The following is a 57,671-nucleotide window of genomic DNA, read 5'->3' as shown; positions in this document are numbered from 1 at the left end:
GACGGCCTCGTCGATCGCGCGGAGGTCCGCGTCGGTCAGGGTGACCTCGGCCGCGGCCAGGGCCTCCTCGATGCGACGCGGACGGCGGGCACCCAGGACGGCCACGATGGTGCCGCGCTCGCGGTTCTGCGCGACGACCCAGGCGGTGGCGAGTTGCGCGACGCTGATGCCGTACGCGCCGGCGAGTGGCCGCAGCCGGTCGACGAGGGCGAGGTTCGCGGCGAGATTGCCGGGATGGAAGCGGGGCAGCCAGTGGGCGCGCGGGTCGCCTCCGGCGGGCTGCCGGTAGTCGCCGGTGAGCAGGCCGTGCGCGAGCACCCCGTAGGCGGTGACGCCGATCCCCAGCTCGCGGCAGGTGGCGAGGATGCCGTTGGTCTCGGGGTCCCGGCTGAACAGGGAGTATTCGATCTGCACATCGCAGATCGGGTGTACGGCGTGGGCACGGCGGATGGTCTCCGGCCCCACTTCGGAGAGCCCGATGTGGCGCACGTACCCGGCCTGGACCAGCTCGGAGATCGCGCCGATCGTGTCCTCGATCGGGGTGTCGGGGGCGAGGCGCGCGGGGCGGTAGACGTCGATGTGGTCGGTTCCGAGGCGGCGCAGCGAGTAGGCGAGCGCGTTCTTGACGTGGGCGGGCCGGCCCTCGATGCCGACGAAGGCTCCGTCAGGGCCCCACAGAGCGCCGAACTTCACGCTCAGGAGCGCCTTGTCGCGGTCACCGGGGCGCAGCGCGCGGCGGATGAGGTCCTCGTTGTGGCCCATGCCGTAGAAGTCGGCCGTGTCGATGAGGGTGACGCCGGCGTCGAGGGCCGCGTGGATCGTGGCGATGGCGTCGGCCTCGTCGGCGGGGGCGGTGTGGTCGGACATGCCTGCGCAGCCCAGGGCGATGGGGGCGACCCGAGGGCCGCCGGTTCCAAGAGGTCGGGTGTGCATGGACCCTCCTGCGGGCGGGAGATGTGGACGCGCCGACAGGGCCGCGATTACGGCCGTCTGTTAGCGTTGACATCTCAACATTAGGTCAGAGGTGTGTTGATATGTCAACGTCGGATAGACAGTCCGCCGACGGCGAGTCGGGGCCCGTCGACTTCTGGGTCGCCTTCAAGCGCGCCCATGAGGTCGTCCGGGCCCGGGTGATCGCGGACACCGCCGAGGCGGCAGGCCTGTCCGAGCCGGACCTGACGATCCTCGTCACCCTCGGCAAGGCGGGCGGCGCCCTGCGCCAGAGCGAGCTCGCCGCGTCGCTCGGCTGGGATCGCACCCGCGTCTCCCATCAGCTCACCCGCATGAGCGGCCGCGGACTCGTCACCCGCGAGCGCGCGGGCGGCGTCATGGTCGCCCTCACCGACGCCGGGCGCGCCGCCATCAATTCCGCACACCCCGGCCTGGACGCCGCCGTCCGGCGCCACTTCACCGACAAGCTCTCCCCACAGGAGATCGAGACGCTGGCCGCCGTGTTCGACCGGCTGTAGGCCCGGAACACCGGCACCCTGACACCGGCACCCTGACACCGGCACCCTGACACCGGCACCCTGACACCGACACCTACACCGGCGACCTCATGATCATTTCCTTGCATACTAAATTCAAGTATTGACCTAAGTGTCGAAGGCGATCATCCTCTGGGGCAGGGCTCGCTCCCTTCACCCCCCGAAGAGGAATCGCCATCATGAGCAAGCGTTCGACGATCCATCCCGCGCGACGCGCCCTGACGGCCGTGCTCAGCGCACTGGCCCTGGTCGTGGCCTGCGTCGTCGCGGCGGCGGCCGGATCAGCGCCGGCCACGGCCGCGCCCGCGCTGCTGTCGCAAGGAAAGACCGCGACGGCGTCGTCCACCGAGAACGCCGGCACTCCGGCGTCGGCCGCCGTCGACGGCGACACCGGCACCCGCTGGTCCAGCGCGTTCAGCGACCCGCAGTGGCTCCAGGTCGACCTCGGCGCCTCGGCGACGCTGAGCCAGGTCGTCCTCGCCTGGGAGGCCGCCTACGCCACGGCCTTCAGGATCCAGGTCTCCGACAACGCCACCACCTGGACCGACGTCTACTCCACCACCAGCGGCACCGGCGGCACACAGACCCTCAACGTGACCGGCTCGGGCCGCTACGTCCGGGTCTACGGCACCGCCCGCGCCACCCCCTACGGCTACTCGCTGTGGGAGTTCCAGGTGTACGGCACGACGTCCGGCACCGCGTGCGGCACGGCCGACGCCGCCCAGGGCAGGCCGGCGGCCGCCTCCTCCGCCGAGAACGCCGACACCCCGGCGTCGGCGGCCGTCGACGGCAACGGCGCGACCCGCTGGTCGAGCGCGTTCAGCGACCCGCAGTGGCTCCAGGTGGACCTCGGCTCGTCCAGGACGATCTGCAAGGTCGTCCTGACCTGGGAGACCGCGTACGCCACCGCCTTCAAGATCCAGGTGTCCGACAACGCCACCACCTGGACCGACATCTACAGCACCACCACCGGCACCGGCGGCACACAAACCCTCAACGTGACCGGCACCGGCCGCTACGTCCGCGTGTACGGCACCGCCCGCGCCACCGCCTGGGGCTACTCGCTGTGGAGCTTCACGGTGAACACCACGGGCGGCTCGACCGACCCGACGACCGACCCGACGACCGATCCGACGACCGATCCGACGACCGGCCCGACCACCCCGCCCGACGCCTTCTGGGGCGACACCTCGAACATCCCGGCCGCCCAGAACGTCGTCATGGTCAAGATCCTCAACCGGACCAACGGGCAGTATCCCGACTCGCAGGTCTACTGGAGCTACAACGGCCAGGTCCACTCGATCGCCGAGCAGCCCTACTTCGACATGCCGGCCAACACGGCGGGCCGCATGTACTTCTACCTCGGCTCCCCCAACAGCCCTTACTACGACTTCATCGAGTTCACGGTCGGGCCCTCGGTCTTCAACGGCAACACGACCCGGGTGGACGCGTTCGGCCTGAAGCTCGCGATGCGCCTGCACGCCCGCGACGGCTACGACGTGGCGGTCGGCGAGGACTACGCCACCTTCGCCGAGTCGCGCGCGGCGACGTTCCAGCGGTTCATCGACGAGGTGCCGGCCGAGTTCAAGCCGCTGGCCCAGGTGGAGGCGCCGTACCGCATCCCGGCTCCGGGCAGCGCGTCGATCTTCCAGCCGGGCGGGGCGTACGCGAACTACTTCACCGGCTACGCCGCCCAGCAGGGCGTGACGGCGACGACCTCGCAGGTCACCGGGTGCGCCGGGCCGCTCTCGGAGGCGCCGCAGATGTGCGCGGCGCTCAACCGGCACGTCGCCGGGCTGTCCGACGCCCAGCAGTCGGACCCGTCGAACTACTACAAGGCCGCGCCGGCGAACTACTACGCGAAGTTCTGGCACGACCACGCCATCGGCAAGCTCGCCTACGGCTTCCCGTACGACGACTACGCGGGCCAGTCCTCGTTCATCTCGCACGGCGACCCGCAGTGGCTGCTCGTCGCGGTCGGCTGGTAACGCAGGCAGGAGACGCCATGAGACATCCCCTCACGTTCCGGCGCGGGCTCTCCCTGATCCTGGCCGCGGCGCTCGCGCTGGTCGCGAGCGTCGTCGCCGGGCCCGCGTACGCCGCGCCCGTCCTGCTGTCGCAGGGCAAGACGGCGACGGCCTCGTCCGCCGAGAACGCCGGGACACCCGCCTCCGCGGCGGTGGACGGCGACACCGGCACCCGCTGGTCCAGCGAGTTCGCCGACCCGCAGTGGCTCCAGGTCGACCTGGGCACCTCGGCGACGCTGAGCCAGGTCGTCCTCAACTGGGAGGCCGCCTACGCCACGGCGTTCAAGATCCAGGTGTCCGACAACGCCATCACCTGGACCGACATCTACAGCACCACCACCGGCACCGGCGGCACACAGACCCTCAACGTGACCGGCTCGGGCCGGTACGTCCGGGTCTACGGCACCGCCCGCGCCACCGGCTGGGGCTACTCACTGTGGGAGTTCCAGGTCTACGGCACGACCGGCACGTCGTCGGGCTGCACCGCCCCCAACGCCGCGCTGAACCGGCCCGCGACCACCTCGTCCACCGAGAACGCCGGGACGCCCGCGTCGGCGGCTGTGGACGGCGACCCCGGCACCCGCTGGTCCAGTGAGGCGGCGGACCCGCAGTGGCTCCAGGTGGACCTCGGCTCGGCCAGGACGATCTGCAAGGTCGTCCTGACCTGGGAGACCGCGTACGCCACCGCCTTCAAGGTCCAGGTGTCCGACAACGCCACCACCTGGACCGACATCTACAGCACCACCACCGGCACCGGCGGCACACAAACCCTCGACGTCAACGGCACCGGCCGCTACGTCCGTATGTACGGCACCGCCCGCGCCACCGGCTGGGGCTACTCACTGTGGGAGTTCGCCGTCCACGCCGACGGCGGCGGCCCCACCGACCCCCCGCCGACCGACCCGCCGACCGACCCGCCGACGGGCACGCCGATCTCGGCGTACAAGCAGGTGACGGCGTCGTCGTGGGAGGGCGGCAACGCCCCGGCGGCGGCGCTCGACGGGCGGACGACGACCCGATGGTCGAGTGAATACTCCGACGACCAGTGGCTGCGGGTGGACCTCGGCGGCGCCGCCCACATCACCGGCGTCACGCTCAACTGGGAGTCCGCGTACGCCACCGGCTATCGGATCGAGGTGTCGGCCAACGGCACGTCATGGACGCCGATCTACACCACGACCAGCGGCAAGGGCGGCGTCGAGAACCTGAGCGTCACCGGCGACGGCCGCTACGTCCGCTTCGTCGGCACGGCGCGGGCGACGGGCTACGGCTACTCGCTGTGGGAGTTCCAGGTCTTCGGCACCGTGGACACGGCGGCCACGACCGCTCCCCTGCTGTCCCCGCCTGCCAAGGCCCCGGCTACCACCGGCCAGTTCGCGCTGTCGGCTCCCGCCGACAAGGCCATGATCACCGACACCCGGCGGCCGGCGTTCTCCTGGGCGGCCGTCTCCGGCGCGGTGCGCTACGAGGTCTGGCTGAACGTCAGCCGCACCGACTACGACTTCACCGCCTCGGGCAACCTCATCGACCTCTACACCAAGGTCGCCGAGCCGACCGGCACCACCTACACGCCCACCTGGGACATCCCCGACCGGTGGACGTACAAGTGGTACGTCGTCGCGGTGAGCGGCTCGGGCGCCAGGACGACCTCGAACATCCGCACCTTCAGCCTCTATCTGCCCGACATCGAGCAGGTCGCCGACGGCGTCCCGATCGTCCAGGGCGCCCGTGACCTCAACAAGAACGGCACGATCGAGCCGTACGAGAACTGGCGGCTGCCGATCGAGACCCGCGTCAACGACCTTCTCGGCAGGATGACCCCCGAGGAGAAGGCGTACCAGATGTTCTACAACGCCCAGACCTACCCGCTGTCGGGGTGGCACTTCGGCCCGGCGCTGCCGAACGACCTGCACGCCGTGCTGCTGGCCGCGTCGGGGACCCGGCTGGGCATCCCGCCCGTCTCGGCGGGCGACACCATCGCCGGATATCAGACCACCTATCCGCTGCAGAGCACGCTCGCGGCGGGCAAGGACTACGCGCTCGACTACAAGCTGGGCGACATGCAGCGCCGCGAGGAGCTGGAGGTCGGGGCGCGCGGCGTGCTCGGCCCGCTGGCCGAGGTCGGCACCAAGGTCCTCTACCCCCGCATCCAGGAGGGCAACGGCGAGAACGCCGACGTCGCGGCGGCGCAGGTCCGCGCGCTGGTGGCCGGGCTGCAGGGCGGCCCCGAGCTCAACCCCGGCTCGGTGCTGGCGACCGTCAAGCACTGGCCGGGTGAGGGCGCGGGCGGCGAGGCCGGCATCACCTACGACGCGGTGACGATCAAATATCACATGATCCCGTTCAGGGCCGCGATGGAGGCCGGTGCGGTCAACATCATGCCGGGCTACGCCGGGAGCTCCTACCTCGACCCGGGCGGGTCGGGCGCGGGCGACAGCAAGCCGATCCTCGACTACCTGCGTGACAACCTCGGCTACACCGGTCTCATCACGACCGACTGGCTGCCGTCCACGGTCTGGGTCAAGGCCGCGAACGCCGGCTCGGACGTGATGGGCGGGGCCGACCCCGGCGCGGAGGGGTTCACGATGGCGACCTTCCTCGCCAACGTGCCCATGGCGCGGATCAACGACGCGGTGACCCGGATCCTGCGCCTGAAGTTCACGCTCGGCGTGTTCGAGCGCCCGTACGGCGACCCGGTGAACGGGCCCTACCGGTTCCACCAGCCGTCGTACGTCGCGCTCGCCAACCAGGCCGCCCGGGAGTCCGACACGCTGCTCAAGAACAACGGCGTGCTGCCGCTGAAGCTCAAGGCGGGCGACAACATCGTGGTCGCCGGTCCGCGGGCCACCGACGGCACGGCCTGCTGCATCTGGACGAGCTACTTCCACGAGGAGTACGGCTCGAAGACCCTGCTGGACGCGGTCAGGGCGCGGGCGGCCACCGAGGGCGTCAACGTCTATCAGGACACCGGGCCCTCACCCAAGCTGGCGATCGTGGCCGTCGGCGAGCCGACCTACACGCACGCCACCGCCTGGGTGAAGGAGCGACCCCAGTTGCCCGCCGACCAGCTTGCCGTCATCCAGAACTTCAAGAACCAGGGCATTCCGGTCGTCGTTGTGCTGACCCTTCCCCGGCCCATCGTCATCAGCGAGTGGAACGGCCTGGCCGACGCCATCGTGGTGACGTACCGGGGTGGTGAGGAGGTCGGCCCGGCCACGGCGAGCCTCCTGTTCGGCGACTACACCCCGCGCGGGCGCCTGCCGTGGCAGCTCCCGCGCAGCCTCGACCAGATCCTCAAGCCGGGCGGCGGCGACGTGCTCGAAGACGCGGTCGAAGACTGGAACCTCCCCTACGACCTGGGCGCGACCGCCGCCCAGCGTGCGGAGATCCGGGCCCGCATCGACGCGGGCCAGACCGTCCCCACCACCTACGGCGACCCCCTCTATCCGTACGGAGCCGGCCTGCAGGGCTGGTCGTGACGCCGATCCCAGACTGATCTCGGACTGATCTCAGACCGAGGTCGGCAGCGGCCCGCCGTGCCAGGCCATCGCGTCACCGAAGGCGGCGAGGAGATCCACCTCGCCGCCTTCGGCATCGGCGTAGGCGCGGTGCAGGTTGAGCACCAGGCGCTCGGCGTCCGCCCATCCGGCGAACTCGCCCAGGTCGGCGGCCTGCGCGGCGGCGAGCGGGGTGAGCCCGCTTTCCCGTCCCGTCCGGGCGGTGTCGAGGACGAAGCGGTAGTAGCGCTCGTGCGCGGCCAGCACCTCGGGCAGCTCGGCGGCGGTGGCGAGCGGGCCGTGGCCCGGCACGATGTGCTCCGGCTCGAAGGCCGCCAGCCAGTCGAGCGACCGCAGCGCCCCCTCGACCGACCCCATCAGCACCATCGGGGTCAGCCCGTTGAACAGCAGGTCTCCCGCGAACAGCACGCGTTCGCCGGGAAGCCACGCCACCACGTCGCCGGGGGTGTGGGCGGCGTGGCCGGGGTGCCGCAGCTCGACGCGGTGCGTCCCCACATGCACGGTCAGCTCGGAGCCGAAGACCACCGTCGGCGGGCGGCGCGTCACCTGTCCCCAGTCGGGCACCGGCGCCCACACCGGCGGGCAGCCGTCGATGATCGGATCGACGAGCAACGCCTCTCTCATCGCCGCGTGCCCGAAGACGACCGTGTCGTCCGGGAGCAGGCTGTTTCCGTAGCAGTGGTCCCCGTGCTGGTGGGTGTTCACCGCCATCCTGACCGGGGCGCCGCCGGTCGCCTCGGCGACCGCGCCGAGGAACCGCCGGGTGCGCGCCTCGGTCGCGCAGGTGTCGACGATCAGGACGCCGTCGTCGCCCGCCACGGCCCCGGCGTTGTTCACCCACCACGTGCCGTCCGGCTGCACCCAGGCGAAGATCCCTGGTGCCATCTCATGCAGCCCAACCTCGTGCAGCCCCGCCCCGCCGGCCCGCTCCACCACGCTCACGATTCCTCTCGTCGACGTCCTGTCCAGGGGGGACCCTATCGACGGAGGCCCCCGTCACCGCTCGGGGGATGGCCGGTCAGCGAGGCGGCGATCAGCTCCGGCCGTACAGAGCCGGCAGTCGCACCACGCCACCAAGGCTCACTGACGCACGGTGAGCACGATCTTGCCGATCTGGGTGCCGGTCTCCATGTGCCGGTGTGCCTGCGCGACCTCCTCCAGCGGGAACAGGCGGTCCACCACCGGGCGGAAGGCGCCCGTGCGCAGGCCCGAGGCCACGAAGGCGACGGCGCGGCGCATCCGCTCGGGATCCTTGGTGATCTCCAGCACCGTGTACGTACGCATGTTCAGCGCGGGCATGCCCAGGTCGAAGCCCGGATAGGGCGTCGGCTGCCCGCTCTGCGCACCCCACAGCACCAACGTCCCGCCGGGGACGACGGCCCTCGCCAGTTCCGTCACGCCCGGTCCGGCGACGGCGTCGAAGACGTACGCGGCGCCCCTGCCGTCGGTCAGCTCAAGCACCCGCCCTGCGACGTCCTCCTCCTCGGAGATGACGACCTCGGCCGCGCCCTCCTCGATCAGCCGCCGGCTCTTGGCACGGGTGCGGGTGACGGCTATCGGCGTGGCCCCGACGCGGTTGGCCGTGTGGATCGCGGCCAGGCCGATGCTGCTGGACGCCGCGGTGATCACCGCCACGTCGCCCGCCCGCATCCCAGCCACCTCCGCCATGGCGCCGTAGGCCGTGAGGTAGGGCATCCACACGGCCGCACCGGTGACCGCGTCCACCCCGTCGGGACGGGACAGGAGCGCGGACGCCGGCACGATCGCCTGCTCGGCGTAGACGCCGTAGTCGTTCTGGGAGAAGAAGCCCGGCAGGACGCTGACCGCGTGGCCCTCCGCGAACCCGGCCACCTCCGGGCCGAGCGCCTCCACCACACCGGCCGCCTCGGTGCCGAGCGTGGCGGGCAGATGCTTCACCGGCTCGATGTACCGGTCGCGGCGGAACAGGATCTCGGCCCTGTTGACGCCGATCGCCTCCACCCGGATCCGCACCTCGCCCGGCCCCGGCTCCCCCGGCTCCAGGTCGTCCAGCCGCAGCACCTCGGGCCCGCCGATCTCGTGGAACCGCACCGTCTTCGACATGTCGTCGTCCTCCGCTCGTCGTGATCGCGGTCCGCTGTGTCGGTTCACTCTGCGGCGAAAGTACGATCGATGTCAAACTTTGATGGACGTCGTACTATGGCAGCCATGGGACGTACGCCACCGCATCCAGAGGTGTCACAGTTCGACTTCCAGCAGGTGCTGGAGGCCCTCGTTGATCCGGTGCGCCGGAGCATCGTCGCGCAGCTCGACGCCTCCGGCGTGGACATCCCGTGTGGGGGCTTCGACATCCCGGTCAGCAAGTCCACCGCCACCCACCACTTCAACGTGCTGCGCGAGGCGGGCCTGATCCGGCAGTACTACGTCGGGACGTCGCGGATGAACTCCCTGCGCCGCGCCGAGATGGACGAGGTGTTCCCCGGCCTGCTCGACGCCCTGACGCGTCAGCCGGTCAGGAAGACCTGACGCTCGGCGGCCCGGTCGTCGAACGCCTCCAGCCGGGCCTGCCCCTCGGCATCGAGGGTGTCCAGCATGGTGTGCAGCAGGGCGGTGCACAGGACCGTCGCGGCGGCGTGGGAGTCGAACGCGAAGCCCGAGCTCACCGGGGCGAGCAGGACCTCGTCCGCGAGGTCGGTGAGCCGGCCCACCGGCTGGTCGGTGACGAGGGCGATCTTCAGCCGCACCCGCCGCGCCCAGACGAGTCCCTGCTCCAGCTCACGCGGATAGCGGGGCAGGCCGATGGCGAGCACCCAGGCGGCGCCCGACTCCGCCGCCCTGCTCAGCCGGTCTTCCATGATCGAGCCCGGCACGTCCAGCACGCGTACGTCCGGGAGCACCTTCTCGGCGAGGTAGCCGAACAGGTGCGCCAGCGGCGCGGAGATCCGCAGGCCCATGACCAGAAGCGGGCTCGACCCGGCCAGTTGACCCGCCACCCGCCGGAGCTGCCCGGGGTCGGCCAGGCCGTCGCGCAGCCGTTCGAGGTCGCGGATCTCGGAGGTGACCAGCTCCTGGATCTCGTTGTGGCGGTCGTCCGTCGCGGCCGGCTGCCGGTCGCCGAACACGGACGTACGCAGCGCCTCCCGGAACTCCGGGAACCCGCGGAACCCGAGCGCGGCGGCGAAGCGGGTGACCGACGGCTGGCTGACGCCGGCGCGCTCGGCGAGGTCCGCGCTGGTGAAGAAGACGGCCTCCTGCGCGTTGTCCAGCAGATAGCGGGCGATCCGGCGTTGGGACGGCGAGAGGCGGTGGCCGTCGAAGAGCGCGCGCAGGTTCGCGACGATCCGGGCGGCGTCCAGCACGGCGAGCGACCGGCCGGGCTCCGGAGCGTGCCTCATCCTGGACCACTCCCCTTCTTCGTGAAGTGACGGACCCGGTGACGGACCCGGTGACGGACCCGGTGACGGACCCGGTGACGGACCCAGTGACGGACACAGCTCCCGCCGGCCGGTCGCCTCACTCGTGAATCGCGAAGCGCCCGCCGGACGCAACGCCGCCGGGCGGCCCCCGCTGGGGACCGCCCGGCTTAGGTCACGTCGTGCTGTCGGTCAGTTCTTCGGGCCGTTGCCGTTGAACCTCTTCTTGCACTCCTGCAGCCGTACGTCGGCCTGCTCGCCCCGGTCGACGGTCACGTGCACCGTCTCGAGGATCTCGCCCGACGGACGGGCGCAGGTGAGCGTCCAGCTCTCCTTGATGAACCTGCCCGGCCCGGTGGCGACGACGCCCGACTCGGTGTAGGCCGGAGCCGGCCGTACGGACGGGTTGACGTGCCAGGCGAACTTGCCGTTGGTGGGGGCGACCAGCGTCGACTCCAGGTGGGTGGGCACCCTCTGGGGCGCGTCGAGGACGTTGTTCGCCTGGACGATCGGGGCGGTCCACAGGTCGAAGTCCTTGGTGATCTTCAGGACCGCACCCTTCGGCGCCTTGCCGGTGATGACCGAGTGCCCGGCCGGGTCGGCCGCGTACTCCAGGGCCACCATGAACGCCTCGCGGTTCGACTTGCCCTCGTAGCGGCCGGTGCCCGTGTAGTCCTCGATCACCTCGGAGTAGGTGTTGTTGGTCGACTGGGTCTTCATGATCTCGAAGGTGAACCCGAGGCCGCGGGTCGCGTAGTAGGACCAGTCGGGGGTCTCACCGGTCGTCTCGTAGTCGAAGCCCGACTTCATGCCCGTGTAGCCGTTCTCGGCCGTGATCGCGTCGGTGAGCGCGGCGTAGACGGCCTCGTCCGGGGCGTCGCCCGCGCGCTTCTCCAGCGGCGGACGGAGGACGGTGTGACCGGAGGGGTGGTTCGTGATCAGGACCGTGACCTGGTTGCTCGTGGTCAGGTCCATGATGTTCTGCACTTCGGGCTCGGAGCCGGGCCCGGGGCCGCGGTTGGTGTTGTTGGACCCGGCGTTGCTGCCCCAGCCGAACGGGTAGTTGCGGTTGATGTCGACCCCGGCGTTGCTCGCGCACGTCGGGGACACCCCGCAGCTCGTACGCCGGTTGATGACGAACCCGTCGACGTTGACGACCGGGACGAAGATGACCCGCGCCGTGTCGAGCAGGCGGGTGATCCGGGGGTCCTTGCCGTCGTTGCCGATGAGGTCGTAGGCGAACTCCAGCGTGTGCTCGCCGGACGGCCATTCGTTGCCGTGGTGGACGCCCATCATCAGCAGGACCGGCTTGCCGTCGGCGGCCTCGACGTCGTGGGTGACCTCGATGCCGTACACCTCCCGGCCCTGGCGGGTCTTGTGCGGCAGCGTGATGTGCTTGACGAGGCCGGGGTGCCGGGCGCTCAGCGCCAGCATCTCGTTGTTGTAGTCGTCGATCGTCCGGTAGGTCGTCCGTCCGCTCGGCAGGCTCGGCGCCTGCTGCTGGACGACCGCCTGGGAATCCGCGGTGGCGGCGACATCGGCACCGGCGGCCGGAATTCCGAGACCGCCCAGAAAACCGACGCCAAGCGCCAGCGTGAGAACGCGTTTCCCGAGGGCGGAACGCTTTCCGGGGACAGAGGCAGTGGAGGGGGACGTGCCTCCTGAAGACATGCTGAACCTTTCTCGGCCGCGGACGAGCGGGAAACGAAAACGCGTCCTTTTCTCCGGGCCGTCTTTCGGCAGCTCGCGACGCCCCCCGAACCGTCGCCGGCTGCAAAGTTTCAGTAAGTCTGCGGGGTGAATGGGATCATGTCAACCACTGCTCGAAAGCCTTCTCCGCACACACCGAAAGGGCGCCGGTGATTTTCCGCACCGATATGTGACGCGCTGTGTGCGCGTTCCGCGCGCGGGCGGGGCCGCGGACACGGCGGCACAGACGGCCGGGCGGGGGCGATGATCGGTGCCGGCCGGTCTGAGGATCTCGATTTTCCGACCCGTCAGGGTGAAAGTTTCAGCGGCATACGTCCCGCTTCGAAGCGCCCTTCACTCGCGACAAACGACGGCGCACATGCCTTTGTCAAGGTCAACCCGGGAGCTTCCGGCGATTCTGACAAGATGGCGTATCAGATGTTCATTGACTGGTCACCCGGGATTCACCTATTGTTCCACTCGGGATCCCGAAACTTTCTCTCTTTGTCCGAAAGTTTCAGCCATGCCTGGAGGAACGAACATGGTGGCGCAGCTCGTCCTGTTCGCGATCGACATCTGCGCGGTGGTGTTGCTCGTCTTCGGGCTCTATTTCCCACGGCACCGCCGGCGGGATCTGGTCGTCTCCTACCTTGGGGTCAACATCGGTGTCCTCGCCGTCGCGAGCGCGCTCAGCTCCAGCGACGTCGGCGCCGGGCTCGGGCTGGGAATGGCGCTGTTCGGCGTGCTGTCCATCATCCGGCTGCGCTCGACCGAGCTCGACCAGCACGAGGTCGCCTACTATTTCTCGGCCCTCGCCCTGGGCATCCTCGGCGCGGTGAGCACCTCCTCGGTGTGGCTCGGCGGCGGCATGATGGCGCTCATCGTCGCGGTGATGTTCCTCGGCGACCATCGGCGGCTGTTCCGGAACTACCGGCATCAGATCCTGGTGCTCGAATCGGCCTTCACCGATCATGTCGCGCTCGTCGCGCACCTGGAGCGGCTCCTCAATGCCCGGGTGCACGCCGTCACCGTCCAGCGGCTCGACCTGGTCAACGAGACCACCGTGGTCGACGTCCGGTACGCGCTGGCCGACCGGGCGCCGGCCACAGAACCCGAGGCGCCCGCGCCCGCCGGAGCGCACCGATGACCACGACGTCCATCGGACCGTCCCTGGCACGACTGACGCCCGTCGGGCTCGACGAGCTGGTCGACCGGGCCGCGTTGCAGACCAGGGTGGACCGCAAATATCTGGTCCCGGCAGAGGCGCTGCCCCACCTGCTGGAACGGCTCGTGCCGTACGCCCGGGCGCTGGACATCGACGGCGAGCGCACCTTCCGCTATCAGTCGGTGTATTTCGACACCCCGCAGCTGACCAGCTACCACAGCACGGCCTATCGCAGGCGACGGCGTTTCAAGGTGCGCACCCGCACCTATCTCGACTCCGCCCAATGCTGGCTGGAAGTAAAGATCAACGGCGCGCGGGGCAGCGTCACCAAGCACCGGTTGCCCTACGACCCCCGGGACCGCGACACGGTGGACCCCGGACGCGACTTCGTGAACGAGGCGCTCGCCCGCGAGTCGATGAGCGCCGCCGCCCAGAGCTCCCTCGACCCGGTCCTGGTGACCGAATATCAGCGCGCCACCCTGTTGCTGCCGGACACGGCGAGCCGCGTCACCCTCGACACCCGGCTCGCCTGGCGGCACGACGGCCACGCGCTGCGACTGCCCGGCCTCACCGTGGTCGAGACCAAGAGCGCCTCGGCCGCCACGCCGGTCGACCGCCTGCTGTGGCGGGCCGGGTTGCGACCCGCCCGCATCTCCAAGTACGCCACCGGTCTGGCCGCGCTCCGCCCCGACCTGCCCGACGCCCCATGGCGGCGGACGCTGCGCCGCCACTTCCACGGCACCGTGTCGCCGACGGACCCGGCGCCGGACATCTCCCACCGCCCCGAACAGGAGGCATCGTGCGTCTGACGCTCCGCAATACCGGCGTCACGGCGGCTCGCCGCGTCACAAGGACCGCGGTCGCCGCCGTGCTCCTCACCGGGCTCCTCGCCGGCCCCCTCAACGCGTACCCGTCGTCGGCCGGATCGGCCACCAGCACGGCTGCGACCTCAGCCGCCGCGGCCGCAGCGGCCGCAGCGGCGGACGACCTGACCGGCGACATCGCATTCTCCGTGCCGAGCCGCACCTTCCAGGGACAGATCTCGGTGTCGCTGAGCACCGCGATCAGCGGCGCGCAGATCCGCTACACCACCGACGGAAAGCCGCCCACCGCGCAGTCGGCGCTCTACGGTGGCCAGCCGCTGCAGTTCACCCGCACCACCCAGCTGCGCGCACAGGCGTTCGTCGGCGGCACGGCGTCCGGGAAGCCCGGAACGGCCATGTACGTCGCCACCTCCGTCACCACGGCCCACGACCTGCCGCTGGTCCTGATCGACTCGTACGGCAAGGGCAAGCCCGGCCGGGACTACCTCGACGCCGCGACCATGATCTTCGCCCCGGGCAGCGGCGCGACGACGTCGCTGAACGCGGCTCCGGCGGTCGCCACCCGCGCCGGCTTCCACCTGCGAGGGCAGTCGTCGGCCTCGTTCGAGAAGGCGCCCTATCGCCTGGAGTTCTGGGACAACGACAACGACGACGCCGACTATCCGGTGCTGGGGATGCCCGCCGACTCCGACTGGGTGCTGCGCGGGCCGTTCCCCGACAAGTCGCTGATCCGCGAGGCCCTGGTCTACGACCTCGGCAAGGAGATGGGGCTGCAGGTCCCCCGGTATCGGTTCGTGGAGCTCTACCTCAACACCGACTCCAATCCGGTGGGCGCCGACGACTACATGGGCGTCTACATGCTCGAGGAGACGATCAAGGACTCGAAGAACCGCCTCGACCTCAAGCAGCTCGACGAGGACGACACGACCCTTCCCAAGATCACGGGCGGGTACATCTGGAAGTTCGAGTGGATGGCCGCGGAGGAGCCGACGCTGCCGTGCAGCGGGTCGTCGTCCACCTGCTGGAGCTACCTCGAAGTCGTCGACCCCTCGCCGCTGCAGCCGCAGCAGAAGGACTGGCTGCGGGGCTACATCCAGGAATTCCACAACGTGCTGCACTCGCAGAACTTCGCCGACCCGGACACCGGCTATCGGGCGTACATCGACGTGGGCTCCTTCATCGACCAGATGATCATCTATGAGCTGAGCCGGAACATGGACGCGTACTACCGCAGCGCCTACTTCTACAAGGACCGGAACACCAAGATCTTCGCCGGGCCGCTGTGGGACTACGACCTCACGTTCGGCGTGGGCGGGTTCTTCCAGAACGACCAGACCTCGGGCTGGCAGTATCAGCAGCCCCGGCAGCCGATCGCCTTCGACTGGTTCACCCAGCTCCTGCGGGATCCGGCCTTCGTCGACCAGGTCAAGGCGCGCTGGCAGGAGCTGCGCCGCGGCGTGCTGTCCGACGCCGCGCTGCAGAGCAGGATCGACGCTCTCGCCCAGCCGCTGACCAACGCCGCGCAGCGCAACTTCCAGCGCTGGCCGAACCTCACGACGCGCACGATCGGCTTCTTCATCACCCCGACCGCGTCCACCTGGCAGGGGCAGGTGCAGTACCTGCGCGACTGGACGCTGCGCCGCGCGGCCTGGCTGGACTCGACGGCGGCATGGGGCGGTCCGGTCGCCTCGCCGAGCCCGAGCCCCTCCCCCAGCGTCTCGCCGAGCGCCTCTCCCAGCCCGTCGCCCAGCGTCTCACCGAGCGCCTCTCCCAGCCCGTCGCCCAGCGTCTCGCCGAGCCCGTCGCCCAGCCCCTCGCCGTCCGGCGGGGCGTCCGGCGCCTGCTCGGCGACGGTCCGGGTGGTGAGCTCCTGGCCCGGCGGCTTCCAGGGTGAGGTCACGGTGAGCGCGGGCAACGCGGCGATCAACGGCTGGACCGTGAAGTGGACCTGGCCCGGCGGACAGACCATCACCCAGCTGTGGGGAGGCCTGAACTCCGGCTCCGGCTCGGCCGTGACGGTGCGCAACGAGTCGTGGAACGGCTCGCTCGCGGCCAACACGACCACGACCTTCGGTTTCCTCGGCAACGGTTCGGCCGTCGCACCGACGGCCACCTGCACCAGCCCATGACCTGATGGCATCCGGCGGGGTCCCGTCCACCGGACGGGACCCCGTCGCGCACCGGCAGCACCGCAGGCGACAGGGCCGGATTGCCGGCGAGACCGCACAGGACGGAGTTCACCCGGACATACCGCCCTGCCGCGCGATCACCCCGCTATGCGGGTTCCCGGCCGCAGCCATCCGGCACCGGCCCCGGTCAGCTCTCCTTGGTCTGGAGGTAGACGACCGCGTGCTTCACGGCGCCGACCGAAGTCCACGGCACGATGATGACGGCGCCGTCGCGCTCGAAGACCCGTGCGTCGTCTCCCTCGGTGCCGTACTTCTGCGGCAGCTCCGCCACCTGCGTCGCCTTGCCGGTCGCCGCGTCCAGGCGGACGAGCCGGGGAGGCAGGTCACGCCAGTCGCCGGCCTCCAGGGCGAGCAGGCCGTGGTCGTCGGCCCGGACGGGGTTCAGCATAGTGGGCTTGGTGCCGGACGACTCCCACACCTGCTTGCCGGTCTTGAGGTCGAAGGCGAGCGCCTTGTCACCCGATCGCGCCTTGTCCGGCACGTTCTCCGGGAAGGTCATGAGATAGAGGCGGTCGCCGTGCACGGCATAGCGGCGCTGCTCGAACAGCCCGTCCACGAACGCGACCGTGTTCATGGCGAGCATGTCCACCTTGCCGGTCGTGAACTCGCTGAGCTTGCCGCCTCGGTCGTCGAAGGCCGTGAAGGTGTTCTTGTCGCCCTCCTCCTGGCTGACGATCACCGGATCGGCCGACAGCACCCTGGCCATGAGCCTGAACTCGGCCGTCTTGTAGCGCCACAGGGGCGCGCCACTCTTCGGGTCGAGCGCCTGCACGAAGTTGCCCGACCCCTCGAAGGTGCAGTCGAGGAGCAGGGCCACCCTGGCCGCCGCCGCGTTCACGTCCTTGACGTGGCAGCCCTCGGGCAGCCGCGCCGTCCACTGCTTCGCGCCGTTCGACAGGTTGTAGCCGGACAGGACGTCGTTCGCGTACACCACGGCGACGTCGCCCGCGCTCATGATCCGGGGCACGATGAGCGAGTTGGCGATCCGGGACTTCTCGGCCGGGATCTTGGTCTTCCAGGTGATCTTTCCTGTCGCGGTGTCGACGCCGGCCAGGTGGTCGCACAACTGGTCGCTGCCGTACGCCACGGCGCCCTTGCCGTTCGCCAGGTCGGCGGTGGCACCGCAGAGCTGGTCACCGGGCGACGGGGCGCCCCAGGCGCGCTTGCCCGAGGCCAGGTCGTAGGCGAGCACCCCGTCTCGCTGCACCCGGATCACCGTCTTGTCGGTCAGCCAGCCCGCGAACGCGAGCCCCTGGGTGAAGTCCATGCTCTCGGCGCTCGCGAGCGGGACGGACCACTCCCCCACGCCCCCGCCGGAACCGCTGCCCGAGCCGCCGCGCGCGACGAACCAGGCGGTCCCCGCGCCCACCGCCAGCAGCACCACCAGCCCGAGCGTGACGAACAGCGTCGTCTTGCCCTTGCCGCCGGGTGCCTGCGGCTGTGCTTGTGGCTGCGACGGGAGCTGGGGCGCAAACCCCTGGGCCGGCTGTCCCGGAGCGCCATAGCCCTGGCCGGGATAGCCCCCCTGCTGACCTGTGTAACCCTGCTGACCCGTGTAACCCTGCTGACCGGGGTAGCCCTGCCCGCCCGGATACGCCTGCTGACCGGGGTAGCCCTGCTGCTGCGGCCAGGATTGCTGCGGGTACGGCGCGCCCGGGTAGCCCGGACCCCAGGACGTGCTCTGGCCGGGCGGTCCGTACGCCGGAGGGGCCGGGGCCTGCGGGCCGGGCCCGGTCTGCCCCGACGGCGCGGGCTGACCCCATTGCCCCTGGCCACCCTGTTGCCCATGAGCCGGTTGCCCGTATGCCGGCTGCCCGTATGCCGGCTGCCCGTATGCCGGCTGGCCGTACGCCGGCTGGCCGGGACCGTGGGGATACTGCGGCGGAGTGGGCGGCGGAGTGGGGAGCGGAGGCGGAGTGGGCCCGCCGTACGGGTTCTCGTCGTGCTGGTCCGTCATGCCTGTCCCCCGATCACGCGAGCTGGGCGCGGACGTAGCCCGCCCACTGCCGCTCGAAATCCGCCTTCGAGACGCCGAGCACCTGGAAGAGTGCGGCTTCGCTGTCGTCGCCCGGTGCCCGGTAAGCCGCGACCACGCCCTCGACCAGCTTCCGCTCGCCGTACTTCTGGGCGATGAACCGCATGGCCAGATGCCCCATGAGGTAGTTGACGCTGGTCATCTGCTTGAAGTCCCAGAGGGGATTGGTCGGCAGCTTCCCGTCGAACGGCATGGCGAGCCGTCCTGCCAGGTAGGCACGGCCCTCCGCGTACCGCCGGTTCTGCGTGATCGGCTGGTCGCGGCCTGCCACATACTCGGCGAAGCCCTCGGTGATCCAGTTCGCCCGGCCGAACAGGGCGAACTGCGCGCTGTCGAGCCCGGCGACGAGCGAGTGCGCGAGCTCGTGCTCGGAGATCTCCGTGATCCCCTGCTCGTCCTCGAAGAACGCGGACGTCGTGTCCATGACGACGCGGGTGCCGCCGATCTTCACGGTGTCGTTCGCGAGCCCCCAGCGCGGCATCGGGATCGAGACGCCGTCCTCGTTCGCCTTGGCCGTACGGAACAGCTTGCCGAGCTGGATCTTCCCCTTGACCAGCGCCACCACGAAGCCGCTCGGCACGGCCGCGTTCGGATCGCCGTTCTTCTGCCAGAAGGCGAGGTCGCTCGTGGTGGCGGCGGAGACGGTCGGCGCGACGCGCCGGGCCATGGCGGCGTCCTCCGGCCTGGCGAGGACGAGGCTTGAGCCCGCCTTCTCCACCACGATGTCGGGCCAGATGTCCCATGGCCCGGGGAAGTACATGGTCTTCGACGCCTCGCCGCTGATCGTCGGCGGTGCGCCCTCCACCTTCGTCACGACCAGGGGCGCCTTCGGCGACGCCTTCTCGATGGTCCAGCGATACCACTCGGACACCGGACGCAGATCGATCCCGGCGAACCGGTGGACGAACGCGACGTCCTGCGTGAACTTCACGCCCCGCCCGAAACTGTCCTGAGCCCGGCCCTGGCGGCGCAGCACCTCGTAGGACTTCTCTGCCAGCGGCATCTTGCTCAGGTTGGCGAAGACTCTCGTCTGGTCGCGGATGAGCGCGGCGTTCTTCTGGTCGAAGATCGAGGTGAACGCCTTGGCATCGCCCGAGGCCAGCGCCTTGGTGTGCGCCTGGACCAGGTCGCGGATCTCGTCGTCCTTCACCACGACCGTGTTCGGGTCGGCGGCGGGATCACCGGTGGCATCGCCCGTGGCGTCGCCGCCGGAGCCGCCTCGCAGGACGAAGCCCACCCCCGCGCCCACCGCGACGACGAGGACGAGGGCCAGGATGCCGAGCGTCACCCACAGCCCGGTCTTGCTCCGGGGTCCGGGAGGCGGCGGAGGCGGAGGCCTCCACTGCTGTGGCGGAGCCTGCCACTGCGGCGGCGCGGATGGTGGAGGTGGTGGAGGTGGTGGTGGAGATTGCGACTGCCACTGCGGCGGCGGCTGAGGCGGATACTGCTGATAACCAGGCCCCGTCGTCACTCTTGCCCCGTAAATGCTCAGAGTTATCGAAAGGCATAAAGCGTATCAGTGGCCAAGAAGCGGGCATCGGCGCTTCCCTCAACGCGCCACACCCCCGCCGAGATACTCTCTGACCAGGCGATTCGCATCTCTCGAACGAATGCTCCGAGCTCTCGCCGCCAATCCACGGCGACTGGAACGATCCATTACCGGTCACTTCGCAGTTCACTCCCTCTATCAGGCCTCGGGAATGCCGGAATAACGCCGATCCCTCCGATCGAAATCGTTGAAGATCAAACTTCCGGTCTTGATCGTTTTAAGATCAGGCGAGCGCTTCGACCATGGTCTTGAGCGCGTTCAGGAAGAGGGCGGCGTCCCTGCCGTTGATCAGGCGGTGATCGTAGGCCAGGCCGACGTCGGCGAGGGTTCCGTCGCGCGGCCCGGGGACGGCGAGCGCGCAGACGGTGCCGGGATAGACGAACGGGATCGCCAGCACCACCCCGTGCTCGGTGTGCAGGGTGACGACGAAGTTGGCGCCGGACAGGTCGCCTTCCGTGAACTCGCCGGTGGTGGCGGCCAGCCGGTGCTTCATGAGGATGGTCGCGATGTCCTTCGTCGTACGGCTCGCCGCGTCGTGGACGACGGGGACGTACAGCCCCTCGCCGACGTCGACGGTGACGCCGATGTTGGGGACCTCGGACAGCAGCGCCCGGTCGGCGCCGTTCCCAGTGGCCTCGTCCACAGTGGCGAAGAACAACGGGAACCGCTCGTGCAGGCCCGCGACGGCCTGCACGAACACCTCCGCGAGCCCCACCGGGCGGCGGATCTCCCTCGTCGTGGCCCGCGCGTACTCCAGCGCCGGACCGAGATCCATGCGCACCACGGCGTACGCGGCGGGGATGGTCCGGCGGGACAGCTCGACGGACCTGGCCACGGCCCGCTGCACCCGCGAAAGCCGGTGCTCGCCACGGGTCTCGCCGCCGGAGGGGGCGGCGGCCAGGCGTTCGACGTCGGCCCGCCGCACGACGGCGACGCCGAGCGCCCTGACCCGGTCGAGGCCGATGCCGAGCTCGTCGATGAGCGCCTGCGCGGGAGCCGTGATGAGCGGCGCCGGCTCGTCGGCCGCGGCCTGCTGTTCCGCGGCCTGCGCGGCCGGGGCCGGAGCGTCGCGCTCGGGCGGGCCCGGAGCGTCGCCGATCGCGGCGATCACGTCGTCCGGGCGGCACCAGACTCCCGGCCGCAGCCGATGCCGCAACACCCCGGCGGCGCCCGCGGTGAGCTCCTCGGCGGCCTTGGACGTCTCCACCAGCGCGACCGCGTCGTCCTCCGCGACCTGCGCGCCGTCGGGGGCGAGCCACTCGACCAGGAGATATTCGGTGTCGTTGTTGTTCAGCTTCGGCACGCGGAGCTCAGCCACGCAGGGCCTCCCTGATCGCGCTGTGGATCGTGGACCCGTTCACGAGGGCCGCCCGTTCGAGGTGCGCGGCCGTGGGGATGACCCCGCCGGCGGAGTGAATCAGCGTGACCGGCTGGGCCAGCCGCCCCCAGTGCCTCCGGTGGACGACGTGGGCCACCTCGGCGCCCCATGTCCCCCCTGCGGTGCTCTCCTCGACGACGAACACCCGGCGCGCCGCCCGGATGTCCGCGTCGGCGTCATCCGGCAGGTCGAACGGATAGAGCCTGGACGGCACCAGCAGCGTGCAGGCGATCTCGTCCCCGACCAGCAGCGAGCGCATCGCGGCCAGCGTCCGGTGCGCCACCCCGCCGGGGGCGATGACCACGCAGTCGGGCGGGCCGTCGATGGACACCCTGGCCACGCCGCCGGAGACCGCCACCGAGAACGGCGGCTCCACGACACCCATCGGGCGCGTGTAGAGCACCTTGTCCTCGAAGAACACGCACGGCTCCGCCCGGGCGAACATCTCCTCGAACACGGCCAGGTTGTCGTGGAACGGCGACAGCTCATAGACGGCCAGGTTGGGGATGCCCACGAAGTGTTTCTGCAGGCTCTGGCTGTGGGTGGGCCCATAACCACGCCCGCCGCCGACCGGGCAGCGCACGACCATGCGCATCGGCAGGCGCGAGCCGTACATGGAGACCGATTTCGACGCGAAGTTGAGCAACTGGTCGAAGGCGAGCGCGGCGAAGTCGCCGAACATGATCTCCACGATCGCCAGGTCTCCCGACAGCGCGAGCCCGGCGGCGATGCCGGTGACGGCGTTCTCACTGATCGGGGTCGACAGGACGCGGTCGGGGAAGCCGGTGGACAGCCCTCGGGTGATCTTGAAGGCGCCGCCGTACGGATCGGCGACGTCCTCTCCCAGCACGTAGAGGTCCGGCTCCCGGGCGAGCAGGGCGGCCAGCGCCGCGTTCAGGTTCTCCGCGACCCTCACGACCGCTCCCATCGCGCCGCCTCCCACTGGGACTGCCCCCGCGCCGTGACCTCGGCGGCGACCGCGTCGATGTGCGCGCGGGCCTCCGCGTCGAGCCTCCGGAAGCGGCCGGGGCAGGCCGCCGCGCACCGCGCGTACCAGTCCTGCTCGCGCAATGCCTGTACGGCCTGGGCGGGCCGGGTGTCGTCGCCCTTGCTGTGCGGCCCGAGGCGCCGGGTGACGAACTCGACCACGAGCGGTGTCGAGCGGGAGCGGACCCGCGCAACGAGAGGTTCGAGCGTGCGGCGGATCTCGGCGACGTCTGAGGTGCCGACCAGGTGGTGGTCGATGCCGAACGCCGCCGCCCGGCCCGCGATGCTCCCCGCCAGGTGCCGCGACGTGGGCGTCGACTGGGCGATGCCGTTGTTCTCGACCACGACGAGCAGCGGCAGCGCCCACAGGGACGCGATGTTCAGCGCCTCGTAGACCGCGCCCTCGCCGAACGTGCCGTCGCCGACGTACACGCAGGCGAGACGGCCGGGCTCGGCCCGCTTGAGGTGCAGCGCGACGCCCGTGGCGACGGGCAGGCTCTCGCCCTGCACACCTGTGGACAGGAACCGGTCTCTGCGGATGTGCTGGCTGCCGCCGACCCCGGCGCAGACGGCCCCCTCCCTGCCCATGATCTCCGCGAGCAGCCCGGCGGGGTCGCGGAAGCGTGTCAGGTAGTGTCCGTGCCCGCGGTGGTTGCTGAACACGTGGTCACGCGGGTCGAGCAGCGCCTCGATGGCGACCGGGATGTACTCCTGCCCGAGGCAGGTGTGGGTCGTGCCGTTGAGCAGGCCCCTGCCGTAGAGGTCGAGCAGCTTCAGCTCGAACGCCCGGATCATCAGCATGAGCGAGAGATCGGCGTCGTCCGGCGCTCGCGCGGGCGAGGCGTCCGGATCGGCCGTGGCGGGCCGCGTCATCCGCGGATCACCTGGAGCACACCGGCGATCGTCGGGTTGTCGAAGAAGTCGTCCAGGTCGACCTCCACACCCAGCCGCTTGCGCATGCGGGCGATGATCTGCGTGATGGTCAGCGAGTGGCCGCCGAGCTCGAAGATGTCGTCGTGCGGCTCGATCGGAGCGAGCTTGAGCACCTCCTCCCAGATGGCGCGGATCTCGGCCGCCAGCGGGTCGTCGAGATCCACGTCGGCGCCGCCGTCCTCCGGCGCCGCCTCCGCTGTCGAGGAGCCGGGGACGGGCCAGGCGACCACGGGCCCCCGGGTCGGCAGCATCTCCAGGGGCCGGGCGGGGTCCTGGGCGATCGCCGCCAGCACCGCCCGCAGGTCGTCGGCGAATCCGGCCGGGTCGGTCAGCTCGCCGAGGTCGTAACGCAGACTCGCGCTCATTCCCGTCGCCGGGTCGTCGCCCGTACGGACTGCGGGGTCGAGGACCTGGAGTTGCAGGGCCCCGCGCACCGCGTGGTTGAACGCCAGCCAGTCGACCTCGCCGAACCCTGCGGTCGCACCTGTGGTCAACGGGCCTCGGCGGTAGCTGACCGACACGGGAGCCAGCGCCGCGTGCGGCTTGAGCCCGGCGACCACCCTGGCCAGCGGGACCTCGCGATAGGCGTACAGGCTCCTGAGCTCGGCGCGCAGCGCGGCGGCGAACGTCACGAACGGCGCGTCGGCCGGCGGGCTGGAGAAGACCGGCAGCTCGTTGACGAAGGGGCCGATGTGTCCCTCCGCCTCGGCGGTGCGGGTCGACAGGTCGACCGCGGTGACGACGTCGGCGTTGCCGTACGACATGAGGAGCGCGTGCAGCGCCGCGAGCAGCACCTCGAACCTGGTCAGACCGGGCAGGGCGGGAACGTCGAGCGGGAACTCCAGCAGGCGTCCCGGACCGCCCCGGCGGGAGCGCAGCGCCCCTCCCGGCACGACCACCTCGCCCGGGTCGCGCCATCTGTCCGCCCAGAACGCGCGTGCCTCGCCGAGCAGGGCCGCCACCCGCTCCCGCTGCCCCTCCGCATAATCCAAGGGAGCGAGCGGCGGCGGCACGGCGCCGGTCGCGAAGGCGGCGAGATCGGCCACCAGGACGTCCTTGGACCCGCCGTCGAAGACCAGGTGGTGGGCGACGACCACGAGGGTGTCGCCGACGAGCGTGAAGCGGACGAGCGGGCCGTTCTCCAGGTCGAAGGGCCGCACGACGGCCTCCTCCACCGACTCGCCCGTCTCCAGCGACGGAAGCCGGGCGGCGGGCACCAGGTGGGGCACGCCGTCGTGCTCGCGCACGGCCCGGCCCAGCAGCGGATGCCGCTCGACCACCCGCGCGCACGCCGCGGCCAGCACGGCGGGATCGGGAGCCGACGAGCCGTCGAAGCGGATCACGATCGGCATGTGGTAGGCCGACCCCGCCCCCATCCGCTCGGTGACCCACATCCCATGCTGGGCGAACGAGACCTGCGTCATGGTGCGACCTCTCGGAGTGAGCGCTTGTCGACCTTGCCGCCGTTGTTGCGGGGCAGGGCGTCGAGGGTGATGAGCCGTACGGGAAGCTCGTGCGGGGCCAGCAGGTCCTTCAGGAAGATCCGCAGCTCCTCGTGAGCTACGGTCCCGACGACGGCGACCGCGACGGCCTTGCCGAGGGTGGGGTGCGGCACCCCGAAGGCGGCCGCCTCGACCACGCCGGGATGGCGGTGCACGGCCTCCTCTACGTGGATGGTGGACACCTTGTAGGCCCCCGACTTGATCACGTCGCTCTCGCGGTCGACCAGGTAGAGGTAGCCGTCGTCGTCGAGGTAGCCGAGGTCTCCCATGCGCACCCAGCCGCCGCGGAAGACCTCGCCGGTGGCGGCCTCGTCGCCGTAGTAGGCGCGGGTGGCGGCCGGCGACCGCATCCAGACCTCGCCGGTGGCGGCCTCGTCGCCGTAGTAGGCGCGGGTGGCGGCCGGCGACCGCATCCAGACCTCGCCGGTCGTGCCGGGCGGCAGCGCCCCGCCGTCCGCCGCGGCGATCCGCACGGCCCCGCCGGAGACCGGGCGGCCCACGCTCGACGGCCGCTCGGGATCGTAGATCATCACGGTCTGCGCGGGCGCGGCCTCGGTCGAGGTGTAGTAGTTCGTGATCGTCGCGTTGGGGAAGGCGGCGCAGAGATCGCCCGCGACCCGCGCGGGCAGCGGCGCCGCCGCCGAGCCGAGCAGCAGCACGCTCGACAGGTCGTGCCTGGCCTGCACCCCGGCGGCGAGCATCTCGATCGCCATGGCGGGCACCACGAAGACCGTGCCCGCCCGGTAGTGCTCGATCAGCGCGGCGAACCTGCCGGGCGTGAACCGCGGCAGCGTCACCACCTCGGGATGCGCGTCCACGGCGTTGACCAGCATCCACTGGCCGGCGTTGGTGCCGATGGGGAACGCGTGCGCGAGATGCCGTGAGTGGGTGAACGGCCTGCGGCGGCCCCCGCAACCGTGGGCCAGGTTCGCGTGGGTGGCGGCGACCCCCTTGGGCCGTCCCGTGGTGCCGGATGTGTAGAGGATCTGCGCCGGGTCGCCGGGCCCCACCGGTTCGAGGTCCCCGCATCCGCCGTCTCCGCCGCTCTCGGCTCCTTCGGCGTACGGCACCTCGCCCGGCCGCAGCACCGCCGTCGCGCCGCAGTGCGCGAGCATCGCGTCGACGTCGGCGGCGGCCAGGCGGTCCGAGAGCGGCACGGCGACCGCCCCCGCGTCGAGGACGCCGAAGAAGGCGACCGCGTAGTCCAGCCAGTCGCCGTTGCCGAACACGAGGCCGACCCGGTCGCCGCGCCCGATCCCCCGGCCGCGCAGCGCCCGGGCCACGCCGCGGGCCCGGTGCTCCCATTCGCCGAAGGTCAGCGAGCCCGCGCCGTGCACGGTCATCGCCACCCGGCCGGGATCGGCGGCGGCCCGCTCCCGGAGCAGGCCGGGAAGAGTCTTGCTCACGATCGGCTCCCGGAGTCGCCAGGTCGAGAATCGCCGGATCAGAGGCCGTGATCTATCCGACTTCTAATAAGAAAGTTTACTAATTAAAACTCTTGCGCCAGTCTGACATGAGCCCGCCGAAAGGGGCAACCCCCCGAGTTCGCGCCGCCGGAGAAGCCTTGCGGGTGGCCGAAGACTCGTGGAACACTGCGGCCAACCCGCAAACTGTTAAGAAGCTTTCCAGAAGGCCACCTGCCCGGGGGTAGGCACGTGAAGACAGGTCCGCTGTCCCGTGGTCAGGAACGACTCTGGTTTCTGAACCAGCTCGATCCCGACGATCCCTCGTACAACACCGCCTACGCCTACCGGCTGCGCGGGGAGCTCGACATCCCGGCACTCGAAGCCGCCTTCACCGCGGTCGCCGCCAGGCACGACGCGCTGCGCACGCGCTTCGTGCAGGCCGGCGGGCGGCCGACGGCCGTCGTGGAGCCGCCCGGCCCGGTGACGATCGAGCAGGTCGCGGCGGGATCGGAGGACGAGGCCGCGCGGATCGTCCGCGCCCGCACCAACGCCGCGTTCGACCTCGCCGCGCGGCCGCCGTTCCGGGTCACGCTGGTGCGCCTCGGCCCGGCCGACCACGTGCTCTGCGTCGTGTTGCACCACATCAACGGCGACGGCTGGTCGCTCAACGTGCTGCGGAACGAGGTGGCCGACCACTACGCGGGACGGCCGCTTCCCGAGGCCCTCCCGCCCCAGTACGGCGACCACGTGCCGGGCCTCGACGACTCTGCCGATCTGGACTGGTGGGTGTCGCGGCTGGCCGGGGCGCCCGTCCTGGAGCTGCCCGCCGACCGGCCGCGCCCGGCGACGCGGAGCACGGCGGGGGGGGGGGGCCGTTTCCGCATCCCGCCCGAGCTGGCGGCACGAGTGGCGGAGGCGGCCAGGCAGGCGCGCTGCACGCCCTACATGCTGCTGCTCGCGGCCTACCAGGTGCTGCTCTCCCGGCACAGCGGCCAGACGGACTTCTGTGTGGGCACCCCCTCGGCAGGCCGCGACAGCACCGAGCTGGAGCAGATGATCGGCTATCTGTCGACCACCATGGTGCTCCGCTGCGACCTGTCCGGGGCGCCGAGCTTCGGCGACCTGCTCCGCCGCACCCGCCGGGCCGTCCTCGACGGGCTCGCCCATCGGGACGTGTCGTTCGAGCGGCTGATCGGCGTGCTCGGCGTGGAGCGCGACCCGAGCAGGACACCGCTGTTCCAGACCATGTTCGCGCTGCACACCCACGGCGACGTGGCCGATCCGGTGCCGGGCGTGGCCGCCGAGCCGTTCCCGCTCGGCTGGCACCCCGCGAGGGTCGACCTGTCGCTCGACCTGTTCGCGGAGGACGACGGCGGCGTGCTCGGCGTCGCCATCTACAGCGAGGAGCTCTTCGACCACGAGACGGTCGAGCTGATGACCGAGCGCTATCTCGTGCTGCTCGCCGCCGCGGTCGCGGACCCCACACTGCCCGTGGGACGGCTCGGCCTGCTCACCGGACGGGAGCGGGCCAGGCTCGCCGCGTGGAACGACACCACCGCCGAGCTGCCCGCGCTCACGCTGGTCGACCTGGTGCTCGACCGGGTGGCCGCCGCACCCGACGCGGTCGCGGTGGTCGCCGAAGACCGGGAGCTCACCTATCGCGAGCTGGCCGTACGGGCGGCGGGGCTGGCGGCGCGACTGCGCGGCCGGGGCGTCGGGCGCGGCAGCGTGGTCGCGGTGCGCATGTCGCGCGGCCCGGACATGATCGTGGCGCTGCTCGGCGTCGCCATGTCGGGTGCGGCCTACCTGCCGGTCGATCCCGACTATCCGGCGTCCCGCGTGGCGTACATGATCGAGGACTCGGGCGCGGCTCTCGTCCTCACCGACGCCGACCTCTTCTCAGACGAAGCGCCTGCCGACGTTCCCGGCAGACCCTCGCCGGACGACACCGCCTACGTGCTCTACACCTCCGGCTCGACGGGACGGCCGAAGGGCGTGGTGGTGCCCCACCGCGCGCTCACCAACTTCCTGCTCGCCATGCGCGACCTGGTCGGATCGACGCCCTCGGACGTCTGGCTCGCGCTCACCTCGCTGTCGTTCGACATCTCCGCGCTGGAGCTCTACCTGCCGCTGGTCACCGGCGGCCGGGTGGTCGTCGCCGGTGCGGAGACCGCACGCGACGGCGCGGCGCTCGCCCGGCTGATCGCGGACGCGGGCGTGACCCACGTGCAGGCCACGCCATCGGGCTGGCGGGTGCTGCTCGCGGGCGGCCTCCCGCCGGTGGTCGCCCTCGCCGGGGGCGAGCCGCTCCCGCTCGCGCTCGCCGCCGAGCTGCGGGCACGCGTGAGCAGGCTCGTCAACATGTACGGCCCGACCGAGACCACCATCTGGTCGACCGCCTGGGAGGTGCCCGAGCGGCCCGGACGGGTGACCATCGGCCGGCCGATCGCGAACACCACCGTCCATGTGGTCGACGCCGAAGGTGCTCAGGTGCCCATCGGCGTGCCCGGTGAGCTGCTGATCGGCGGCGCAGGCGTCGCGACCGGCTATCTCGGCCGTCCGGAGCTCACGGCGGAGCGGTTCGTACGGCACGGCTCGGAGCGCGTCTACCGCACCGGCGATGTCGTCAAGTGGCTGGCGGACGGCACGCTGGAGTTCCTCGGCCGCACGGACAACCAGGTCAAGCTGCGCGGGCACCGCGTCGAGCTGGGCGAGATCGAGGCCGTGCTCGAAGCGCATCCGGCCGTCCGCCAGGCGGTGGCCGCCGTACGCGACGACCTGCTCGTGGCCTTCATCGTCCCCGGCGGTGCTGGGCCACTTGATGACCTTCGGCGGCACGTCGCGGGGCAGCTCCCCGGCTACATGGTCCCAGCGACATTCGTGACGCTCGACGCGCTGCCGCTCACCCCGAACGGCAAGGTCGACAGGAAGGCCCTGCCACACCCACAGGCCGCCAAGCCGGCCGGGATGCCGCCGCGCACGGACGCCGAGCGGCTCGTGGCCGGGGTCTTCGCCGAGGTGCTCGGCGTCGAGAACGTCGGCGCGGACGACGACTTCTTCGCGCTCGGCGGTCACTCGCTGCTGGCCACCATGGTCACCGCCAGGCTGCCGGTGCGCATCCCGGTGCGCGAGCTGTTCACCCGCCCGACCGTCGCGGCGCTGGCCGAGCTGCTCGACGAGGCCCTCTCACGCGACCAGGATTGCGGCGACGGCCCGCGCCCCCGCCCGGCCGGAGAGCCCGCGCCGCTCTCCCCCGGCCAGGAACGGCTCTGGTTCCTGCACCGGCTCGACCCGGACGACGCGTCGTACGCCATGTGGATCGTGCGGCGGCTGCGCGGCCCGCTCGACGTGGCGGCACTCGAACGGGCCCTGGCCGCGCTGGTCGCCAGGCACGAGAGCCTGCGTACGCGGTTTCCCGAGGTCGACGGCGCCCCGGTCGCGGTGGTCGAGCCGCCGGGGCCGGTGCCCGTCGAGGCGATCTCGGCCACCGACGTCGCGCACGCGGAGGCGCTGGTCGCCGAGCGCACGAACGCGCCGTTCGACCTCGCCTCCCGGCCGCCGCTGCGCGCGACGCTGATCCGCCTCTCGCCCGACGACCACGTCTTGTGCGTGGTGCTCCACCACATGCTGGGCGACGGCTGGTCGCTGAACGTCATGCTGGACGAACTGGCCCGGCTCTACTCGGGCGAACGGCTCGATCCGCTGCCCCTTCAGTTCGGCGACGTCGCCCGATGGCAGCGCGAGCGCGACCAGGAGGAACTCGCCGCCTACTGGGGCGAGCGGCTGGCCGGCGCGGCCCCGCTCGACCTGCCGGCCGACCGGCCGCGCAGCTCACCGCCGATGAGGAAGGGCGGCTTCCACACGTTCCGGCTGCCGGCCGAGGACGTGGCGCGGCTGGCCGAGCAGGGCAGGGAACACGGCGCGACGCTGTTCATGACCCTGCTGACCGCCTACCGGGCGGTGCTCGCCGCGCAGAGCGGGCAGCGCGACGTCACGATCGCCACCGTCGCCTCCGGCAGAGACCGGGTCGAGTTCGAGCGCGTGGTCGGCTACTTCGCCGACGTCCTGCTGATCCGCACCTCGCCAGATCACACGGACCGGCCTTCGAGTTTCGGGGAGTCGCTGGAGCGCACCCGCGACGCGGCCCTGTCGGCGTTCGAGCATCAGGGCGTCCCGTTCGAACGGCTGCGCGTGCCCGCCTTCCAGACGATGGCGATCCTGCACAACCAGGACACCGGCGCCGCACCGGCCGCCTTCTCCGGGCTGGTGACCGAGCCGTTCGCGCACGGCTTCGAACAGGTCAAGTTCGACCTGATGCTGGAGGCGTGGCAGGACGAGCGCGAGCTGCTCGTCGTGCTCTCCTACGACGCCGCGCTGTTCGACCCCGGCACCATCGAGACGATGGCGGCCCGGCTTGAGCGGGTGCTGCGGCAGGACTTCGCCGCGCCCCCGGAGCTGGTCACCCCGGCCGAGGAGTCCCGCCTGCTGGAGATCGGCCGCGGGCCCGAGGTCATCCCTGAGCCGTACGTCCCCGAGCTGGTGGCCGCGGCCGTACGCGCCCACCGGGACTCGTGCGCGGTGGGCGACCTGACCTATGGCGAGCTGGACGCGCGCGCCGCAGAGCTGGCCGCGCTGCTGCAGGCGCGCGGCGTCGGCCCGGGTGACGTCGTGGGCGTCCTCCTCGGCCGTACGCCCGACTCCGTCGCCGCGCTGCTCGCGGTCTGGCGGGCCGGGGCGGCCTACCTTCCGCTCGACCCCGCCCTTCCGGGCGAGCGGCTGGCGTTCATGCTCGGCGACAGCGCCGCCGCACTCGTCCTGACCTCCGCCGACCTGGCCGCCGACGTGGCTGGGGGGCTGCCGCCGGGCGTCCCGGTGGCGTACGCGTCGGACGCGGTCGCCGGGAGCACGCCGCTGCCCGTGCCGGTCACGGGCGACGCCGCGGCGTACGTGATCTACACGTCCGGATCGACCGGGACGCCGAAGGGCGTGGTCGTGGAGCACCGCAACCTCGCGGCCAGGGTCGCCTGGATGGCCGGGGAGTATGGCCTGGGGCCGGATGACACGGTCGTGCAGTTCGCCTCGCTCGCCTTCGACACGCACGCCGAGGAGATCTATCCGGCGCTGGCCTCGGGCGCCCGCCTGGCGCTCCTGCCGGACGGCGCGGTGACGCTCCCCGACCATCTCGACGGCGTCACCGTGCTGGACCTGCCGACCGCCTACTGGCACCACCTGGTCGACCAGATCGAGTCGATCGCCTGGCCGCCGGGGCTGCGGCTGGTCATCCTGGGCGGGGAGCAGGTGCACGAGGCCGCGGTGACCCGCTGGCGTGAGCGGTTCGGCGACCGGGTGCGGCTGGTCAACACCTACGGCCCGACAGAGGCGACGATCATCGCCACGCTCGCCGAGCTGGACGGCTCCCCCGGGCGTCCGCCGATCGGCAGGCCCATCGGGGACACTCATGTGTACGTGATCGACCCCGACGGGCGGCTCGCTCCCCCCGGCGCCGCCGGTGAGCTGTGCATCGGCGGGGCGGGCGTGGCCCGGGGCTACCTGGGCCGTCCCGAGCCGACCACCGAGCGGTTCACCGACCTGCACGGCGAGCGCGTCTACCGCACCGGAGATCGGGTGCGGTGGCGGCCCGACGGGCAGCTCGAGTTCCTGGGCCGGTTGGACGACCAGGTGAAGGTGCGCGGGTTCCGCATCGAGCCGGCCGAGATCGAGGCGCGCCTGCTGGCCCATCCCGAGGTGGGCGAGGCCGCGGTCGTCGCGATCGGCGACACGCTGGTCGGCTACGTCACCGGATCCGCCGGCTTCACCGAGCTGGCGGAGTTCACCGGCGCGGCGCTGCCGCCGCACATGGTGCCGACCTCCTGGGTGCGGCTCGACCGGCTGCCGCTGACGCCGGGCGGCAAGGTGGACCGGGCCGCGCTGCCCGCCCCGCAGGCCCACCGGGAGGCGTACGTCGCGCCCTGCACCGACGCCGAGGAACTGGTGGCCGAGGTCTTCGGCGACGTGCTCGGGGTCGAGAAGGCCGGGGTGCACGACGACTTCTTCGCGCTCGGCGGCCACTCGCTGCTCGCCGTACGGATCGTCTCGCGGCTGCGCGGCACGACCGGCCTTGAGCTGCCGATCCGCACGCTGTTCACCCATCCCACGGTCGGTGGGCTGGCCCGGGCGGTCGAGGACCTCCTGATCGCCGAGCTCGACGAGATGTCGGACGAGGAGGCGGAACGCCTCACCAAGGAGCTGGAATGATCAAGGAAAGGCTCGCGGAACTCGTCGCGGAGTCGTCCGACGGCGCCGTCACCGCCGATGAGGTGCTGGCCGCGACCGTGCCGCTGTCGGCCCTGGGCGTCACGTCGATCTCGATGCTGCGGCTGATCGACGCGATCGAGTCGGAGTTCGGCGTGGAGTTCGACCTGAGCGACGACGGCATGGGCCTGCTGGACGATTTCGACCGGCTGTCCGCGCACCTGGCGTCCACGGCATCCCGATGAACGTCACCGGCCCGACGCCGTACGTCGAGTTCGCCGGACCGGGACCTTTGACCGGACCGCCGACGGCGCCGTTGACCTGGGGCCAGCGGGCCATCTGGGAGGCGATCGTGCGGACGGCCCCCGACGACCGCTACTTCAACTTCGGCCGCGTGCTGAAGGTGCCGGGCTCCCGCACCGTGGCCGAGGTGTGCGCGGCGCTGGCCGCCCTGATGGCGCGGCACGGTGCTCTGCGTACCCGGATGAGCGGCGCACTTCGCACGACGATGAGCGACGCGTTCCGGGCAACACCCGCGGAGCCCTACCAGCGGCTGGCGGAGAAGGGCCGGCTGCCGGTCGTGGTCACCACCGAAGATCCCGACCGGGTGCTGGACGAGCTGGCGGCGCGGCCGTTCGACTATTTCGGCGAATGGCCGGTGCGGGTGGCGCTGGTGCTCGACGGCGATCGGGTCGCCCACGTGGTGCTGGTCTTCTGCCATCTGGCCGCCGACGGGCTCGGCGCGGAGGTCGCACTGCGCGACCTGCGCATGTTCCTGCTCCGAGGCCCCGGCGTACGACGGCCCGCGGCTTCGCAGCCGCTCGACCTCGCGCACTGGCAGGCCGGTCCCGAGGGACGGCGGGCGGCGGAGACGGCGGCGGCGCACTGGGAGCGCGAATATCGGCGTATTCCACCGACGATGTTTTCCTCCCCGAGCGGATCTCCGGCCGAGCCGCCCATCTGGCGTGCGCTGCTGCGCTCCCCCGCCCTTGAGCTCGCCGTCCGCTCGGTCGCCGCCGAGCACGCCGCCTCGACCTCGACCGTGCTGCTGACGGCCGTGACCGAGCTGGTCGGCAGGTTCACCGGCCACGAGACGTGCGCGGTGCTGCCGATCTCGGCCAACCGGTTCCGCCGCGACACCACGGACATCGTCGCCACGATGTCGCAGGAGGGGCTGTTCACGCTCGACCGCCGGGAGGCGTCCTTCACCGGCCTGCTGCGGGCCGCCGGGCCGGCCGCGCTGCGCGCCTACCGCAGCGCCTACCACGACCCGGCCGACCGCAACCGGATCACCGCCTCCGTGAGCGCCGAGCGTGGTGAGCCGATCCACCCCTACTGCTGCTTCAACGACATGCGCTTCGCCGACCCGGGACCCGCCCGGTGCGACCCGGCCGAGATCACGGCCGCGCTGGCCCGGACGTCGGTGACCTGGCCGATGAGCCAGGACAAGCTCAACTGCCGGTTCTGCGTCCACCTCACGACCGAGGGCGTCTCGCTCACCGCCGACACCCGCTATCTGTCCCGGCCCGATATGGAGCGTTGTCTCCTGGAACTCGAAGCCCTCGTCGTCGAAGCGGCCCTGCGATGACCAGTCCGATGACCGTACGCGCCTATGCCATGTCGACGTCCTGCGTGCAGGGGACATCGCTCGGCTTCGTCCTCGACCACCCGGCGCCCGTGGTGGTGACCGACGCCACCGACGACCGGGTGGTCTTCGAGGGAACCGCCTCCGCGCCCCACTGGGAGCTCGACATCCCCTCCGGCTGGCGCAGCTCGCTCTATCGGGCCCGCTTCGGCCCCGAGCAGCCGTGGCCGTTCGGGCTGCCGGGGACCACGCCGTGCCCGGACAACGAGGTCTACTTCGTGGTGCGGCAGGCCGTGCCCGGCTCGCCGGTGCTGCTGAGCGTCCCCTTCACCACCTGGCAGGCGTACAACAGGGCGGGGGAACCGGGGCAGAGCATCTACTGGACCGAGTCGCCCACGCGGGCCGCGCGGGTGACCTTCGACCGGCCCGGCGGCGGGCCTCCTCCCGAACGCTGGGAGGAGGGGCTGATGCGGTGGCTGCGCCGCGGCGGCTACGACGTCGCCTACTGCTCCAACCTGGACCTCCATGACGGCCTCGATCTTCTGTCCCGCCATCGGCTGCTGATCGTCAACGGGCACGACGAGTATTGGTCGCTCGGGATGCGCGACGCCGTCGAGGAGTTCGTGAGGCGCGGCGGCAACGTTGCCTTCTTTTCCGGCAACACGTGCTGGTGGCAGATCAGGCTCGAAGACGGCGGCCGCACCATGGTGTGCCACCGCGACCCGGTGACCGACCCCATCGCCGCCACCGATCCCCGGCAGACGACCGTCGAGTGGTCGGCCGCGCCGGTGAACCGGCCGGAGAACACGCTGACCGGGGTGAGCTTCCGCGCGGGCGCCGGAGCCTGGGGGCCGCACATGCCGCGCATGCTGGAAGAGTCGTACACCACGCGTTTCGCGGCGCACTGGGTGTTCGAGGGGACGGGGCTGACCGACGGCGACAAGTTCGGCGAGGGCTGCCTGGGCTACGAGACCGACGCCGCGGAGTTCGAGGAGGTCAGCGGGGTGCCCCGGGCGACCGGCAGGGACGGCACGCCCTCGTCGTTCGTCGTCCTCGCCACCGCCGACCTGCGGCACTGGAGCGCGTACGGCCAGGGCGGCATGGCGACCATGGGCGTGTTCACCAGCGGTCTCGGCACGGTCTTCACCGCGGCCACGGTGAACTGGGGCAACGGCCTGCACGATCCCGTCGTCGACCGGATCACCCGCAACGTGGTCGACCGGCTGTCGGCCGCTCCCGGCGAGGAGCGCTGGGACGTCATCGGCCCGCCGGCCGACCTGCGGGCGCTCGCGGTGCTCGGCCGCACGCTGCACGCGGTGAGCGCGGACGGCACGCTGCTGGCCCGGGAGTTGTGCGGCCAGAACCTGCCCTGGCGGCCCGTCGGCCCCGCCGACGACGTACGCGCCCTCGCCGTCCCGCGCGAGGCCGCGGGCGGCGTCGCCGTCGGCCTGTACGGCGTCACGCACGACGGGCGGCTGCTGCGCCACGACGAGCCGGGATGGCAGGAGGCCGGCCCCGCGCCCGGGTCCGCCGTGGGCCTGGCCGTGGCCGACTGCACCTTCTGGGTCGCCACGTCCTGCGGCGGGTTGTGGCGGCGGCCGTTCGGCGGCGACGGCTGGGAGCACGTGGGCTCGTCGGGAGGCGCCGTCGCCCTCGGCGGGATGAACGGCAGGCTCTTCGCCCTCGACTCCGAGGGCCGTCTGCTGACCCGGCTTCCCCCGCCTTCCGCGAGCGACTGGGAGTGCCACGCGGAGGCGGTGCCGGGCACCATGTTCACCACCCACGCCGGGCTCGTCGTCGCCGCCGGACCCGGCACTCCCCTGCGCTGGCGACACGTCTGATCGGAAGATTGCGCCCCCAACGGTCCGCTGAGCGGACCGGGACGTCGCTTCGCCGGCCGCCCCGGATCAGGATGTGACGGCGGTTACTGGCCGGGGTGACATGGGCCGGGGCGAGATGGGCCGGGGCGAGATGGGCCGGGGCGAGATGGGCCGGGGCGAGATGGGGGGACAAGCCGGATGCGCCGATCTCTTGCTTCAGCGTTCGCCGCCCGTCGTTCGATGGCGTACAGGTTGCTCGCCGTCCTCCTGTCGGTCTCCCTTTCCACCACGTCGTGTCTGGACGTGGAGTCCGGGGGCGGCTCGAGTGCCTCGGAGACCGAGAAGGGGCAGGTGCAGGAGCCGAAGAAGGCGAAGCAGCCGAAGGAGCCGGAGAAACCCAAGGGCCCGGTCTGCCCTGCCCCGGGACCCATCACGAGGTCCCAGCTCCCGAGCTTTTCACCGGCGGAGGGGGTCAGTGTGGTCATGCAGAACCCCTGCATCAGCATCGCGGGCCTGGCCGAGGACGTCCTCGGTTTCATCCCCGAAGGGCGCTCCGAGGAGTTCAGGGAGTTCCGCGGCGGGCTCGAGCGCTTCGTCGGCAGGGTGAACGCCGTCAACGACGCGGCGGAGTGCGCCTATGAGACCGACCACCTGGCGCTCGGGGTGTATCACCACGACAGGGCCGCGTGGTCGATCGGCATGGTCGCGGTCGTCCGCGGAGACCTGGACGCGCTGGTCGACACCGGGGTCTGCTGGCTGCTGAGAAGGCTGCCGTTCGACGTCCCCAGGGGAGACGTCCTCAGAGATGACGGTTTCCGTCCCGGCTTCTGTGCCGACGCCGTCACCAGGACGAGCCAGGGCTATCGCTTCACGATCCTGTGGATCGGCTCATCGAACGTCATGTGCAGGAACCTCGCCAACCGCTACACCGCCACCGGGTAAGGCCGCGGACCCGCAACGAACACCCCAGGTTGAGTTCGAGGTTCCACCGGGCCCGGGTAGAGCCCGACCAGGACGCCGCTGCTCGGCCACCACGTGCGTCTAGTGGTTGGGCCGCACGACTCCGATCCATGCCCTCGATGCTCGACGTGAGGCGGGGGAACGCCGCTGGCGACCCCGTCCGACAGATTTCCCGATAAAGCAAGTAGGAAATGTTGACTTCTAGGGCTCGTAGATCTACATTGAGTGTTATGAGCCAGGATTTACCTTTGATCCGGCGCCCTCACGTTGACTTCGGGCACGTCGCCAGCGCGCAGTGTCGCTGATCCCGCCCGTCCGACTCGGCGAGATCGCTGCTGGTACCCGAGTCCTTCCACCTCTCCCGTAGCGACAGATCCAAGGCCGTGGTCGCCTTCACGACCACCAATGTGAACACCCGTGTGCCGCCTACCGCCACGCGGTTCCCCCAGGGGCCCGCGCGACGTGACATGGCGGCGTCCGCGGCATGGCCGCGAGAGGGGAAATCCGATGTGCATCGTGACATCAGAGGGCAGACAACGCACGGCTCCCCGCAGGGAAGGAGCGGGAAGGTGACCGAGACCCTGTCAGGGCGGGCCGTGGACGGCGAGCGGTTCCGCAGAGCGCTGGCGGCGCACGCCGCCGGTGTCGTAGTGATCACCGCTCAGGACGACGAAACCCCCATCGGCCTGACCGCGACGTCGTTCTCCTCGGTGAGCCTGGAGCCGCCGCTGGTCTCCTTCTATGTGAACCAATCCTCGAGCACCTGGCCCCGGTTGCGCTCAGCCGGCCACTTCGCCGTCAACATGCTCACCAGCGACCAGGATGAGCTCGCGGTCAGATTCGCACGCAAGGGCATCGACCGTTTCGCCGAGCCGACTCGCTGGCATCGCGGTCCCTTCGGGGCTCCGCTGCTGAGCGACGCGTCGGTGCACCTGGTCTGCCTGCCGCACACGACGGGCGAAGTGGGCGACCACGTGCTCGTCGTGGGCCTGGTCTGCGAGGCCTCGGTGCACGGCACCAGCCGCCCGCTGCTATACCATCAGGGCCGTTTCGGCCGATTCATCCCCCACCCCTGACTAGCCTGTCTACCCCCTTCCACCCGATCTCCGCCCTGTCGAAGGCATGACCGGCGCCGGCTTCCTCGTCCCTCCCCAGAACCATCCGGCGTCCGGTGTCCGCGCCGCCCCCTGTCGCCGCTCACCCCACCGGCGACGACCCCGGCCTGCCCTTCACACGGCGGCCCCATCACATGGCGGCCCCGTCACACGGCGGCGTCGTGAACATGGCGACGTCGTGAACATGGCGACGCCGACCGATCCTGTGCGCCCGGATCCGTACGCGATCTCCTCGGACTCTGAACGAAACCTCGGGCGCATCCCCACGGGCGGCCTGGTCCGCCCGGACGTCCTGATCCCCGGTTGACGCGCGTCGGCGGCCTTCGCCTCCGGCCTGCCACTTCCCTCGTCGGCGTGCCCCCGCCGCCGCACTGCCGTGCGTGCGGGGGTCCCCGCGCATGCCCGAAGGCCATCCCGCCGGCTCTCGAGAACCGACGTCCTCCGCCCCACCACATCTCTCCCCGCAACCACCCCCCTGAAAGGAAATCCCGTGTCGACGAATCGCCGGCGCCACAGATGGCTCGCCTCCGGCATCGCCGCGCTCGCCGCCTCCACCGTGCTCTCCAGCTGCGGCGGCAGCGGCTCCTCCGCACCGGCCGCCGCCGGCAACGCCTCCGCCGTGCACGCGCTGGACCCCGCGCATCCGGTCGAACTCAAAGTGATCAACACATCGGGTGCCTTCAACATCGCACTCGCCAGGGACTACGGCTTCTTCGCCAAGTACGGCCTGTCCGTCGAGGAGAGCCAGCTCGCCAACGGCACCCAGGTGCTCGCGGCGCTGCAGGGGGGCAGCGGCGAGATCGGCTACGCGGATCTCTACGCCGGCATAAACGCCAAGGCGCAGGGCTTCAACCTCAAGCTGGTCGCCAACAACAACACCAACGCCAAGCAGTTCCCGATCCTCGTCCAGGCGGACGGGCCCATCAAGACGCCCGCCGACCTCGCCGGGAAGACCATCGCCCTGCCGCCGGTTCCGCAGCACACGGTCAACCTGCGGGGTTTCCTCAAGGCCAACGGGGTCGACCCGAACCAGGTCAAGTATTCGATCGTCCAGGCTCAGGCGGCCGCGCCGCAGGCGCTGGCGAGCAACTCCGTCGACGCCTTCTTCGGCCAGTGGAACCAGGCCTACACCAACGAGGGGCAGCCGGGCGCGTACAACTTCCGGGTCCTGGGCAACCCCGACTCGTCGCAGTGGTCGAACCTGAAGGCGACAACGGCCGCGTTCTGGGCCACAGGCGAGTGGCTGGAAAACCCCGAGCACCAGGCTGTGGCCCACGCCTTCGACAAAGCACTGCACGCGTCCTATGTCTGGTTCAAGACGCTGACGCCGGAGAAACTGCAGCCGATCCTGCTCAAGTACCAGCAGATCGACCTGTCGAAGCTCACCGGCGGCGACCCGCAGAAGGTCGACAACCTGCTGACGAACACGCAGCCTGGGCCGTTCGACTTCGACGCCACGCAGTCCTGGTATGAGCTCGGCCTGCAGTACGCGCCGGACAAGATCCAGAAGGGCGTCGACCTGCACGACCTGGTCTTCCCTTCGGCGCTGCAACCGGAACCGGAGCTGATCCAGCCGCCCGTGAACGCGGGATGACCGCGGTGGTGGCGGGCCCGGAAACGCACCCGCCGCCACCGGACACCACAAGCGATGCCCAGCGGCAACCCATTCTCGTGAGGCCTTCACATGACACACGCACTCGAGGCCGAAACCGCCCTGACCGATGGCGTCCGTCATGGCGTCATCACCATCGACGGCGCCGGCAAGGACTACCTCGCGCTCGACGGGAACGTCGTACGCGGGCTCTCTCCGGTGAGCCTGACGATCGAGCGGGGCGCCTTCGTCTCCGTCGTCGGGCGTTCCGGCTGCGGCAAGTCCACCCTCCTCCGCCTCGTCGCGGGGCTGGAGAAGCCGACCTCCGGCACCATCCGCGTCGGCGCCGAACGGGTGGACGGGCCGCCCGACAGCGCCCGCTACGTCTTCCAGAACTACAACGAGTCGCTGCTGCCGTGGCGCACGGTCGGCGACAACGTCCGCTTCGGGCTGCGGCACGGGCACGGCGCCTCCCGTGTGTCCAAGGCACAGGAGGACGAGCTGATCCGGGAGCACCTCGAAGAGGTGGGGCTCGGGGGGACCTTCAACCGCTACCCCAGTGAACTGTCCGGCGGCATGCAGCAGCGGGTCGCGATCGCGCGGGCCCTCGCCGCGCGTCCCGAACTGCTGCTGCTCGACGAGCCGTTCAGCGCGGTCGACGCGCTCAGCCGCGGCACACTTCAGGACCTCGTGCTCCGGATCTGGAAGGAGCACGGCCTCACCGTCCTGTTCGTCACGCATGACATCGAAGAGGCCCTCTACCTGTCGCAGCGGGTGATCGTGCTTCGCGAGAAGGGCGGTGGGATCGAACGCGACGTCACCGTCGACATCCCGTACCCGCGCACGCAGGTCGACTTCCGCGAGGACCCCCGCTATCTCCGCCTCCGTCGCGAGGTGCTCAGCCTCGTCGTCGGTGCCGAGTGAAGGACCAGCCATGACCGACATCGCCGGAACACCACTCAAGCCCAGCCCGCGGGCCGACGCCATGGCCGTCACCGAGACCACTCCGGGGGCCACCCCCGCGACCGTCACCGGGCCGGACGGCGCGGCCCCCGTGGAGAACGGGCTCAGGCCCGTCGGCCCCGTACGCCGGACGGTGCGCCGCTACCTCCGCAGCCGAGCGTCCGGCTGGACGCTCGTCGCCTTGATCGTCGTTTTCTGGCAGGCCTACTCGGGCGTCCACTACGACCCGACCATCTCCTCGCCGGACCGCATCGTCGAGACGTGGTGGCGAGAGGCGACCGAGGGCGATCTGCTGCGGCAACTGTCGATCACCCTGCGCACGATGGCCGAGGCGCTGGCGCTCGCGGTGCCGCTCGGCGTCGGAATCGGTTTCCTGATGGGCCGATCACGGGTGATCTGGGGGCTGTCCGAGCCGCTCGTCGAGATCCTGCGGCTCACTCCGGCCACCGCGATCCTGCCGATCTACATCCTGTTCCTCGGGCTCGGCGACCAGATGAAGATCGCCGTGTTCCTCACCGGAGGCATCTTCCCGATGATCATCAACTCTTACGCCGGCGCCCGCGGCGTGTCGAAGATCCTCGCCGAGACCGCGCAGACGTACCGCTTGTCGTGGCTGCAGACCCAGAAAGAGATCGCCCTGCCGTTCGCGACGCCGTACATCCTCGTCGGCATGCGGCAGTCGCTGGGCATGTCGCTGGTGCTCGCGGTCGTCATCGGCATGCTCTCTGGAAACGACGGCATCGGCTACTACCTGATGTTCGCCCAGCAGAACTTCAACCTGCGGCAACTGCTGGCCGGCGTGCTCACGGTCGCCGTCATCGGCTACCTGTTCAACGCGATCTTCCTGCTGCTCGAGAAGCGCGTCACCCGGTGGCGGCGCGGCACCCAGGCGGGTGAGGCGTGAGTCCGCCCGCGCGCAAGCCATTCAAGCTGGGCTTCTTCACCCACGTGCGCTCCGCCTCCGGACGAGGGGAGGCGCATGAGGAGCTCGTCCGCCTGTTCGTGGGAGCCGAGGCACTCGGGTACGACGTCGGATTCGTGGCGCAGCACCTGCTGGCCGGCGGAGAGGAGGGATCGGCTCCGTCACCGCTGATCTCTCTTGCGCCGGTCGCCGTGGCGACCGGGCGCATCGGGCTCGGCGTCGCGGTGGTGACGTTGCCGATCACCGACCCCGTCCAGCTCGCCGAAGACGCGCTCACGCTGGACGGGATCTCCCGGGGGCGTCTGCAGCTCGGCCTCGGGACCGGCAACGCCAACATCGACAAGTACGCCGCCTTCGGCCGTGACAAGGCACGGGCGACGGCGCTGTTCGACGAGAACCTCGCCGTGTTGCAGGGCGCCCTCGCGGGCCACCCACTGCGGGGCACCGACCTGACCCTGCCGGTGGACGGCACGCCGTTGTCGCGCCGGCTCTGGCGCACCGCGGGCAGTGCCGCGTCGGCCCGCCGTGCCGCGCTCACCGGCCTCGGCCTGCTGTTCGGCACCGCGACCCTGGACGCCCGGACCCAGCAGCGGCCGATCATCGACGCGTACCTGGCCCAGTGGGCGGAGACGGGTCCCGTCGAGGCCCCGGCCGAGGTGGCGGGCAGCCTGCGGCCGCGGCTCGGCGGCATCCGGATGATCTACCCCGCCGACTCACGTGAGTCGGCGCTGGCGGCGCTGGGCCCGTTCCTGAAGGCCGGCCGGGCCCGTCTCGCGAAGGTCAACGGGATCGACTCCCGTGACCTGACCGACGACCAGGTGCTCGCGTCGATGAACGTCGCGACCGGCTCGCCGTCCCAGACGGCGCAGGCCCTCCGGGACGACGCCGCGCTGCTGCCCGAGGTGGACCATCTCATCGCCGTCACCAACATCATCGAGGACGCGGCTGCCGGGCTCGGCCGCAAACGCACGGTGGACGTCGCGCTGGAGGGCCTGGAGCGGATCGCGGCCGAGGTGGCACCGAGGCTCGGATGGACGCCGGAGCGATGAGTCCGGGGACAGTGCCGGCCGGCACCACGCACATGGACGACAGATCGCGGTGGCGCGCCCTGTACGTCGCGTCGATCCTGTCGGGGGTCCTGCTGGTCGGCATCAGCGACGCGAACGTGGCGCTACCCGCGATCGCCCGCTCGCTGCACGTCGGCCCGACGAGCCTGCAGCTCATTTCCGCGGGATACGTCGTGGCGTTCGGCCTCACGCTCGTGCCCTTCGGACGCCTCGGCGACCAGGGCCGCAGACACCAGCTGATCCGCGTCGGGCTGCTGCTGTACATCGCCTCCAGCCTCGCCTGCGGCCTCGCGGCGGACCTGCGGACGCTGATCGCGGGACGCGTCCTGCTCGGTGTCGCGGCCGGGATCCTGATGCCGCAGACGATCGGGGTGATCCAGCAGCTGTTCGGCGGGGCCGACCGGGGCCGGGCGTTCGGCGCCTACGGCGTGATGACCGCCGTCGCGACCGCGTCCGGGCCCGGCATCGGTGGCCTGCTCATGACCGTGGGCGGTGCGGACCAGGGCTGGCGGTGGATCTTCCTGATGAACGTCCCCGTCGGGGTCGCACTGTTCGCCGCCGGTGCTCGCCACCTGCCCCGGACGCAGCCGGTCATGACGACGATCACCCGCAGCTTCGACCCCATCGGCGCCGTGCTTCTCGGTGTCACCGTGCTGCTGGTGCTGTTCCCGCTCGTGCTGACCACCGGCCTGCCGGGCGACAGCGCGGCCCGGTGGTCGGCGCTCGTCCCCGCCGCCGTCTTCGCCGTGCTGTTCCTGCGATGGGAACGCCGCTACCTCGGACGTGGCCTGCTCCCGCTGCTGGACGGGGAGCTGCTGCGCACCCGCTCGTACCGGAACGCGCTGCTCGTCGCCGCGTCGTGGCTGGCCGCCGGACCCGGCGTGGGGCTCGTGATGATGCTGTACCTGCAGCTCGCGCTCGGGCTCTCGCCGTTCCTCGCCGCTCTCGTGCTGCTGCCGTCTTCGGCGGCCTCCGCCTTCGGAGCGCGCTGGGCGGCGCGGCGGGTGCTGCGATGGGGCCGCGTCATCACTCTGACCGGCCTGTTCACGTCGGCCGCGGGGATCCTCGTCTCCGTCCTGGCCGTGAACCTCCTCGCGCAACGCCCCGCGATCGCGGTGGTCACCGTGGCGCAGATCCTCAACGGGCTCGGCAGCGGCATGGTGATCTCCCCCAACCATGTGCTGCTGCTGAGCGACGTACCGGCCGAGAAGGGCAGCCTCGCCGCCTCGATCGGCCACCTTACTCAGCGCATCGGCAACTCGCTCGGCATCGCGGCCACCTCGGCGGCTTTCTATGCCGTGGTCTACGGGCACGCGGGGGAGCTGACGAACGCCGGGCGGTCCACCTACGACAGCGCGCTCGTCGCCGGCGTGGTCGCGGCCGGGCTCTTCTTCGCGCTCGCCGTGTGGGCGACGGTGACAGACCTCGTCCGGACGCGGCTCTACCGGACACCAAGTGAACCGATCGACAGGACTACGAAAGCAGGAGCACGGACATGAGTGAGAGACGGCATGTGAAGCTGGGGCACTCCATCTGGCCCGAGGGGCGCCACGGCACGGGCTGGCGGCGCCGGCGCCACTACAAGGTCCTTGAGGGCGACCCGGACTTCTACCGGGCGACCGCGCAGACCGCCGAACGAGGGCTGTTCGACTACTTGTTCCTCGGCAACGGCGAGTCCTCCCGGCTTCCCGGCAAGCCGGGGGGCCGCAAGCAGAACTGGTCGGCCGACACCGCCGCCAACGGCGTCGTGAACCTGGTCGACGGCGAGCACTACTGGACTCCCAACGGGCTGTTCAAGCTCGACAGCTTCACCGCGAACGCCTACGTCGCCGCGCTGACCACGCGCATCGGGCTCGTATCGACGTTCAACACGACCTACCAGCACCCGTTCAACGTCGCCCGCCAGACCGCGACCCTCGACCACCTCAGCCGGGGCCGCGCCGCGATCAACATCGTCACCGGGCGCAGCGACGACGCGGCGCGCAACTACGGATTCGACGAGCAGCCCGACGGCGACGCCCGATGGGATCGCGCGGAGGAGTTCATCCAGATCCTCTGGTCGCTGTGGGACGGCTGGCAGGACGGCTGGTACGTCGGCGACCGGGAGGGCGGACGGTTCCTCGATCTCAGCAAGATCCAGCCGACTTCCTTCCGCGGCAGGCATTTCAGTGTCGAGGGGCCGCTGAACATCCCGCCGTCCCCGCAGCGCCGCCCGCCGCTGATCGTGGCGGGCACTTCCCAGCGGTCGTTCGAGTTCGGCGCCAAGTACGCGGACGTCCGCTTCATCCCCTTCGCCGACAAGCAGGCCGAGTATTACCAGACGCAGAAGGCGCTGGCCGCGAGCTACGGACGCGACCCGGACGCCTACTATCTGCTGCCCGGCATCACGTTCTACGTCGACGAGACCTCGTCGGCCGCTCACGCCAGGTTCCGCGAGATCCAGGACCTCTCGGTCGTGCCGTTCGACGCGCGCGAACTCGGGCGCGTACTTGGCGTGGACCTCGGCAACGCCGGGCCGAAGGACAAGGTCAAGGACGTCGTGGACGTCACCGCGAACCCCGCTTCGGCATGGATCGTGAAGGACGCCTTCCTCGGCTTCGGCGACGAGGACATCACTCTCGCCGACCTCGACCACTTCATCGCCAACGGCCCCGCCAACCAGGTGCCGGTCGTCGGTTCCGGGCAGGAGGTGGCCGACTGGATCGAGGAGAACTTCGAGGACCGCAAGCTCGACGGCGTCGTCGTCTTCCCGCCATACCAGCCGGGCTCGCTGGACGCGTTCGTCGACCTGGTGGTGCCGGAGCTCCAGCGTCGCGGCCTGTTCCGCAAGGCCTACACCAGCACGACGTTCCGGGAGCACTTCGACCGGCCGGCCATCGCGAGGACCGCCTGACGGCCATGGAAATCGGGATCTTCAGCACCGGCAACCTCGCCGGCGACCCGTCCGTGGGCGCGACCGCCACCGAGCGTCTGCGGGGTCTGGTGAAGCTCGCGCAGCGCGCGGAGCAGGCGGCGCCGCACGTCCGGTACTTCCGCGAGCGCTACGCCGCCCACGGACACGGCACCGCGGAGTCCGCGCCGGTCGGATCGGGCGCGAAGGTGCACGTCGGTCTCCGCTCCCAGGACGCGCTGCGCGAGTTCGAGGCGCAGCGTCCCGACCTGTCCAAGTGGCCCTACGACACCCTTGAGGAGGCGATCCGGCATAGCGCGCTGACCGTGGGCAGCCCGGCCCAGGTCCTCGACAAGATCGCCCACTTCCAGGAGCAGTACGGCGGCTACCAGCGGCAGATGTTCTCCATCGACCAGCCCGGCGGCGCCTTCGACCAGATGCTCGAACAGATCGACCTTCTCAGGGAGCACATCCTCCCCGCGCTGCGTGCGGCCTACGCGCACGCCTGACCCCCACCCCCGTGTAGAAGGCAGGACACGATGAGCAAGCACCACGATGTCGACCGCGCGGCGCAGGAGTCGCTGCGGCTGCTCGGCGCCGACCCCGGCAACTGGGTCGCCCCGGTTCCCGGCGTGGACCACGACGTCGCGATCATCGGCGGAGGGCAGAGCGGCGTGACCATCGCGTACGCCCTGCGCCGCGCCGGCATCTCCAGAGTCACCGTCATAGAGGCGGCCGACCAGGCGAAAACCGGCGTGTGGCGGACCCGGGCGCGGATGAACACCCTGCGTACGCCGAAGACCCGTTCCGGCCCTGAGCTCGGCAACCCGGCGATCGGATTCCAGGCCTGGTACGAGGGACTGCACGGCGAGGAGGCGTTCCGGGCCATCGGACGTATCGCCCGCACCGACTGGGCCGACTACATCGAATGGTTCCAGCGGCAGGTCGGCGTGGAGGTCCGCTACCGGACCAGGGTCGCGGACATCGAGCCGGTCGACGGACTGCTGCGGCTGCACCTGGACGTCGACGGGCAGCGGCAGACCGAGGTGGTGCGCAAGATCGTCCTCGCGACAGGCGTCGAGGGGACCGGCGGCCCGTACATCCCCGCGATCTTCGAAGGGCTGCCGGAACATCTCCGCGCCCATACCGGCCACGAGATCGACTTCGCCGGGCTGGACGGCAAGGATGTCGGCATCCTCGGTGCCGCCACCTCCGCGCTCGACGCCGCCGCGGTCGCGCTGGAGTCCGGCGCCCGCGAGGTGCACGTGTTCTCCTACCGCGCCGAACTGGTCATCCAGCCCACCGGAGGCAACGTGCCGAACCCCGGCGCGCAGGAGAACTTCCACCGGCTGCCCGACGCGGCGCGCTGGCAGAACCGGTGGAACCAGGCGAACAAGGGGTCGACCAGCCCGCTGGACACCGTGCTGCGCGCGGTCGCCTTCCCGAACCTGCGCCTGCACTTCAACGCGCCGTGGACGGCGCTGCGTGAAGAGGACGGCAGGGTCGTCGTCGAGGCGGCCGACGGCACACACGCCTACGACTTCGTCATCGCCGGGACCGGCTACCAGTACGACCCGCGCACCCGGCCGGAGCTGCGGCGTCTGGCCGAGGACATCGCACTGTGGCGGGACGTGTACGAGCCCCCGGCCGCACTCCGCTCCGAGAGCCTCGGCGCGTACCCCTATCTCGGTGACGGCTACGAGCTCACCGAGCGCGTGCCCGGCTCGGCTCCGTGGCTGCGTGACGTCCACGTGTTCAACGTCGCCGCGGCGCAGAGCTTCGGCCGTCCCGTCGGCGACATCCCCAGCCTGCGCACCGGCGTGCCGCGCCTGGTCGAGGCGATCAGCCGTGACCTCTTCCTCGCCGACTGGCAGCGGCCGAAGCCGCCCGCCGCCGCAGCCCCGGAGGAGTCCTTCACCGCGCACTACGCCCACGCCGTCTGGCGTCCCGACGTCGACGCGAAGGCGGCGATCGGCTGAGCGGCCGGCCGGCGAACGGACAACGACCCATCGAGGAGACTGCGACACGACCATGACCGACCACACCCGCGAACTTCATCTGAACCTGTTCGGCAACTGGTACGGCAACCACCGGGCCGCATGGCGGCACCCCGGCGTCGATCCCCACCAGCTCTGGGACATCGACTTCAACATCCGTACGGCAAAGACCGCCGAGCGCGGCCTGTTCGACGCGGTGTTCTTCGCCGACGGACCGAACCTCGGCCCCGTGCAGCCGTCCGGGGGCCAGACGAAGCCCGAGCCGATAACGCTGCTGGGAGTGCTCGCCGCCGTCACCACCCACCTCGGGCTCGCCTCGACGGTCTCGACGACGTACTCCGAGCCGTACAACACGGCACGGCAGATCGCCTCGCTCGACCTGCTCACCCGTGGCCGCGCCGGATGGAACGCCGTGACCGGGTCCAACGCCGCGACCGCTGCCAACTTCGGCCCGTCCGCCCACCCCGAGCACGCCCTGCGCTACGAGCGGTCGGAGGAGTTCATCCAGATCGTCAAGGCGCTCTGGGAGAGCTGGGAGCCGGACGCGGTGATCGCCGATCAGGAGACCGGGGTGTTCCTGGACCCGGGCAAGGTCCACCGCGTGCCCTTCCAGGGCAAGCACTTCCAGATCGACGCGGTGTTCAACGTGCCCCGCTCACCGCAGGGGCGTCCGCTCATCTTCCATGCCGGCGACTCCGACTTCGGCCGCTCGCAGGGCGCCCGCCACGCGGACGCCATCTTCACCGCCCAGCCGACAATCGAGGCGGCACGCGAGTTCTACCGCGACTTCAAGCGCCGGGTCTCCGAAGCGGGACGCGACCCCGGGCACGCGCACGTCCTGCCCGGTTATCTCGCCGTCGTCGGCAGCACCGAGGCGGAGGCGCAGGCCACGTTCGACGAACTGAACCAGCTGATCGACATCGAGGGAGCGATCGAGGAGGTCGCGCGCGGCGACGGGCTGGACGTGTCGGGCATCGATCTCGACAAGCCGATCCCGGACTCGTTGTGGGAGCACTCGATCGCGACCAGCACGTTCAGGAGCCGGGTCGAGGCACTGCGAACCAAGGCGGTCGAGGCGCGCCTCACCGCCAGGCAGGTGATCGAGTGGGACATCGCGGCGCACGGCCACTACGTGTTCGTCGGGACGCCGGAGCAGGTCGCCGACGACATCGAACTGTGGTTCACGACCGGCGCCGCCGACGGGTTCAACTACAAGGCGCCCACGTTCCCCGACGGCCTGGAGATCTTCGTCGACCACGTCGTCCCCCTGCTGCAGGCGAAGGGGATCTACCGCAAGGAATACACCGAGACGACTCTGCGCGGCCATTACGGTCTGCCCACGCCGCGCTGACCGGCGAGATCGGAGCGATGACATGACCACCCTTGCCGATGCCGGGCTCATCGACATTCACACCCACTACCGCCCGCCGGGCTGGCGGGTGCCCGGCGGCGAGCGTCCGCGCCCGGTCGCCGGGTTCCCCAAAAAGCTCCTGGAGGACCTCCCGGGGCTGGCCCGGGAGAGCATAGACGGCGGCGTCGACCTGCGCGCCCTCAGCGCACCCGTCGAGCAGCTGTTCGGCCTGAACGGCCCGGTCGAGACGGCCGCGGTCAACACGGTGAACGAGTACCTGGCCGAGGCCGTCCGGGAACGGCCCGACGTGTTCCTCGGTCTCGCCACGGTCGACGCGTTCTCCGGCGAGGCCGGGGCGGAACAGACCCGCTACGCGATCGAAGAGCTCGGCCTGCACGGCATCGTGCTCGACTCCTCACGCGACGACCGGTTCCTCAGCTCCTCCGAGGCGTTCCCAACCCTGGAGCTGGCCGCCGCTCTCGGCGTCCCGGTCTTCGTTCACCCTGTGGCCGCGCCGCAGGCGGAGGCACTGGTGAAGGCCGCCGGGCGCCCCGGCAACTCGATCGGGCGCGGACTGCAGAACGGCGCCAGTTTCCTGTCGGCGCTCCACGCCGACCTGCCGGCCCGGCTGCCAGACCTGCACCTGGTGTTCACCGCTCTCGGCAGCGGCGCGCTGTACTTCGCCACCGATGAGCTGGCGGCGTACCGGCGGAAGTCCGCGGACGGCGCCCCCGCGAACATCTATTTCGACACCACACGGTTGAACCCGTGGCTCATCCGCTACTACGCCGAAGTCATCGGCGTCGATCGGATCATCGTCGGCAGCGACTGGCCGGGCCGCCCGATCTCCGCCGAACTGGTCGGCGACGCCCTCGACGCCGCCGGACTCGACGCGGCCGCACAGGAGCGGATCCGGGCCGGCAATGCCCGCCGGCTCTTCGAACTGCGCGCTGCGAAGAGCGTCGCCGCCGTCTGAGCTCACCGTCCCCCACCTTTCCAGAGAAAGTACGAGGCACCCCGTATGACTGCGACACCCGTCGAGGTCAAGTCCCCGGTGATCTCCGCAGAAAAGCTGCGGCGCAAACTGGCCAAGGGCAGGGACGTCGTCCTGCTGGAGATCCGGCGCAAGCTGGACCCGGCGCAGGGCGAGCAGGGACGGCTGCCAGGCGCACACGTCGTCGAACTGATCTCACAGCTCGCGGGCCCGCGCCACCCTGGTTCCGGCAACAACCCGCTGCCGGGCGAGCGGCAGATCCAGGAGTCGGTACGCCGCTGGGGCGTCAACGAGAACTCGATCGTCGTCGTGTACACACGGGAGAACCCGGCCATCGCCGCACGCGCCTGGTGGACGCTGACGTGGGCCGGGGTCCCCGACGTGCGCTACCTGGACGGCGGCGTCGACGCGTGGCAGGCGGCGGGCGGCGAACTCGTCACACAAGCCCCTCCGGAACGCGAAGGCGACCTCACCGTCAAAACCGGCTCCCTGCCGACGCTCGACGCCGGCCAGGCCGCCGCACTCGCCCGCTCCGGCGTGCTTCTCGACGCACGTCCCGAGGCCGCCTACACCGGCCTGAACGGTGGCGGCCACATCCCCGGCGCGCTGAGCAGACCGAGCGCCGGCAACCTGGGCGCCGACGGCCTCCTGAAGAGCGACGAAGACCTACGCGCCGATTACGCCGCCCTCGGTGTGGGCGGCGAGGGCGCCGTCGGCGTCTACTGCGGCGGCGGCGTGGGCGCCACGCTCGACATCCTCGCCCTCGCCAAGCTCGGTGTCACCGCGGCGCTGTACCCCGGCTCTTGGTCGGCCTGGAGCTCCGACCCGGCCCGCCCCGTCGCCACGGGCGACCAACCGGGCTGACCCCCTCGGGACCCGGCCCGGCCGAGACGCTCGCCGGGCCGGGTTCGCCCGCCCGTCGCGGACGGATTCCGTCTCAGGCCCGCCGGCCGCGGCCGGCGATTCAGTGATCGTAGGGCGCTCGTCTCCCTGGACCTGAACTGAGCTGAACCGCGCGCGGCCGTGCGTCACCCGACGCGGGTGAAGTCCATCGTCCAGTTGGTCTCCCAGGTCTGGCCGCCGTCGTAGGAGAACGCCTGCTCCCAGCGGCACGAGCCGGGTGTGATCCCCGACCAGATGAACCGGATGCGGATCGGACGGCCGTCGTCGGTGTCGTCGGCGTAGAAGGTGCCGACTCCGTCGACGAAACGGCCCACGACCGGGACCGGATCCAGGCCGCGCCTGCTGTTGACCCAGTGGATGGACCACTCGTCCCGCTCGGCGTCGTACGTCCGGATCGTCGCGCCGTCGAAGTCCTTGGTGGGCAATATGAGCGTGTCGAAGCTGCCCGCGCCGCCGAAGAGGCCGTACGCGACGCAGTGGCCGGGGAACTCCTCCCACTCGTCGCTGCCGACACCTCGCTTCAGCAGCCTCCGATTGGTCACGTCCCACGTGCCTATGAAGAAATCGAAGTCGTACACAGTCCCGCCCTTTCGGCCAACTTATGAATGGCCTTCTCGCTGAACGCCATGCCGGGACCGTACGGCTCCTCCACTGACACCTACTGTCAGCGGAGTCATGAAGGCGCGGGCTCCGCGTCAGGCCGGGGCGAGGACGCAGAACTCGTGGCCCTGCGGGTCGGCGAGGACGACCCAGGAGACATCGCCCTGCCCCACGTCGGCGGGGGTGGCGCCGAGGGTCTTCAGGCGGGCGACCTCCGCCGCCTGGTCGTCACCGGGGTAGGGCAGCAGGTCGAGGTGGACGCGGGTCCACACGGGCGCGGCATCGGGTGTGGTCCGGATGAACTCCAGGTAGGGCCCGACGCCCGTGGCCGAGCGCAGCCGCGCGTGGTCGTCGCTCACCTCGTGGAGGGTCCAGTCGACGGCCGCGTCCCAGAAGCGGGCCATGGCCCGGGGGTCATCGCAGTGGACCACCACCGCGGCGATCGGCCCGGTGTCCTGGTAGATCTCCCGGGGCTCCAGCACGCAGAACACGTTGCCCTCGGGATCGGCCAGCACCGTCCACGGCACGTCGCCCTGCCCCACGTCGGCGGGCGTCGCCCCGAGATCCTGCAACCGCGCGACCAGCTCCGCCTGATGGGCCGCGGAGGTGGTGGCCAGATCCAGGTGCACGCGATATCTCACCGCCTCGGGGTCCGGCACGGCGACGACACAGACGCAGAAGCCCATGGGGTCCGGCCAGACGAAGCCCACGGGCCCGACGCCCGTCACAGCGGGTCCGTCACTGAAGACATCCCAGCCGAGCGCGTCCGCCCAGAACCGGCCGAGCGCCGAGTTGTCCCGAGCCTTGAAGTTCAGCAGGCCAAGTCGCAGCGGCATGCCGCCCACCCTACGGTCAGTCCTTGATCAGGAGGCCGTGGTAGATGGCTTCGTCCTCGTCGCCGGCCCATCGGTAGGCGAGCCCTTCGCCGGTCCGGATCAGGGTGATCGTGCCCGGGGCGCACGTGTCCAGCCGGAAGACGAGCGCCGTGCTGGAGCTGCGCGTCAGCGTGAGGCTCCCCCGGCATGAACTGTTGGTGTCCTTCCAGCTTCCGGCGCGCCCGCCCTGCTCCAGCACGACCTGTACGTCGGTCTCGCTGGTGCCCACGAGCTGGTCGGGTTCGAGATGGCCGCCCCAGGTGCCGGCGAACGCGGCCGGAACCGTACCGCCCGGCGTGGTCGACGGCACGGCAGCCGCTGTCGGTGTCGGCCCGGCGTCCTCTGCGGTGTCGTCGGCAGCGTCCTCCACGGTCTCCTCCGTCGTCACGGTGTCGTCCTGCTCCGTGCCGTAGGCCGTGGCGTCCTCCCCAGGTGTGGGTGGCGCCGACGAGCCGGCCGCGCGCGAGACGGTCGTCGTGGCGGCGGGCGTCGTGAGGGCGGGCGCCGTGGCGGCGGGCGTCGAGGTGCCTGCCCCGGACAGCAGGCGCGGCGCCAGCAGAGCGGCGGTGACCGACCCCGCGGCCACGACGGCCCCCCCCCCGGCGACGATCCCCGCACGGGACGCCCGCCGGTGACCGCCCGCCCCGGTGGTCTCATTGCCCGACGGGGACGTCCCGCCCGGACCGGGCACCGGGAGGATCGCGGTCGTCCCGCCCTGCCGTACGGCCTCCGGCCTGGTGGTGGCCGCCGCCGCGCCCGCCTGGAGCGGGTCGCCGGCGGACCCGACGAGTTCCAGCAGCAGGTCGCGAGACGACGGCCGGCGCGCGGGATCCTTCGCCAGGCAGCGTTCGACCACCGAGCGCAGCGGCGGGGGCAGCGCCGAGGCGTCGGGCTCGGCGGTCAGGATCCGGTGCATGACGGCGGGGACGCTGTCGGCTCCGAAGGCCGCACGGCCCGTGGCGGCGAAGACGATCGTGGCTCCCCAGGCGAACACGTCGGAGGCGGGCGTCGCCGGGGCTCCGGCGATCTGCTCGGGAGCCAGGTAGGCCGGGGTGCCGACCGGGCCCGCCGTGATCGTGTCACTCGCGCCGTGCCTGGCGATGCCGAAGTCCACCACCCGGGGGCCGTCCGGCCCCAGCAGCACGTTGGCCGGTTTGAAGTCCCGGTGCACGATCCCGGCGCCGTGAATGGCCGTCAGCGCCGTGGCCGTACCGACCGCGAGGCGTTCCAGCTCGCCGCCCCGCAGCGGACCACCGGAATCGACCCGCTGCTGCAGCGACGGCCCGTCGATGAACTCGCTCACGACGTACGGCATCCGGCCGTCGACCACCGCGGTCAGCACCCGGGCGGTGCAGAAGGGCGCGACCCCGCGCATCGCGTCGAGCTCGCGGACCAGCCGCTCCTTCACCGGCGCGTCGAGGCCCGACTTGAGCACCTTCACCGCGACCGGTTCCCCGCGGGGCGACCGGCCGAGGAACACCACCCCCTGCCCGCCCTCGCCGAGCCGCCCGCTCAGCGTGAACTCGCCCAGCACACGAGGGTCGTCCGGCTCCAGGGGGGTGACCATGCACCGAACCCTAACGACGAGGGGCGCGGCGCGGTACGCCCAGCAGCGGCCGACCGGCGGTCACCGAGGCGAGCCCGCGCCGCCCCAGGTCAAGCACCACTCGGCCGGTGGCGGCCGTCCTCCAGATAAGCGGTCTGGCCGGTGTCGGCCGCCGAGATCGCCGCGTTCATCCTCCGCGCCTGGCCTGGCGGCAGGAGCGAGTCCAGGTCCGCGGGAGCGGCGAACACGTATGCGTCGAGTTCCTGGGGCTGCAGGCGGATCGCCGCGATCTGGGACTCGGTGAGCACCCCTGCGTCGAAGACGAACATCAGCCCGGCGTCCCAGGGCGGTGCGGGTGGCACCCAGTCGACACAGGCGAGCCGGCCCACCGGCGGTGCGATGCCCAGCTCCTCCTGCAGTTCACGGAGCAGAGCGTCGGTGGGGGACTCCCCCGCCTCGATCATTCCGCCGGGGATGTCCCATTCGTCCTTATAGACGGGGTGCACGACGAGCCCCCGCCCCTCGCGGTCTCGGAGCAGTGCGCCCGCCGCGGCACGAAGGCGCGGTACGGAGGCGACGAAGGCCAGGTATGACGCGGAGTCGCTCATGACGACTCCGACACTACGAGCCGCGCATGGCCGGGCGCCGGTGTATCTCCGAACCTGCTCGCGGCAGGCTCGCCGGTCGCCCTTGGCCGTTCACAACCGGACGGGCCGACCTGCCGGCAGGACGCCGCTCTCAGTAAAGTGGCGGAGTGTCGGGTGAGCAGGCGAGCACGCGCGTGGACATCTGGATCTGGTCGGTCCGGCTGACCAGAACTCGTTCGATCGCGTCCGACGCGTGCCGGGGCGGCCACGTCCGGGTCAACGGGGTGCGGGTCAAGCCCGCGCACGTCGTGCGGGCCGGAGACGAGATCCGGCTGCGGCACGAGGGACGCGAACGCATCGTGGTCGTCTCCCGCATCATCACCAAGCGCGTCGGCGCCCCCGTGGCCGCCGAATGCTACGTCGACAAGAGCCCGCCGCCTCCTCCGCGTGAGGAGGCCGTGATGGTGGCCGTACGGGCTCGTGGCGCGGGACGCCCCACCAAACGCGAGCGCCGCAGCATCGACAGACTGCTCGGACGTCCCCTGGCGGAGGGACGCGACCGCCGCCCCCGCCCTGAGTGAACGGGCAATACCCCCTCCACATCGATTAAAGATGGGATGGCTCCCTGCAGGCCACGTCGCGTCCAGGGAGCACGAGGACACCCTGCCTCGCCCTTCCTGCCGGTGAAAGTTTCAGGCAGAACTCGCTCGTGTCGTCGGCCGTCCCCTGCCGACCGGCCACACGCCACCCCACGCTGAAGATTGTTTCTTGACCGTAGACATCACACGTCATACGTTTTACGAAACCGAGCCTATTCATGGGATGACCCTCGGACAGCCCAACTGAGCTCTTGCGTTCGGAGGCACCCCTTTGACCGCATGCCCCGCATCCGGGTGTCCCGTCGGACGGCGACCGCACCGGCCGCACGGGCCGCATCTCGGCCGCGGACCGGCCGCGGCGGCGCCGACCCGCCCCTCGGCCCGTACAGCCGCACGGCCCTCCGATCGACACCCGCACCCGCATGACGAAGACGCCCGCCCGCGCAACGGCACACCCCCCACGAGTCCCGCCACGGCGGGGTGATTTCGCGGCGGCGGAAATCCGCTCGGAACCAGCGAAAGGAACAGAGCGTGAAGTCAGCCCTGTCCACCACTGAGAGGGCGTTGGCAGCGCTCGCGGTGTTCGTCGCCGCGGTGCTGCTGCCGACCTTCGCAGGGAGCACCCCGGCCTCGGCCGCGACCCAGGCGACCTACTACGTCGCCCCTGACGGCAATGACGCCAACCCCGGAACGATCACGTCACCGTTCAGAACCCTGCAGCGCGCGAGGGACGTCGTCCGCACGGTGAACGCCAACATGACAGGCGACATCTACGTGTACCTCCGCGGAGGCGACTACCCGGTCAGCAGCACGATCGACTTCACACCGGCCGACTCCGGCACGAACGGTCACCGGGTCATCTACACCGCCTACCAGAACGAGACGCCGATCCTCAACGGAGGCGTCCAGGTGACCGGATGGACGCAGCACAGCGGCAACATCTGGAAAGCCCCGCTGAACCGCAGCAACAAGCTCCGTGCGCTCTACGTCAACGACAAGCGGGCGTACATGGCTTCCAAGACCATAAGCTCACAGGGGTGCTACGGCACCTACACCATCACGGCGGGGCAGGCGCCGTGGGCGTGGGAATCCGGTTCGCAGTGCGCGGGGGCGAAATACAGCCTCAATGATTTCCCCGCTGTCGCCGCCAACCAGGACGACATCGAAATAGAGACGGCGACGACCTGGACCACGGCCATCGTGGGAGTCCGGCAGGTCACCACTGACGGCTCCAGCCGCGTCGCCCTGTTCCAGCAGCCGGGAGCGGCCATCGCCCAGGGCGCCTTCAACGGAAACGCCCAGGTCGGCGGCACCCACAAGGTCATGAACGCCTACGAGTTCCTCGACTCCCCGGGCGAGTTCTACTTCGACAAGTCGAGCAAGACCTTGTACTACTACAAGGCCGCTTCGGAAAACATGTCGACCGCGACGGTCTTCGCGCCGAACAACGTGTCCACCCTCATCAAGGTCGCCGGAACCTCCACGAGCAACCGCGTCCGGAACATCACCTTCTCCGGTCTCACGGTCGAGCATTCCGACTGGAACCTCTTCAACGTGGCCGGCTCGGTGTTCAAGCAGGCCCAGCAGGGCAACCTCGGCGCACTCGTCTACGCCAAGAAGAACTTCCACGACTACTACTACCGCAACGTCGACGTGGCGCCGGGCGCCATTCAGATCGACAACGCCGACGGGCTCGTCCTGCAGAACAACCGGATCCAGCACACCGGCGTCGACGGAATCAGCATGGTCAACGACGTGGTGAACACCCAGTTGATCGGGAACTACACGAACGACATCGCCGGCTCCGCCGTCGTCGTGGGCCATCCCCAGCATGTCTACATCGGGGACTACACCTCCACGAACCACGAGAAGTATCCCGTGGGGGTGGAGGGAGCGCCCAAGAACATCGATATCAAGAACAACTACATCTACGACAGCGCCGTGTTGTTCAACGGGCACAGCCCCATCTCGGCGTACTTCGCCGACACCCTGACCATCCAGCACAACCGCATCGAGAAAGCCCCGTGGTCCGGCATCACGCTCGGCTGGGGCTGGTGGAACTTCGACGGATCGTCAGGCTCGATCGCGCCGAACCGGCCGACCACCACGGCGAAGAACAACACCATCAGCTACAACCACATCATCGACACGGTGCAGCGGCTCGGCGACACGGCTCCCATCTACACGCTGGGCAGCCAGCCGGGAACCACGATCACCAACAACTATCTGGAGGGCGTCCCGGCCGGTCACAAGTACGGGCTCCACCCGGACGAGGGCTCGGCGTACATGACCTTCCGCGACAACGTCCTGAGCGTGGACAAGAACGTCACGTGGCTCATCAACTCCGACGACTGGGGGCGTAAGCACGATCTGAGCATCACGCAGACATACGGCCCCATCAACAAGGTCTCCAACAAGAACCTGCCGAACAGCACGGTCCAGGACATCCTCGTGTCCTCCGACTACGTCTGGCCGTCGCAGGCCTACGGCATCGCCGTGAACTCCGGGCTCGAGGACGCGTACCGGAACATCATCCCGCAGAGCAATCTCTCCCTGCCGGACTACGTCCTGCCCGCCAGCACGTTCGTCGGCGCCGGTGTGACGTCGATTCCCATCCGGAGCGCGGGCGACGCGAGCAAGACGGTCTGGCTGGCCCCCTCGGGCACGACCTCCTTCACCGAGGGCAGCACCATGACCAGGGCGAGCGGAACCGCCACCTCCATCGCCGTTCCGTCGTCGAACGGTGAGTATCGGCTCTTCGTCGTGGACGCCCAGGGCAACCGATCGGCCGAGTCGAAGTCGCTCGTCAGGCAGGGCAACGGCGGCGGGACCGGCCAGCAGAGCGGCTCGCTCGTCGGCGGCCAGTCCGGCCGCTGCGTCGACGTGCCGAACGCCGGCACCACCAACGGCACCCAGGTCCAGCTGTGGGACTGCAACGGACAGACCAACCAGCGGTGGACGTACACCTCCGGC

At 70.8% G+C, this 57,671-nt stretch carries 42 protein-coding genes (1 of these 42 running past the window's edge); 26 read left to right on the top strand and 16 right to left on the bottom strand.

What is annotated here, in order from left to right; translation table 11 throughout:
* On the bottom strand, window positions 1-933 hold the 5' portion of the coding sequence (locus tag FLV34_RS31885; protein WP_147944864.1) for an aldo/keto reductase. Its footprint begins 84 nt before the window's first position; the window shows 933 of its 1,017 coding nt (coding positions 1-933); its start codon is at window positions 931-933; its stop codon lies beyond the left edge, outside the window.
* Between the two features lie 101 nt (window positions 934-1,034).
* Between FLV34_RS31885 and FLV34_RS31880 the strand changes: the two genes are divergently transcribed.
* From FLV34_RS31880 to FLV34_RS31870, 3 genes are all read left to right on the top strand, one after another.
* Window positions 1,035-1,469: a MarR family winged helix-turn-helix transcriptional regulator gene (locus tag FLV34_RS31880; protein ID WP_147944863.1), complete on the top strand. Its 435-nt coding sequence runs from the start codon at window positions 1,035-1,037 to the stop codon at window positions 1,467-1,469.
* Window positions 1,470-1,666: 197 nt separating this feature from the next.
* Window positions 1,667-3,475 (top strand): discoidin domain-containing protein, encoded by a 1,809-nt coding sequence (locus FLV34_RS31875; RefSeq protein WP_147944862.1) that lies wholly within the window; start codon window positions 1,667-1,669, stop codon window positions 3,473-3,475.
* A gap of 17 nt (window positions 3,476-3,492) precedes the next feature.
* A complete protein-coding gene (locus tag FLV34_RS31870) occupies window positions 3,493-6,993 on the top strand; it encodes a discoidin domain-containing protein (protein ID WP_147944861.1) in 3,501 nt (1,166 codons plus the stop codon).
* A gap of 30 nt (window positions 6,994-7,023) precedes the next feature.
* Here FLV34_RS31870 and FLV34_RS31865 read toward each other — a convergent pair whose 3' ends face one another.
* On the bottom strand, window positions 7,024-7,917 hold the full coding sequence (locus FLV34_RS31865) for an MBL fold metallo-hydrolase (protein WP_147944867.1): 894 nt from the start codon (window positions 7,915-7,917) through the stop codon (window positions 7,024-7,026).
* 195 nt (window positions 7,918-8,112) lie between these two features.
* On the bottom strand, window positions 8,113-9,114 hold the full coding sequence (locus FLV34_RS31860) for a zinc-dependent alcohol dehydrogenase family protein (RefSeq protein WP_142649338.1): 1,002 nt from the start codon (window positions 9,112-9,114) through the stop codon (window positions 8,113-8,115).
* A 105-nt stretch (window positions 9,115-9,219) separates the two neighbouring features.
* Between FLV34_RS31860 and FLV34_RS31855 the strand changes: the two genes are divergently transcribed.
* On the top strand, window positions 9,220-9,537 hold the full coding sequence (locus tag FLV34_RS31855; protein WP_147944860.1) for a helix-turn-helix transcriptional regulator: 318 nt from the start codon (window positions 9,220-9,222) through the stop codon (window positions 9,535-9,537).
* Here the strand turns inward: FLV34_RS31855 and FLV34_RS31850 are convergent.
* On the bottom strand, window positions 9,516-10,406 hold the full coding sequence (locus FLV34_RS31850) for a MurR/RpiR family transcriptional regulator (RefSeq protein WP_142649336.1): 891 nt from the start codon (window positions 10,404-10,406) through the stop codon (window positions 9,516-9,518). The genes FLV34_RS31855 and FLV34_RS31850 overlap by 22 nt on opposite strands.
* A 210-nt stretch (window positions 10,407-10,616) precedes the next feature.
* Window positions 10,617-12,095 carry a M14 family zinc carboxypeptidase gene (locus FLV34_RS31840; protein WP_147944859.1) on the bottom strand — a complete coding sequence of 493 codons (1,479 nt, stop codon included), beginning with the start codon at window positions 12,093-12,095 and terminating at the stop codon, window positions 10,617-10,619.
* A 541-nt stretch (window positions 12,096-12,636) separates the two neighbouring features.
* Between FLV34_RS31840 and FLV34_RS31835 the strand changes: the two genes are divergently transcribed.
* Genes FLV34_RS31835 through FLV34_RS31825 form a run of 3 tightly spaced genes read left to right on the top strand, consistent with a single transcriptional unit; the run spans window position 12,637 to window position 16,231 of the window.
* Window positions 12,637-13,260, top strand: a complete 624-nt coding sequence (locus tag FLV34_RS31835; protein ID WP_240971679.1) for a DUF4956 domain-containing protein — start codon at window positions 12,637-12,639, stop codon at window positions 13,258-13,260.
* Window positions 13,257-14,087, top strand: a complete 831-nt coding sequence (locus FLV34_RS31830; RefSeq protein WP_147944858.1) for a polyphosphate polymerase domain-containing protein — start codon at window positions 13,257-13,259, stop codon at window positions 14,085-14,087. Before FLV34_RS31835 ends, FLV34_RS31830 begins: the two co-directional genes overlap by 4 nt.
* Window positions 14,078-16,231 carry a CotH kinase family protein gene (locus tag FLV34_RS31825; protein WP_222709690.1) on the top strand — a complete coding sequence of 718 codons (2,154 nt, stop codon included), beginning with the start codon at window positions 14,078-14,080 and terminating at the stop codon, window positions 16,229-16,231. Before FLV34_RS31830 ends, FLV34_RS31825 begins: the two co-directional genes overlap by 10 nt.
* Window positions 16,232-16,418: 187 nt before the next feature.
* Here FLV34_RS31825 and FLV34_RS31820 read toward each other — a convergent pair whose 3' ends face one another.
* The 7 genes from FLV34_RS31820 to FLV34_RS31790 form a co-directional block, all read right to left on the bottom strand.
* A complete protein-coding gene (locus FLV34_RS31820) occupies window positions 16,419-18,248 on the bottom strand; it encodes a PQQ-binding-like beta-propeller repeat protein (RefSeq protein WP_147944856.1) in 1,830 nt (609 codons plus the stop codon).
* 13 nt (window positions 18,249-18,261) lie between these two features.
* Window positions 18,262-19,614: a hypothetical protein gene (locus tag FLV34_RS31815; protein WP_147944855.1), complete on the bottom strand. Its 1,353-nt coding sequence runs from the start codon at window positions 19,612-19,614 to the stop codon at window positions 18,262-18,264.
* Between the two features lie 484 nt (window positions 19,615-20,098).
* A complete protein-coding gene (locus FLV34_RS31810; protein WP_147944854.1) occupies window positions 20,099-21,193 on the bottom strand; it encodes a 2-oxo acid dehydrogenase subunit E2 in 1,095 nt (364 codons plus the stop codon).
* On the bottom strand, window positions 21,186-22,181 hold the full coding sequence (locus FLV34_RS31805; RefSeq protein ID WP_187280788.1) for an alpha-ketoacid dehydrogenase subunit beta: 996 nt from the start codon (window positions 22,179-22,181) through the stop codon (window positions 21,186-21,188). Before FLV34_RS31805 ends, FLV34_RS31810 begins: the two co-directional genes overlap by 8 nt.
* The gene (locus FLV34_RS31800) at window positions 22,166-23,113 is read right to left on the bottom strand and encodes a thiamine pyrophosphate-dependent dehydrogenase E1 component subunit alpha (protein WP_147944853.1); all 948 of its coding nucleotides are present in this window, start codon (window positions 23,111-23,113) and stop codon (window positions 22,166-22,168) included. Before FLV34_RS31800 ends, FLV34_RS31805 begins: the two co-directional genes overlap by 16 nt.
* Window positions 23,110-24,597: a condensation domain-containing protein gene (locus tag FLV34_RS31795; protein ID WP_147944852.1), complete on the bottom strand. Its 1,488-nt coding sequence runs from the start codon at window positions 24,595-24,597 to the stop codon at window positions 23,110-23,112. The genes FLV34_RS31800 and FLV34_RS31795 overlap by 4 nt, the downstream gene beginning before the upstream one ends.
* Window positions 24,594-26,081: a class I adenylate-forming enzyme family protein gene (locus FLV34_RS31790; protein WP_261985975.1), complete on the bottom strand. Its 1,488-nt coding sequence runs from the start codon at window positions 26,079-26,081 to the stop codon at window positions 24,594-24,596. The genes FLV34_RS31795 and FLV34_RS31790 overlap by 4 nt, the downstream gene beginning before the upstream one ends.
* Before the next feature lie 249 nt (window positions 26,082-26,330).
* Between FLV34_RS31790 and FLV34_RS31785 the strand changes: the two genes are divergently transcribed.
* The 17 genes from FLV34_RS31785 to FLV34_RS31705 all read left to right on the top strand — a co-directional run bounded on the left by FLV34_RS31785 (window position 26,331) and on the right by FLV34_RS31705 (window position 50,452).
* Complete coding sequence (locus FLV34_RS31785; protein WP_147944850.1) at window positions 26,331-32,336, top strand: non-ribosomal peptide synthetase; 6,006 nt, start codon at window positions 26,331-26,333, stop codon at window positions 32,334-32,336.
* A complete protein-coding gene (locus tag FLV34_RS31780; protein WP_142649325.1) occupies window positions 32,333-32,578 on the top strand; it encodes an acyl carrier protein in 246 nt (81 codons plus the stop codon). The genes FLV34_RS31785 and FLV34_RS31780 overlap by 4 nt, the downstream gene beginning before the upstream one ends.
* Window positions 32,575-33,921 (top strand): condensation domain-containing protein, encoded by a 1,347-nt coding sequence (locus FLV34_RS31775; protein ID WP_142649324.1) that lies wholly within the window; start codon window positions 32,575-32,577, stop codon window positions 33,919-33,921. The genes FLV34_RS31780 and FLV34_RS31775 overlap by 4 nt, the downstream gene beginning before the upstream one ends.
* Window positions 33,918-35,759 carry a N,N-dimethylformamidase beta subunit family domain-containing protein gene (locus FLV34_RS31770; RefSeq protein WP_261985974.1) on the top strand — a complete coding sequence of 614 codons (1,842 nt, stop codon included), beginning with the start codon at window positions 33,918-33,920 and terminating at the stop codon, window positions 35,757-35,759. Before FLV34_RS31775 ends, FLV34_RS31770 begins: the two co-directional genes overlap by 4 nt.
* A 219-nt stretch (window positions 35,760-35,978) precedes the next feature.
* The gene (locus FLV34_RS31765; RefSeq protein WP_142649323.1) at window positions 35,979-36,680 is read left to right on the top strand and encodes a hypothetical protein; all 702 of its coding nucleotides are present in this window, start codon (window positions 35,979-35,981) and stop codon (window positions 36,678-36,680) included.
* A gap of 587 nt (window positions 36,681-37,267) precedes the next feature.
* Window positions 37,268-37,774, top strand: coding sequence for a flavin reductase family protein (locus FLV34_RS31760; protein ID WP_261985973.1), 507 nt, complete (start codon window positions 37,268-37,270; stop codon window positions 37,772-37,774).
* 529 nt (window positions 37,775-38,303) lie between these two features.
* Window positions 38,304-39,407 (top strand): ABC transporter substrate-binding protein, encoded by a 1,104-nt coding sequence (locus FLV34_RS31755; RefSeq protein WP_142649321.1) that lies wholly within the window; start codon window positions 38,304-38,306, stop codon window positions 39,405-39,407.
* A gap of 90 nt (window positions 39,408-39,497) precedes the next feature.
* Complete coding sequence (locus FLV34_RS31750) at window positions 39,498-40,328, top strand: ABC transporter ATP-binding protein (RefSeq protein ID WP_142649320.1); 831 nt, start codon at window positions 39,498-39,500, stop codon at window positions 40,326-40,328.
* 10 nt (window positions 40,329-40,338) lie between these two features.
* Window positions 40,339-41,271 carry an ABC transporter permease gene (locus tag FLV34_RS31745; protein WP_142649319.1) on the top strand — a complete coding sequence of 311 codons (933 nt, stop codon included), beginning with the start codon at window positions 40,339-40,341 and terminating at the stop codon, window positions 41,269-41,271.
* On the top strand, window positions 41,268-42,338 hold the full coding sequence (locus tag FLV34_RS31740) for an LLM class flavin-dependent oxidoreductase (protein WP_147944848.1): 1,071 nt from the start codon (window positions 41,268-41,270) through the stop codon (window positions 42,336-42,338). Before FLV34_RS31745 ends, FLV34_RS31740 begins: the two co-directional genes overlap by 4 nt.
* A complete protein-coding gene (locus tag FLV34_RS31735) occupies window positions 42,335-43,855 on the top strand; it encodes an MFS transporter (protein ID WP_187280787.1) in 1,521 nt (506 codons plus the stop codon). Before FLV34_RS31740 ends, FLV34_RS31735 begins: the two co-directional genes overlap by 4 nt.
* Window positions 43,852-45,249: an NtaA/DmoA family FMN-dependent monooxygenase gene (locus tag FLV34_RS31730; RefSeq protein WP_147944846.1), complete on the top strand. Its 1,398-nt coding sequence runs from the start codon at window positions 43,852-43,854 to the stop codon at window positions 45,247-45,249. The genes FLV34_RS31735 and FLV34_RS31730 overlap by 4 nt, the downstream gene beginning before the upstream one ends.
* 5 nt (window positions 45,250-45,254) lie before the next feature.
* Entirely contained in the window at window positions 45,255-45,755 is a 501-nt protein-coding gene (locus tag FLV34_RS31725; protein ID WP_147944845.1) for a hypothetical protein, read from the top strand.
* Window positions 45,756-45,785: 30 nt separating this feature from the next.
* The gene (locus tag FLV34_RS31720; protein ID WP_147944844.1) at window positions 45,786-47,225 is read left to right on the top strand and encodes an FAD-dependent oxidoreductase; all 1,440 of its coding nucleotides are present in this window, start codon (window positions 45,786-45,788) and stop codon (window positions 47,223-47,225) included.
* A 52-nt stretch (window positions 47,226-47,277) separates the two neighbouring features.
* Window positions 47,278-48,594 (top strand): LLM class flavin-dependent oxidoreductase, encoded by a 1,317-nt coding sequence (locus FLV34_RS31715; RefSeq protein ID WP_147944843.1) that lies wholly within the window; start codon window positions 47,278-47,280, stop codon window positions 48,592-48,594.
* A 22-nt stretch (window positions 48,595-48,616) separates the two neighbouring features.
* Window positions 48,617-49,570 (top strand): amidohydrolase family protein, encoded by a 954-nt coding sequence (locus FLV34_RS31710; RefSeq protein WP_147944842.1) that lies wholly within the window; start codon window positions 48,617-48,619, stop codon window positions 49,568-49,570.
* Window positions 49,571-49,615: 45 nt separating this feature from the next.
* Window positions 49,616-50,452, top strand: coding sequence for a sulfurtransferase (locus tag FLV34_RS31705; RefSeq protein WP_142649311.1), 837 nt, complete (start codon window positions 49,616-49,618; stop codon window positions 50,450-50,452).
* 164 nt (window positions 50,453-50,616) lie between these two features.
* On the opposite strand, the gene FLV34_RS31700 is transcribed toward FLV34_RS31705, so the two are convergent.
* The 4 genes from FLV34_RS31700 to FLV34_RS31685 all read right to left on the bottom strand — a co-directional run bounded on the left by FLV34_RS31700 (window position 50,617) and on the right by FLV34_RS31685 (window position 54,120).
* Window positions 50,617-51,033: a hypothetical protein gene (locus FLV34_RS31700; RefSeq protein ID WP_260617369.1), complete on the bottom strand. Its 417-nt coding sequence runs from the start codon at window positions 51,031-51,033 to the stop codon at window positions 50,617-50,619.
* A gap of 153 nt (window positions 51,034-51,186) precedes the next feature.
* Entirely contained in the window at window positions 51,187-51,927 is a 741-nt protein-coding gene (locus tag FLV34_RS31695; protein ID WP_147944841.1) for a VOC family protein, read from the bottom strand.
* A 16-nt stretch (window positions 51,928-51,943) separates the two neighbouring features.
* The gene (locus FLV34_RS31690) at window positions 51,944-53,533 is read right to left on the bottom strand and encodes a serine/threonine-protein kinase (protein WP_147944840.1); all 1,590 of its coding nucleotides are present in this window, start codon (window positions 53,531-53,533) and stop codon (window positions 51,944-51,946) included.
* Window positions 53,534-53,622: 89 nt separating this feature from the next.
* Complete coding sequence (locus FLV34_RS31685; RefSeq protein WP_147944839.1) at window positions 53,623-54,120, bottom strand: NUDIX hydrolase; 498 nt, start codon at window positions 54,118-54,120, stop codon at window positions 53,623-53,625.
* Window positions 54,121-54,266: 146 nt separating this feature from the next.
* Between FLV34_RS31685 and FLV34_RS31680 the strand changes: the two genes are divergently transcribed.
* Entirely contained in the window at window positions 54,267-54,680 is a 414-nt protein-coding gene (locus FLV34_RS31680) for an RNA-binding S4 domain-containing protein (RefSeq protein ID WP_147944838.1), read from the top strand.
* A gap of 549 nt (window positions 54,681-55,229) precedes the next feature.
* Window positions 55,230-57,671: right-handed parallel beta-helix repeat-containing protein (locus FLV34_RS42815; RefSeq protein ID WP_147944837.1), on the top strand; the 2,442-nt coding region annotated here is incomplete at its 3' end.

Origin of the sequence: Microbispora sp. CSR-4 (assembly GCF_008033685.1) — a bacterium.
Taxonomy (GTDB): domain Bacteria; phylum Actinomycetota; class Actinomycetes; order Streptosporangiales; family Streptosporangiaceae; genus Microbispora.
The sequence above is the reverse complement of the archived record's forward strand: the minus strand, read 5'-3'. Positions and strand labels throughout refer to the sequence as shown.

Coding starts and splice junctions, on each gene's coding strand:
- FLV34_RS31820 (WP_147944856.1), bottom strand. CDS start 18,248: ATGACGGACCAGCACGACGAGAACCCGTACGGCGGGCCCACTCCGCCT.
- FLV34_RS31875 (WP_147944862.1), top strand. CDS start 1,667: ATGAGCAAGCGTTCGACGATCCATCCCGCGCGACGCGCCCTGACGGCC.
- FLV34_RS31715 (WP_147944843.1), top strand. CDS start 47,278: ATGACCGACCACACCCGCGAACTTCATCTGAACCTGTTCGGCAACTGG.
- FLV34_RS31795 (WP_147944852.1), bottom strand. CDS start 24,597: ATGACGCAGGTCTCGTTCGCCCAGCATGGGATGTGGGTCACCGAGCGG.
- FLV34_RS31690 (WP_147944840.1), bottom strand. CDS start 53,533: ATGGTCACCCCCCTGGAGCCGGACGACCCTCGTGTGCTGGGCGAGTTC.
- FLV34_RS31865 (WP_147944867.1), bottom strand. CDS start 7,917: ATGGCACCAGGGATCTTCGCCTGGGTGCAGCCGGACGGCACGTGGTGG.
- FLV34_RS31710 (WP_147944842.1), top strand. CDS start 48,617: ATGACCACCCTTGCCGATGCCGGGCTCATCGACATTCACACCCACTAC.
- FLV34_RS31695 (WP_147944841.1), bottom strand. CDS start 51,927: ATGCCGCTGCGACTTGGCCTGCTGAACTTCAAGGCTCGGGACAACTCG.
- FLV34_RS31770 (WP_261985974.1), top strand. CDS start 33,918: ATGACCAGTCCGATGACCGTACGCGCCTATGCCATGTCGACGTCCTGC.
- FLV34_RS31745 (WP_142649319.1), top strand. CDS start 40,339: ATGACCGACATCGCCGGAACACCACTCAAGCCCAGCCCGCGGGCCGAC.
- FLV34_RS31705 (WP_142649311.1), top strand. CDS start 49,616: ATGACTGCGACACCCGTCGAGGTCAAGTCCCCGGTGATCTCCGCAGAA.
- FLV34_RS31870 (WP_147944861.1), top strand. CDS start 3,493: ATGAGACATCCCCTCACGTTCCGGCGCGGGCTCTCCCTGATCCTGGCC.
- FLV34_RS31860 (WP_142649338.1), bottom strand. CDS start 9,114: ATGTCGAAGACGGTGCGGTTCCACGAGATCGGCGGGCCCGAGGTGCTG.
- FLV34_RS31685 (WP_147944839.1), bottom strand. CDS start 54,120: ATGAGCGACTCCGCGTCATACCTGGCCTTCGTCGCCTCCGTACCGCGC.
- FLV34_RS31765 (WP_142649323.1), top strand. CDS start 35,979: ATGGCGTACAGGTTGCTCGCCGTCCTCCTGTCGGTCTCCCTTTCCACC.
- FLV34_RS31780 (WP_142649325.1), top strand. CDS start 32,333: ATGATCAAGGAAAGGCTCGCGGAACTCGTCGCGGAGTCGTCCGACGGC.
- FLV34_RS31855 (WP_147944860.1), top strand. CDS start 9,220: ATGGGACGTACGCCACCGCATCCAGAGGTGTCACAGTTCGACTTCCAG.
- FLV34_RS31880 (WP_147944863.1), top strand. CDS start 1,035: ATGTCAACGTCGGATAGACAGTCCGCCGACGGCGAGTCGGGGCCCGTC.
- FLV34_RS31805 (WP_187280788.1), bottom strand. CDS start 22,181: ATGGGAGCGGTCGTGAGGGTCGCGGAGAACCTGAACGCGGCGCTGGCC.
- FLV34_RS31725 (WP_147944845.1), top strand. CDS start 45,255: ATGGAAATCGGGATCTTCAGCACCGGCAACCTCGCCGGCGACCCGTCC.
- FLV34_RS31735 (WP_187280787.1), top strand. CDS start 42,335: ATGAGTCCGGGGACAGTGCCGGCCGGCACCACGCACATGGACGACAGA.
- FLV34_RS31835 (WP_240971679.1), top strand. CDS start 12,637: ATGCCTGGAGGAACGAACATGGTGGCGCAGCTCGTCCTGTTCGCGATC.
- FLV34_RS31850 (WP_142649336.1), bottom strand. CDS start 10,406: ATGAGGCACGCTCCGGAGCCCGGCCGGTCGCTCGCCGTGCTGGACGCC.
- FLV34_RS31775 (WP_142649324.1), top strand. CDS start 32,575: ATGAACGTCACCGGCCCGACGCCGTACGTCGAGTTCGCCGGACCGGGA.
- FLV34_RS31800 (WP_147944853.1), bottom strand. CDS start 23,113: ATGACGCGGCCCGCCACGGCCGATCCGGACGCCTCGCCCGCGCGAGCG.
- FLV34_RS31750 (WP_142649320.1), top strand. CDS start 39,498: ATGACACACGCACTCGAGGCCGAAACCGCCCTGACCGATGGCGTCCGT.
- FLV34_RS31730 (WP_147944846.1), top strand. CDS start 43,852: ATGAGTGAGAGACGGCATGTGAAGCTGGGGCACTCCATCTGGCCCGAG.
- FLV34_RS31720 (WP_147944844.1), top strand. CDS start 45,786: ATGAGCAAGCACCACGATGTCGACCGCGCGGCGCAGGAGTCGCTGCGG.
- FLV34_RS31840 (WP_147944859.1), bottom strand. CDS start 12,095: ATGTCTTCAGGAGGCACGTCCCCCTCCACTGCCTCTGTCCCCGGAAAG.
- FLV34_RS31830 (WP_147944858.1), top strand. CDS start 13,257: ATGACCACGACGTCCATCGGACCGTCCCTGGCACGACTGACGCCCGTC.